Origin of the sequence: Fibrobacter sp. HC4, from assembly GCF_023373925.1 — a bacterium.
In the GTDB taxonomy this organism is placed as follows: Bacteria; Fibrobacterota; Fibrobacteria; order Fibrobacterales; family Fibrobacteraceae; genus Fibrobacter.
Genome location: NZ_JALCZV010000005.1, coordinates 57672 through 115342, shown reverse-complemented (window position 1 = coordinate 115342; position 57671 = coordinate 57672). Strand labels below are relative to the sequence as shown.

Annotated in this window: 49 protein-coding genes and 1 tRNA gene (2 of these 50 cut by a window edge); 29 read left to right on the top strand and 21 right to left on the bottom strand. The window is 50.1% G+C overall.

The window, feature by feature from the left end; all coding sequences use genetic code 11:
- On the bottom strand, positions 1-767 hold the 5' portion of the coding sequence (locus MMG03_RS04830) for a TraB/GumN family protein (protein WP_073157417.1). 418 nt of this gene lie to the left of the window's left edge; 767 of the gene's 1185 nt are visible here — the first part of the coding sequence; its start codon is at positions 765-767; the stop codon falls past the left edge of the window.
- A gap of 114 nt (positions 768-881) precedes the next feature.
- Here MMG03_RS04830 and MMG03_RS04825 point away from each other — a divergent pair, with 114 nt between their 5' ends.
- From MMG03_RS04825 to MMG03_RS04765, 13 genes are all read left to right on the top strand, one after another.
- Positions 882-1496, top strand: a complete 615-nt coding sequence (locus tag MMG03_RS04825) for a hypothetical protein (protein WP_073157207.1) — start codon at positions 882-884, stop codon at positions 1494-1496.
- 380 nt (positions 1497-1876) lie between these two features.
- Positions 1877-2320, top strand: coding sequence for a hypothetical protein (locus tag MMG03_RS04820; RefSeq protein ID WP_249505762.1), 444 nt, complete (start codon positions 1877-1879; stop codon positions 2318-2320).
- An 88-nt stretch (positions 2321-2408) separates the two neighbouring features.
- Positions 2409-3077: a (d)CMP kinase gene (cmk, locus tag MMG03_RS04815; protein WP_073157203.1), complete on the top strand. Its 669-nt coding sequence runs from the start codon at positions 2409-2411 to the stop codon at positions 3075-3077.
- Positions 3078-3114: 37 nt separating this feature from the next.
- On the top strand, positions 3115-4863 hold the full coding sequence (rpsA, locus tag MMG03_RS04810) for a 30S ribosomal protein S1 (RefSeq protein ID WP_073157201.1): 1749 nt from the start codon (positions 3115-3117) through the stop codon (positions 4861-4863).
- Between the two features lie 461 nt (positions 4864-5324).
- Positions 5325-6644, top strand: coding sequence for a phosphopantothenate--cysteine ligase family flavoprotein (locus MMG03_RS04805; protein WP_249505761.1), 1320 nt, complete (start codon positions 5325-5327; stop codon positions 6642-6644).
- A 2-nt stretch (positions 6645-6646) separates the two neighbouring features.
- Complete coding sequence (locus MMG03_RS04800; RefSeq protein ID WP_249505760.1) at positions 6647-7594, top strand: hypothetical protein; 948 nt, start codon at positions 6647-6649, stop codon at positions 7592-7594.
- A gap of 108 nt (positions 7595-7702) precedes the next feature.
- A complete protein-coding gene (dnaB, locus tag MMG03_RS04795; protein WP_083539636.1) occupies positions 7703-9220 on the top strand; it encodes a replicative DNA helicase in 1518 nt (505 codons plus the stop codon).
- A 12-nt stretch (positions 9221-9232) separates the two neighbouring features.
- Complete coding sequence (locus MMG03_RS04790; protein ID WP_073157193.1) at positions 9233-10015, top strand: ABC transporter permease; 783 nt, start codon at positions 9233-9235, stop codon at positions 10013-10015.
- Positions 10016-10027: 12 nt separating this feature from the next.
- Positions 10028-10822, top strand: a complete 795-nt coding sequence (locus MMG03_RS04785; RefSeq protein WP_073157190.1) for an ABC transporter ATP-binding protein — start codon at positions 10028-10030, stop codon at positions 10820-10822.
- A 66-nt stretch (positions 10823-10888) separates the two neighbouring features.
- Positions 10889-12193, top strand: coding sequence for a hypothetical protein (locus tag MMG03_RS04780; protein WP_249505759.1), 1305 nt, complete (start codon positions 10889-10891; stop codon positions 12191-12193).
- Between the two features lie 150 nt (positions 12194-12343).
- Complete coding sequence (locus tag MMG03_RS04775) at positions 12344-13564, top strand: hypothetical protein (protein WP_249505758.1); 1221 nt, start codon at positions 12344-12346, stop codon at positions 13562-13564.
- 8 nt (positions 13565-13572) lie between these two features.
- The gene (locus tag MMG03_RS04770; protein WP_101479631.1) at positions 13573-14133 is read left to right on the top strand and encodes a hypothetical protein; all 561 of its coding nucleotides are present in this window, start codon (positions 13573-13575) and stop codon (positions 14131-14133) included.
- A 95-nt stretch (positions 14134-14228) separates the two neighbouring features.
- Positions 14229-15770 carry a nitrilase-related carbon-nitrogen hydrolase gene (locus tag MMG03_RS04765; protein ID WP_088658591.1) on the top strand — a complete coding sequence of 514 codons (1542 nt, stop codon included), beginning with the start codon at positions 14229-14231 and terminating at the stop codon, positions 15768-15770.
- Here MMG03_RS04765 and MMG03_RS04760 read toward each other — a convergent pair.
- The 7 genes from MMG03_RS04760 to MMG03_RS04730 form a co-directional block, all read right to left on the bottom strand.
- Positions 15767-16408 carry a DedA family protein gene (locus MMG03_RS04760; protein WP_073157180.1) on the bottom strand — a complete coding sequence of 214 codons (642 nt, stop codon included), beginning with the start codon at positions 16406-16408 and terminating at the stop codon, positions 15767-15769. The two genes, MMG03_RS04765 and MMG03_RS04760, sit on opposite strands and share 4 nt — an antisense overlap.
- Before the next feature lie 97 nt (positions 16409-16505).
- Positions 16506-18122, bottom strand: a complete 1617-nt coding sequence (locus tag MMG03_RS04755; protein ID WP_249505757.1) for a tol-pal system YbgF family protein — start codon at positions 18120-18122, stop codon at positions 16506-16508.
- Between the two features lie 56 nt (positions 18123-18178).
- The gene (locus tag MMG03_RS04750; RefSeq protein WP_139258200.1) at positions 18179-19744 is read right to left on the bottom strand and encodes a hypothetical protein; all 1566 of its coding nucleotides are present in this window, start codon (positions 19742-19744) and stop codon (positions 18179-18181) included.
- Positions 19745-19752: 8 nt separating this feature from the next.
- Positions 19753-20379: a hypothetical protein gene (locus MMG03_RS04745; RefSeq protein ID WP_073157171.1), complete on the bottom strand. Its 627-nt coding sequence runs from the start codon at positions 20377-20379 to the stop codon at positions 19753-19755.
- 1 nt (position 20380) lies between these two features.
- A complete protein-coding gene (locus MMG03_RS04740) occupies positions 20381-21706 on the bottom strand; it encodes a hypothetical protein (RefSeq protein WP_249505756.1) in 1326 nt (441 codons plus the stop codon).
- Positions 21706-22992 (bottom strand): hypothetical protein, encoded by a 1287-nt coding sequence (locus MMG03_RS04735; protein WP_249505755.1) that lies wholly within the window; start codon positions 22990-22992, stop codon positions 21706-21708. Before MMG03_RS04735 ends, MMG03_RS04740 begins: the two co-directional genes overlap by 1 nt.
- Complete coding sequence (locus MMG03_RS04730) at positions 22989-23696, bottom strand: hypothetical protein (protein WP_073157163.1); 708 nt, start codon at positions 23694-23696, stop codon at positions 22989-22991. The genes MMG03_RS04735 and MMG03_RS04730 overlap by 4 nt, the downstream gene beginning before the upstream one ends.
- 36 nt (positions 23697-23732) lie before the next feature.
- Here MMG03_RS04730 and xseB point away from each other — a divergent pair, with 36 nt between their 5' ends.
- The 6 genes from xseB to MMG03_RS04700 all read left to right on the top strand — a co-directional run bounded on the left by xseB (position 23733) and on the right by MMG03_RS04700 (position 27896).
- Positions 23733-23945: an exodeoxyribonuclease VII small subunit gene (gene xseB / locus MMG03_RS04725; protein ID WP_073157160.1), complete on the top strand. Its 213-nt coding sequence runs from the start codon at positions 23733-23735 to the stop codon at positions 23943-23945.
- A gap of 3 nt (positions 23946-23948) precedes the next feature.
- Complete coding sequence (locus tag MMG03_RS04720; RefSeq protein WP_073157157.1) at positions 23949-24770, top strand: ABC transporter ATP-binding protein; 822 nt, start codon at positions 23949-23951, stop codon at positions 24768-24770.
- Positions 24771-24780: 10 nt separating this feature from the next.
- A complete protein-coding gene (locus MMG03_RS04715) occupies positions 24781-26022 on the top strand; it encodes a class I SAM-dependent RNA methyltransferase (RefSeq protein WP_249505754.1) in 1242 nt (413 codons plus the stop codon).
- A gap of 65 nt (positions 26023-26087) precedes the next feature.
- Positions 26088-26525 carry a hypothetical protein gene (locus MMG03_RS04710; protein ID WP_083539634.1) on the top strand — a complete coding sequence of 146 codons (438 nt, stop codon included), beginning with the start codon at positions 26088-26090 and terminating at the stop codon, positions 26523-26525.
- A 4-nt stretch (positions 26526-26529) separates the two neighbouring features.
- The gene (locus MMG03_RS04705; RefSeq protein ID WP_073157149.1) at positions 26530-27465 is read left to right on the top strand and encodes a hypothetical protein; all 936 of its coding nucleotides are present in this window, start codon (positions 26530-26532) and stop codon (positions 27463-27465) included.
- Positions 27465-27896 carry a hypothetical protein gene (locus MMG03_RS04700; RefSeq protein WP_073157146.1) on the top strand — a complete coding sequence of 144 codons (432 nt, stop codon included), beginning with the start codon at positions 27465-27467 and terminating at the stop codon, positions 27894-27896. The genes MMG03_RS04705 and MMG03_RS04700 overlap by 1 nt, the downstream gene beginning before the upstream one ends.
- A gap of 52 nt (positions 27897-27948) precedes the next feature.
- Here MMG03_RS04700 and MMG03_RS04695 read toward each other — a convergent pair whose 3' ends face one another.
- Complete coding sequence (locus MMG03_RS04695; RefSeq protein ID WP_249505753.1) at positions 27949-31440, bottom strand: hypothetical protein; 3492 nt, start codon at positions 31438-31440, stop codon at positions 27949-27951.
- 165 nt (positions 31441-31605) lie between these two features.
- The gene (locus MMG03_RS04690; protein ID WP_249505752.1) at positions 31606-33657 is read right to left on the bottom strand and encodes a cellulase family glycosylhydrolase; all 2052 of its coding nucleotides are present in this window, start codon (positions 33655-33657) and stop codon (positions 31606-31608) included.
- A gap of 144 nt (positions 33658-33801) precedes the next feature.
- On the opposite strand from MMG03_RS04690, the gene MMG03_RS04685 reads away from it, so the two are divergent.
- Positions 33802-35217: a nitroreductase family protein gene (locus tag MMG03_RS04685; protein WP_249505751.1), complete on the top strand. Its 1416-nt coding sequence runs from the start codon at positions 33802-33804 to the stop codon at positions 35215-35217.
- A gap of 6 nt (positions 35218-35223) precedes the next feature.
- Entirely contained in the window at positions 35224-36183 is a 960-nt protein-coding gene (locus MMG03_RS04680; RefSeq protein ID WP_249505750.1) for a tripartite tricarboxylate transporter TctB family protein, read from the top strand.
- A gap of 16 nt (positions 36184-36199) precedes the next feature.
- Here MMG03_RS04680 and MMG03_RS04675 read toward each other — a convergent pair whose 3' ends face one another.
- Together MMG03_RS04675 and MMG03_RS04670 are read right to left on the bottom strand one after the other, a co-directional pair.
- Positions 36200-36892, bottom strand: a complete 693-nt coding sequence (locus MMG03_RS04675) for an LrgB family protein (protein ID WP_073283836.1) — start codon at positions 36890-36892, stop codon at positions 36200-36202.
- Positions 36889-37299 (bottom strand): CidA/LrgA family protein, encoded by a 411-nt coding sequence (locus MMG03_RS04670; protein WP_249505749.1) that lies wholly within the window; start codon positions 37297-37299, stop codon positions 36889-36891. The genes MMG03_RS04675 and MMG03_RS04670 overlap by 4 nt, the downstream gene beginning before the upstream one ends.
- A 197-nt stretch (positions 37300-37496) precedes the next feature.
- Here MMG03_RS04670 and fmt point away from each other — a divergent pair, with 197 nt between their 5' ends.
- From fmt to MMG03_RS04650, 4 genes are read left to right on the top strand one after another with little or no spacing between them, the layout of a single operon-like run.
- A complete protein-coding gene (gene fmt / locus MMG03_RS04665; protein ID WP_249505748.1) occupies positions 37497-38423 on the top strand; it encodes a methionyl-tRNA formyltransferase in 927 nt (308 codons plus the stop codon).
- A gap of 8 nt (positions 38424-38431) precedes the next feature.
- The gene (locus MMG03_RS04660; protein ID WP_249505747.1) at positions 38432-39733 is read left to right on the top strand and encodes a transcription antitermination factor NusB; all 1302 of its coding nucleotides are present in this window, start codon (positions 38432-38434) and stop codon (positions 39731-39733) included.
- A 15-nt stretch (positions 39734-39748) separates the two neighbouring features.
- A complete protein-coding gene (locus MMG03_RS04655) occupies positions 39749-40354 on the top strand; it encodes a hypothetical protein (protein WP_249505746.1) in 606 nt (201 codons plus the stop codon).
- The gene (locus tag MMG03_RS04650) at positions 40354-42060 is read left to right on the top strand and encodes a hypothetical protein (protein WP_249505745.1); all 1707 of its coding nucleotides are present in this window, start codon (positions 40354-40356) and stop codon (positions 42058-42060) included. The genes MMG03_RS04655 and MMG03_RS04650 overlap by 1 nt, the downstream gene beginning before the upstream one ends.
- Here MMG03_RS04650 and MMG03_RS04645 read toward each other — a convergent pair.
- The 9 genes from MMG03_RS04645 to MMG03_RS04605 all read right to left on the bottom strand — a co-directional run bounded on the left by MMG03_RS04645 (position 42057) and on the right by MMG03_RS04605 (position 52202).
- Complete coding sequence (locus MMG03_RS04645) at positions 42057-43139, bottom strand: A/G-specific adenine glycosylase (protein ID WP_249505744.1); 1083 nt, start codon at positions 43137-43139, stop codon at positions 42057-42059. The genes MMG03_RS04650 and MMG03_RS04645 overlap by 4 nt on opposite strands.
- Before the next feature lie 148 nt (positions 43140-43287).
- The gene (locus MMG03_RS04640) at positions 43288-44727 is read right to left on the bottom strand and encodes a glycosyltransferase (RefSeq protein WP_073157117.1); all 1440 of its coding nucleotides are present in this window, start codon (positions 44725-44727) and stop codon (positions 43288-43290) included.
- Positions 44690-45472, bottom strand: coding sequence for a phosphoribosylformimino-5-aminoimidazole carboxamide ribotide isomerase (gene hisA, locus MMG03_RS04635; RefSeq protein ID WP_073157114.1), 783 nt, complete (start codon positions 45470-45472; stop codon positions 44690-44692). Before hisA ends, MMG03_RS04640 begins: the two co-directional genes overlap by 38 nt.
- A gap of 15 nt (positions 45473-45487) precedes the next feature.
- On the bottom strand, positions 45488-46522 hold the full coding sequence (locus tag MMG03_RS04630) for a hypothetical protein (protein WP_249505743.1): 1035 nt from the start codon (positions 46520-46522) through the stop codon (positions 45488-45490).
- Positions 46523-46542: 20 nt separating this feature from the next.
- Positions 46543-47526 carry a GDP-mannose 4,6-dehydratase gene (locus MMG03_RS04625; protein WP_073157110.1) on the bottom strand — a complete coding sequence of 328 codons (984 nt, stop codon included), beginning with the start codon at positions 47524-47526 and terminating at the stop codon, positions 46543-46545.
- Between the two features lie 85 nt (positions 47527-47611).
- Complete coding sequence (gene aroB / locus MMG03_RS04620) at positions 47612-49225, bottom strand: 3-dehydroquinate synthase (protein WP_073235634.1); 1614 nt, start codon at positions 49223-49225, stop codon at positions 47612-47614.
- Positions 49226-49227: 2 nt separating this feature from the next.
- Positions 49228-50115: a shikimate dehydrogenase gene (gene aroE / locus MMG03_RS04615; protein WP_249269291.1), complete on the bottom strand. Its 888-nt coding sequence runs from the start codon at positions 50113-50115 to the stop codon at positions 49228-49230.
- Positions 50116-50202: 87 nt separating this feature from the next.
- Positions 50203-51993: a helicase-associated domain-containing protein gene (locus MMG03_RS04610; protein ID WP_073157104.1), complete on the bottom strand. Its 1791-nt coding sequence runs from the start codon at positions 51991-51993 to the stop codon at positions 50203-50205.
- A 136-nt stretch (positions 51994-52129) separates the two neighbouring features.
- Positions 52130-52202, bottom strand: a tRNA-Thr gene (locus MMG03_RS04605).
- A gap of 109 nt (positions 52203-52311) precedes the next feature.
- Between MMG03_RS04605 and MMG03_RS04600 the strand changes: the two genes are divergently transcribed.
- The 4 genes from MMG03_RS04600 to MMG03_RS04585 all read left to right on the top strand — a co-directional run.
- A complete protein-coding gene (locus tag MMG03_RS04600) occupies positions 52312-52995 on the top strand; it encodes a tetratricopeptide repeat protein (protein WP_073157101.1) in 684 nt (227 codons plus the stop codon).
- 996 nt (positions 52996-53991) lie between these two features.
- A complete protein-coding gene (locus MMG03_RS04595; protein WP_249505742.1) occupies positions 53992-54468 on the top strand; it encodes a prepilin-type N-terminal cleavage/methylation domain-containing protein in 477 nt (158 codons plus the stop codon).
- Positions 54465-55757: a type II secretion system protein J gene (locus tag MMG03_RS04590; protein ID WP_249505741.1), complete on the top strand. Its 1293-nt coding sequence runs from the start codon at positions 54465-54467 to the stop codon at positions 55755-55757. The genes MMG03_RS04595 and MMG03_RS04590 overlap by 4 nt, the downstream gene beginning before the upstream one ends.
- 13 nt (positions 55758-55770) lie before the next feature.
- Positions 55771-57671, top strand: partial view of a pilus assembly PilX N-terminal domain-containing protein gene (locus MMG03_RS04585; protein WP_249505740.1) — the 5' end (the start) only. It continues 6199 nt past the right edge of the window; only the first 1901 of its 8100 coding nucleotides appear in the window; its start codon is at positions 55771-55773; the stop codon falls past the right edge of the window.

The following is a 57671-nucleotide window of genomic DNA, read 5'->3' as shown; positions in this document are numbered from 1 at the left end:
ATTTTCCAGATGGGTGCGCTCTTGGGGATGACACTGATGGATTCTTCGCTGGGGAGTTCCTTGTCTTCTTCGATGATGCTTGCGATGCCGCGCATATGGCCTGCGCCGACTACAGCGACAATCTTGTTGCCGGGGGCGTTCTTGATCTTGCTGGCCAGGAACTGGTCGCGTTCGTCGATGAGGACCTGCTTCACTTCGGGGAAGGACTTGCCGAATTCCTGCATCATTCCGTTCAGGGCGTCCTGTTCCTTGATCTTTGCCAGTTCCTCTTCGCTGACTTCGGTCTTGTCGAAAATGCTGGCGAAAAGACCGCCCAAAAGGCTGAGCTTGCGATACCAGGGGGTGCAGGCCCAGGTGCGGCGGAGGGTAATCTTGATGTCGCGGTCTGCCAAGACCAGCTCGTGTCCGGCGTTTTCGGCCACGTCAACGGCTTCTTTCAGTTCGGAGCCGGGCTTGACGCCAGTCTGTGCGCCCATGCGCTTCTGATAGGAGCCCAGCACCAGGTTGGCGATAAGGGTGCCTAATTGCTTGTTCTTGATGACCTGTCGCAGGTCCATCGTTTTCCAGCGGTCGGGGTCCTTGATAGACTTGAGACGGCCGTCATCCAGTTCAACGCAGACGGTATCCGGTTTTTCGGCCTCGATGGTCTCGCGGACGAGGTCCTTGGAGGCCTGGGAAATGTGGGCTGTGCCGATAAGGATGATTTCCCTGGGGGTGCCTTGGGTGTTTTCCTTGTTTATACGGTAGATGTCTGCGCTTTCTGTCATGGTGAATGCCAATGTAGCAAAGAGATGCGTAAAAATTTTTTTGAAATTTGCAAATATTTCGTAAAAGTGTGTATATTTAGGCGGGATTTTTAAATTTTTTCGGAGGAATGTCCTATGAAAAAAATTCTGGTGTGCTTTGCAGCTTTGGCTGCTATGGTTCTGTCTGCCTGTAGCGGAACTAAGGCTGACGATCCTGAAGCCTTGGATAACGCACTGGTTGCATTTACTTCTTGTGTGCAGGGTTCCCGTTGGCAGGAAGCTCTGGAGTATGTGACTCCGGATGAAGCCGATGCTATCGCAACCTCTGACGGCTACGAATTTAAGGAAGACTACAAGGTCGCCGCACGTCGTCTGCCCCTTTCCACCCTCCGCCGCGCCGGTCTGGAAGTGGACTCCAAGGGTCGTCTGGTAGGTATCAAGGATGCCATGGACGAAGCCAACGAACGTAACGTCATGTCTGCAGAACAGGCCAAAGTCGGTACCAACTTGAAGCAGATGGAAGACGAACGCATCAAGCGCCGCCTCGAACAGGGTCAGAAGATTATGCAGGAAGAAGAAGAAGCTGCTAATCAGGAACAGGAAGAAATTGTCTATTCCAACAAGCTGACTGAAGAAGAAAAGCGCAAGTACGGTAGCACCCGTGATCTGCAGGCTCCCGAGGAATTCTCTGACGAGAATACCCAGGCCGCTGAAGAACAAATCTACAACGGCGACTACGACAATCCGTAATTGGAATGCAACGAATTTAAGAAGCGGGCTTCGGCTCGCTTTTTTTTATGAGTGGCTGATGGCGGGTTTACTAACTAAATAGGGGTGGTGGCCGATTTGGTTAGTAAAAATGTGAAAAATCACAGGGTGCTTTGGAGTGGAGGTGGTATCGCTACTGACCAAATGGACAGTAAGATGGCTTTGGGTTAGTAAAGATCCTTGGAAATGGGGAAAAGGGAGTGTGGATAAATTAATTTTTTACTAACCATTTGGCTTTTTTAGGATGGATTGGTTCGTAGGGTGTAATGGAACTACCTTCCAAATGCGCGAAAAATGAGTTTTGGTTAGTAAAAGAAGGCGTGGGGTATGTCTGTGGTTTGATGAACTTTCTATTTTATCGGATGATGAAAGTCAAACTGTTTAAAACACTTGTTTGCCCGTTGGCGCTGTTGACCCTGCTCCTGGTGGGGTGTGGTGACTTGACTGCGGGGGACCCGGCGGCAAACGGATATCAGTTCAACAAGAGCTTTTACTATTACTATTCCGAGACCTGCAGGTACGATGCCATTGGCGCCTATGACTGCGGCCGCCTGGAATCCATCAGCCCTTCGTTCAAGGTGAGGCTCCGGATCGATTCCGATGATTTTGCAACCTTGAATCTGGATGGGACGTACTACTATTATAAGCCTAGTGAATATGGCCGCGGTTACGACGATGACTTTGGCGGTTATTACAGTTTTTATGAGGATGAAGACCGCCTTGATGTCTATAAGAGCGGGGAATTGATGGCATATTGGGGCGATGATGGCTATGTCACGTTCTATTATTATGATTTGCCGTACTAAAAGGACGTTTTATTCCCCTTTTTTTATAGATCGGTTAGCGGGCTCTACTTGAAGCCCCTTTTTATTTTTTCTAAATTACGCGCCACTCATGAGTACATCCGAAAACTTTGTTATTGCACTTGATGGTGGCAGCGGTACCGGTAAGAGCACCACTGCAAAGCTGATTGCCAAGAAGCTGGGCATTACCTACCTGGATACAGGGGCTATGTACCGCGCTGTGACTTTCGCCGCCCTCGAGAAGGGACTTCCTGCCGAGGAAGGTCCTGCCATGGATGAACTCCTCAAGAATTTAAAGCTTAGCTTTGACTCCGAAAACCACATCCTCATCGACGGCGTGTCTTACGAATCCGACATCCGCGGTATGCGCGTTTCTTCTAACGTGAGCATCTACTGCGCCCTGCCGTCTGTCCGCCGCGCCATGACCGACAAGCAGCGCGAGATCGGTGCCGTTTCCAGTTGCATCCTGGATGGCCGCGACATCGGTACCGTGGTTTTCCCCAATGCCAAGTACAAGTTTTTCCTCGTCACCGACGTGAAGGTTCGCGCCGAACGACGCCTCAAGGAACTCCTTGAACGCGGAGAAAAGGTGACCTATGAGGAAGTTCTGGAGAACCTGGTCGAACGTGACCGTCTGGATTCCTCTAGAGCTACGGCCCCTCTCAAGAAGGCCGACGACGCTATTGAAATTGACACTACACAAACCTCAATTGAACAACAGGTTCAAAAAATTCTCGACTACGTAGGTGTAGTGGCGTAGCTTGAATTTTTTTAACCGCAACCAAAAACAAACTAATATGGCAAACACAATCAAATTCGGTTCTCAGGCTGACCTCGACGAAATCCTTGCTGCACAGGCTTCTTGCACTGCTGACTTCCGCAAGGCTAACGCTGACATCTACGCTGGTATGGACTGCCTCGAACAGGGCAAGCTCGTTACCGGTAAGATCTCTCAGGTCAACGATCAGGAAGTTCTCATCGACGTGAACTACAAGTCCGAAGGCGTTATCGAACGCGGTGAATTCAAGGACTCTGACTCCCTGGAAATCGGTTCTGAAATTGAAGTTTTCGTAGAAAAGCTTGAAGATGAAGACGGCCGTCTCATCCTCTCCAAGCAGAAGGCTGACTTCGTTCGCGTATGGGATCGCATCCATGCTGCATTCGAAAACAACGAAGTGGTCAAGGGTACCCTCACCAAGCGCATCAAGGGCGGCGTTGTTGTCGACCTGTTCGGTATCGATGCATTCCTCCCGGGTTCCCAGATCGATCTCCGCCAGATTCCGGACATCAATGCCCTCATCGGTCAGGACTTCGACCTCAAGGTTATCAAGGTTAACAAGGCTCGCCGTAACATCGTCGTTTCCCGCCGTGTTGTTCTCGAAGAAGAACGCAACAAGCAGCGTGGCGACGTTCTCGAAACCCTCGAAAAGAACCAGGTTCGCAAGGGTATCGTCAAGAACATCACCGACTTCGGTGCATTCATTGACCTCGGCGGCGTAGATGGCCTCCTCCACATCACCGACATGAGCTACAAGCGCATCAACCACCCCACCGAAATGGTCCAGCTCGGCCAGGAAGTGGAAGTCATGGTGCTCGACTTCAACGACAAGAAGGAACGTATCTCTCTCGGCATGAAGCAGCTTAAGCCGCATCCCTGGAAGGATATCGCTGAACGTTACCCCGAAGGCGCTATCGTTAAGGGTAAGGTTGTTTCCATCACCGATTACGGTGCATTCATTGAACTGGATTCCGGCGTTGAAGGCCTCATCCATGTTTCTGAAATGTCCTGGACTCAGCACGTCAAGCACCCGTCCAAGATCCTCACCGTCGGTCAGGAAGTCGAAGCTGTCGTTCTCAAGGTTGAAGAAGATGCAGAACGTATCTCTCTCGGCATGAAGCAGCTGGAATCCGATCCGTGGGATACCATCGAAACCGAACTTCCCCCGGGCGCACGCGTGGTTGGTGAAATCCGCAACATCGCTTCCTTCGGCGCTTTCGTCGAAATCAAGGAAGGTGTTGATGGCCTCATCCACGTTTCTGACATGTCCTGGACCAAGAAGATCACCCATCCGAACGAAATGGTCAAGAAGGGTGACAAGGTCGAATGCGTCGTTCTCGCTGTCGATAAGGAAAAGCGCCGCATTTCTCTGTCCATGAAGCACCTCACCGAAGATCCGTGGGATTCCATCGATGCTTCTTATCCGGTTAACGCAGAAGTGAACGGCAAGATCGTTCGCATGCTGGACCGCGGTGTTGTTGTTGAACTGGGCGAAGGCATCGAAGGCTTCATCCCCGTTTCCAAGCTGACTGCTGAATACATCAAGGTTCCTGCCGATGCATTCAAGGTTGGTGACGAAGTTCCGGCTGTTGTTACTGAAATCGATCAGAACAACCGCAAGATTTACCTCTCTGTTGTCGACTACTTCAAGAGCCGTGAATCTGCTGAACTGAAGGCTTGGATGGACTCTCATAAGCCGGGCGAAAACGGCACCACTATCGGTGACGCAGCTCCCAAGGCTAAGAAGTCCGCTAAGAAGGAAGCTTAATAGCGAAGGGCTGTGAGGTATGAGGTCGCAAGCCTTCGGCTTGCTTTGAGGTGACTCAAGACTCATGCCTCATTTCTCAAAACACATAGCTTGAGGAATCCCGTGGTTAACGCCGCGGGGTTTCTTTTTTTGATTTGGTGAAAATTTGGACTCCAATTGCGGGAAAAAATATGGTTTGGAGTCCATATATTTACGTTGTTTGTATATGCGAGAGTGCGATTAAGGTCAATATGGACTCCATTTAGCGTATTTGGGGAAATTTGGAGCCCATCTGTTAGAAAAATTAATGGGGATAATTGACTTTTTGCGTTAATTTGTTCTAAATTATGGACTCCAAATAAACATGATCGCTCGGTTTGGAGCCCATTTATGCCCGAAACGGTCCTTTTGCATTTAAATTCGACCTGATGTTGTTAGATTTTCTGCAGGATTTAAGTTTTAATTTTTCTACAATTTAGGACATGGATTTAGCTGGAAAGAAAATTCTACTTGGTGTTTCTGGCGGGATTGCCGCCTACAAGTCCTGCGAACTTTTGCGACTGTTGCAAAAGAAGGGGGCCGAGGTGCGCGTCTGCATGACGGAGGCTGCAACTCAGTTTGTGGCGCCTTTGACTTTTGCTAGCCTTTCCAAGTGTCCCGTATATTTGAAGAACGGGGCGGTGGAGGCTCGTCCTTTCCAGCATATTGATTTCCCCCGATGGGCCGACATTTACCTGGTGGTCCCCGCCACGGCCAATGTAATCGGTAAGTTCGCCTACGGCATTGCCGATGATCCTGTAAGCCTTTGCTTTATGAGTTGCACTTGCGAACGTTTTGTGGCGCCTGCCATGAATGTGGCTATGTATAATTCGCCGGCGGTCAAGCGCAATCTGGAAACACTTCGTCATTTTGAAAATACCTGTGTGCTGGAAAGTCCCGCTGGCTTTTTGGCCTGCGGCGAAGTGGGGCAGGGAAGGCTTCTGGAACCCGCGCAGATTGTGGATTTTTTGGAGGCGAGAGAGGAACGTCGAACGGAGTGCGAAAAGTCTGTGGCCCAACTGCAGGTTTCTGACGCTCAGAAGTTCCTTGAGGAGTCTGCCAAACTTGACTTACCTGGTGCCTGTAACCTGTCGCCTGAAGCCTCGACTCGCCGAGTTCTGATTACTGCCGGTCGAACCGAAGAAGCTATCGATCCGGTCCGTTATATTTCTAATCGCAGTAGCGGAAAGACTGCTGTCGCCTTGTCTGCGGTGTTCCTGGCAAATGGTTTTGACGTAGAAGTTGTGGCCGGTCCCATGGAAGCTGAATTCCCCGGTGGCGTCAAGGTGATCCGAGTCAAGAGCGCTTGTGAAATGCATGACGCGGTTCTTGCCCGCCAGCCCCACGTAGATGCCCTTGTCCATTGTGCGGCCGTGGCTGATTACCGCCCTGCCAATCCGGCTAACGAAAAAATCAAGGATAGCCGCAGTCAGCTGGTTATCGAACTGGTTCCCAATCCCAACATCTTGCGGGACTGTTCCGCTGCCCGAAAGCAGGGACAGGTGATTGTCGGTTTCGCCCTGGAAACAGATCATTTCAAGGAACATGCTGCCGAAAAATTCCAGAAGTCCGGAGCCGATGCTCTCCTCCTGAATGCGCCTGTGGCTTCGGATAGCGGCTTCGGAAAGGATAACGTGCGCTTTGCCCTGGTGGAGCACGACAAGCCTATTCCGGAACTTTCCATGGGCAGCAAGGTTTCCCTGGCAGAGACCATCGTCAGTTTCTGTATGTCCCGTCTGACCCAAAATCGAGTTGAGGGGTAAGCATGTCTGAAGAATACAATTTTAGCGCTCTACGCAATTATCTGGCCGCCCAGATTGACCTGGGTGATGCAGACTTGCTGATGGATGAACCTTGGGCTCCCGTGAAGAAGGCTGTTGCCCGTCCTGCAGGCCGTAACCTGCCGCCGATTCCCAGACCCCAGGCCGCCCCAGCCCCCGCAGCGACTCCCCGTCCGGTTCCCAGGAACTTGCCGCCTACATTCCCCAATGCAAGGCCCGCTTCTCAGGAATCCATGGAAGACTCTTCGGAAGGCTTGTCTATTCCAAATATGCCCATTCCCGACAATACCGGACTTACGGGCAGTTTCTTTGGGGATATTCCTGCAGCCCCTGCACAGGCTGCTGTTCCCGCTCCGGCACCTCGCACCGTCAAGAGAGCCGCTTCCGCTTACGAATCAGTGCTGAGCCTGAACGACTTTTACGAAGCCATCAAGTCCGAGGCCTTGTACGCCAAGGAACCGCAGGTCTTGCGTTATGCCGGACCTGCCAATCCCAAGTTGCTGTTCCTTTTGCAGGCTGCCAAGCAGGGCGAAACTACTGAGAATTTCTTGACCACTCCTGTGGGTGAAATGCTTGGACGCCTTTTTGTTAGCCTAGGCTATGATGTAGCGGATATCGGCATCACGTACTTCTTCAAGTCTACGGATCGCCCCCTGGCCCCCCTATTGGACGCGGCCCTCAAGAAAATGTTGGCCAAGGAAGTTTCCTTTATCAAGCCTGAAATCATGGTCACCTTTGGTCAGCCCCTGTTCTACAAGGTCATGGGCAAGAACAAGAATTTTGACGAATTGGCTGGTACCGCTCAGGACTTCGAAGGGGTAAGAACCGTAAGCCTGGTGGACCCCTACGCCATGGTGAACGATAAGCAGATGAAATGGCTCACCTGGAAAATTCACATTCCCCGCAGTGGTTTGTTCAAGGCAAAAGTCTAGGAATTGCATTGCGATCCTTTCAAAAAAACACCGTTTTGATACGATGAATAACGGCTCCCTGAAAATGGGAGCCTTTTCAAATTTTATATTTCAAAATGGAAAATTATTATGTCAGAATTTGATAACGAACAGAACTTCCCTGAGCCGGAATTCGATCAGGGCTATTCGGAACCGAACTACAGCGAACCGGAATATACGCCGAAGAAGCGTGGCTCCGATTCTGGAAAGTTTGAAGGCCGTCAGGTCCCTATGGACCTGGATGCGGAACGTTGCCTGCTGGGCAGCATCTTGCGCGATCCTGAAGTGATGGGCGAAGCCATCATGATTATTAAAGATGAAGGGTACTTCTACCTGGAAAAACATCAGCTGATATGGACCGCCTTGTGTACGTTAAATCGTAACGTTACCCCTATTGACCTGGTGACCTTGGCTTCTGAACTGGAAACCATGGGCAAGCTGTCTTTGGTGGGCGGTCGTGAGTATCTGTTCGATTTGATGGAATCGGTGGCGTCTTCGGCAAACGCTTCCTGGCATATGGAGCTGCTCCGCAAGAAGGCTTCTTTGCGTAAACTCATCGATATGAGTTCCACCATTATCAGGAATGCCATGGATCCGGCTGCCGCTCCCGACGAGGTGCTGCAAGATGCCGAACGCGATATGTTTGCCATCGCCGATGACCAGGTCCGCGATTCCCTGAAGCCTATTAACCAGTTCATGACGCCTCTCCTGGAACGTCTGAATAACCGTAAGGATGGCATTACCGGCATTCGAACCGGCATTACCGAACTGGATGAACTGACCAACGGTCTACAGAAGTCCGACTTGATTATTCTGGCAGCCCGTCCTGGTGTGGGTAAGACCTCTTTCGCCATGACCATTGCCGCAAACGCCGCCATCAAGTTCAATCAGAACGTGGCCTTCTTCAGCCTAGAAATGGATGGTGTGCAGTTGGCTCAGCGTCTACTGAGCTCCCAGGCTGGCATCGACCAGAGCCGCCTTCGTAACGGCCACTTGACCAACGACGAAAAGCGCCAGCTTATTGCCGCTGTGACTCCCATTAGCCAGGCTCCTTTGTACGTGGACGACAATGCTGACCTTGGCATTATGGAACTGATGAGTAAGGCCCGCCAGCTCAAGCGCAAGAACAAGCTGGATCTCTTGATTATCGACTACTTGCAGTTGATGAAGACTGGCAAGGAAGAAAACCGTGCCGTGGCTATCGGCGCCATTTCCCGTGGTCTTAAAATCCTGGCCAAGGAAATGCAGGTGCCCGTGATTGCTTTGGCCCAGCTCTCCCGTAAGGTGGAAGAAAAGGGTCGCGAACGTCCTCAGCTTTCTGACCTTCGTGAATCAGGTTCTATCGAACAGGATGCCGACATGGTGTGGTTCGTGGAACGTAAGTTCGTGCAGACCCATAAGGAAGAAGACCGCAATCAGGCGGAACTAATTGTGGCCAAGCATCGTAACGGTTCCGTTAAGGATATCAGGATGACTTTCATTCCCGAATATACCACCTTCTACGATGCCGCACCCGATGATATGGGTGAAGGTGGTGATGGTGGAGCCTACGTCTATGATGATGGTGGCGATATGGGGGGCGGCGCTCCCGACTTTGCGGACTTTTAAGGAGAATTTCTGATGCCTCTGCTCCTTCGTCCTTTTGCCTGGATTGGCGAAATCATCGTAACCGGTATTTCCAATATCGGTGAGGTTGTCTGCATTCTGTTGAATACGCTGAAGCAGCTCCGTTACATCCACAAGAATCCTGACCTTATTGCGAAGCAGATGATTTCCATTGGCGTATCGTCTCTTCCGTTGTTGTTTGTGACCTCTCTATTTACGGGCATGGTGGCTACGGTTTGTGCAAAGTTCGAATTCCACAATTTGGTGGCCGATAAGTTTGTCGGTACTGCGGCCTGTAAGATGGTGCTTATCGAACTGGGCCCCCTGCTTACTGCTATTGTGCTTTCTGGCCGTGTAGGTAGCGCCATTGCCGCAGAACTGGGTTCCATGAAAGAAAAGGAAGAACTGGCGGCGTACACCGTGCTCGGACTGGAACCGTACCGTTACCTGGCGTTGCCTCGCTTTGTGGCCTTCTTTACCATGATTCCCTGTCTGACCATTATTTCTAATGCCCTGGCCATTATCGGTGGTTGGATTGTTTGCGTGTTGGGTCTGGATATTACGACTTACACCTATGTGACGGGTATGCAGTACTTGTTCGATCCTATGGATCTTTGGTCTGGTGTGTTGAAGTCCTTTGTTTTTGGAACCCTCATCTTCTTGTTGGGCTACTACCATGGCGTTAATGCCAAGGCCGGCGCCCGAGGTGTGGGTCTTGCGACCATGAGCGTTGTTGTGTCCAGTTGCCTTATGATCTTGATTGCTGACTTTGTCCTGGATGCATTCCTATTCTTCTAGAGCAGGTAGATTATGCCCAATGTGAAGATTGACCCGAACGATATCGCTATCCGCCTGAAGGGCCTTAAGAAGTCCTTCGGACCTCAGGACGTGCTTTGCGATGTGAACCTGGATATCCGCCGTGGCGAGACCATGGTGATCATCGGTAAGTCCGGTGGTGGTAAGTCTGTGATTCTGAAGCACATGATCGGTCTGTTGCAGCCCGATGGTGGTGAAGTGACTGTGGACGGTGTGACTATCAGTACGCCTAAATTTTTTGATACCCATACCATTCGTCGCAAGATGGGCATGCTGTTCCAGATGGGCGCCCTGTTCGACTCCATGGATACCGGTGAGAACATTGCCTTCGCTCTTCGCGAACATCATCCGGAACTGTCTGAAAAACAGATTCAGGATGTGGTGACCGAAAAACTTCAGATGATCAACCTGGTACCGGAATTCCGAACCAAGATGCCTTCTGAACTTTCTGGCGGTATGCGCAAGCGTGTTGCCCTGGCCCGCGCCATTGCCCTGAATCCCGAAATCTTGCTGTACGATGAACCCACAACCGGTCTGGACCCCATTACCAGCGACGTGATTAACGACTTGATCCTGGATATGCAGAGCAAGCTTGGTGTGACCTCCGTGGTGGTGACCCATGACATGGTGAGCGCCTTCAAGGTGGCTGACCGAATCGCCATGCTTTACAATGGACGTATCATTGAAGTGGGTACGGTAGACGAAATAAAGAACACCAGTAACCCATATGTGCACCAATTTATTACGGGACAGCGTAAAATCTCTGTAGAAGAGGATCATCAGGGGTAAAAACACCCTTTAACCTGTAACGTTTTGACTTAGAATAATGTATTTTTAGAGGAAAGAGGTTTATTTATGAACAAGAAGATTATTGCTGGACTTGTGTCTGCTGCTGCAGTAGGTACCTTCTGGGCTTGCGGTAGCGGTAATATCTATGAAGCTGATTCTGATGATCAGGTTATTTCCGCAACCTTTGTTAGCCCCTCTAAGACCGATGCCGAAAACGACTCGATGGTTGTTTCTGGCCTTATCAAGGTCTCCAAGGAAAAGTGCCAGGCAGACCCGGAATGCGCTGCAGCCTATGTGCCTTACCTTAGCGGTCAGGAAGTTGTTGCTCCCACATCTTCCGCTAGCGAAGTTCCCAATAATGGCAATCAGCCTCTGGTAGACATTTCCTCTTCTTCCCGTGTGATTGGTGGCAACCCTGTATCTTCTGCCACTATCAATACCGGAACTGATCCTGTCGCCAGCTCTACCTCTGGTGGTGGTAGCACTATAACTGGTCTGGGTACCTGTGCCGAATCAACTGGCAAGACCTCCATTACCAAGGGTGAATCTGTTCGATTCAAGGTGACTCCTAATGGTGCTGCCCTGCCTGATCCTATGGCTATTGTTAGCGCCACTTATGAATGGCACTATAACAGTGGTACTCCCGATGGTTCCGGCGACGGCAAGAAGACTAGTGATAACATCACCTTTACCGAGTCCGGTGACGCAGACGTTTCCGTGACCATTTATGCAGGTGGAGAATCTGAAACTATTCCTTGCCCGCTGCATATTAATGGTGACCCCATCACTGGTTGCGAATGTACCACACCAGAAAAAACTGTTGACTATACTGTTTCTCCGGAAGTGGCTTGGACTGCAGGCGGTTGTATTTCTGCTGGTCATACCCTCAGCTACTACTGGGATAATGCTGAAGGTACTACAACCTTTGCCAAGACTTTTGCAGAAGCTCAGCTGGGTTATGCTCCCAAGCTTGTGGTCAAGAGTGACGACAATTCCCTGGTTGAAGTGACTTGCCCCGCAGTGAAGACTACCAAGGGCGCTGAATACGAACTTGTGTTTACCGATACTTCTGTTGAACCGGAAGATATCACTGTTCCTAATGAGGCTTGCATTGTTGTGAAGGGAACCTGGAATCAGGGACATAATCCTCCGCTGAAGATGCTTTGCGACATTGTTAATGCTGAAGCTAGTTGCTCCATGACTTTAACTTATGGCACGGAAACTGTAACTAAGGCTGGTTCATACTCCTTAAGCAACGTGACCTTGGAAATGACACCTGCTCTTACTCAGGGGGAATATTCTGCTCCGAGTATGGTTTGCGTAAACTTTACTGGTGGTTCTGCTGCTAAGTGCAAGTTGGGCATGTACTAATTTTAGATAAATTGGTTTTAAAAAGACCGGCTCCTCTGGAGTCGGTCTTTTTATATCCGGTTAGACGTTTTCTATTGCTTTTGTAATTATATTTTAACTATAGAAGTAGAAAACCCCGCTGTATAGAATTGACTAAAACCAGGAGGGTCCATGTCTAGAAGTTTTGTAGCTTTGCCGATTATACTGGCCGTATGGGGATGTTCTGATTTTACGGAAGATCTTTCTGACGGAAATTATCAGAAAAATTTTGTCAGTTCCCTGGATGAACTGACGTCTCATTCTTGTACGTCCAAGAACGAGGGGGAAATCATTATCATGAGTAATCCTGACAAGGTTTCCTTTTCGTACCAGTGTGAAGATGGAAAATGGGTTGGCGATGAGGGCGATGAAGTCGCTGTGAAAAAGTCTAGCGATTCCAAGGCGTCTTCCAGTAGCAAGGCCAAATCATCCAATTCGGCTAAGGAGGAATCTTCTTCGTCTGTATTGTCTATCGACGATATCAGTTCTTCTTCTAGGGTTGTATTAAATGGAATGAGTGAGCCTGTCTTGGGCGTCTGTGCCCCTGTTGATGGCAGTACCACCATTGGTAAGGGAACTTCTGTTGCTTTCAAGTTTACGGCAGATGGTTCCCTGATTGAAGATCCGGCTCTTTTGACTACGGCGACTTACGAATGGGATTATGGTGATTTTGAAATTTCCGAAGATTCCGAAAATGGAAGAACTAGCAGTAAGGTCCTCTTTAGTTCCGGTGGAAATCATAAGATTCATGTGATCGTTTCTATCGGCGATAAGGTGCAGACTGTAGCATGTCCCGTTCATGTGAACGGTGTGCCGATTTCTGGATGCTCATGTAATTCTGATGCTAAAGTGGTGAATTATCAAGAAACTCCCGAAGTGACTTGGTCTGTTTCGGGTTGCAGAACCGAGGCGGCTTCCCTGACTTATGCCTGGGATGGCAGGCCGGCTGGCGATGATGTCAGCTATACCAAGACTTTTAATGAACCTCGGACTAGTTATGCTCCCGTGCTGACGGTCAACAATTCCGACAATACCCAGATGGAAGTACTGTGTCCTGGCGTGAAGGTGACTGAAGGTGCTGAGTATCAGATGGATGGACATGAAAGGGTGGAGTTTCCGGCGGGAGATTTTAGCGTGCTTATGACGGCGCCGAAAGAACGTTGTACCGATAGTTTTGGAGCCGATTTTTACTGTAGCTTCGAAGGCGGAGACTATTCTATCATGGTCGTAGATGGCGAGGAATACGAAGTTTCGTATTTTCATTCGGTGGATTTGCCTTGTGATAAAGCCACGGGGGATTATAGTCTTTCGCTTCGGCTGAGTGCTCCTGCTTTGTGTAGTTTGATGATGTAAGGGGTTGCATGAAGTGGCGGTATGGAATAGCGGCTGTTTCCGTGGTGCTGGTGGCTTGTTCTGAAACGACCCTTAAGGCGGACGAGTTTGAGGAATATTCTTGCCAGACGGAAAGTTCTTCATCTGAAGAGGAGCCTTTAAGCAGCTCCGTTTCGGAACTTGTCTTTGTCCGCTCTTCTTCCAGCCTGCAGGATAATTTAACCAGTAGTTCCGCTGAATTTTCTAGCAGTAGTTCTAATATTGAAATCCCGATAGAATCCTCGGCTGCAGTTTCGTCTAGTTCCCATTCGGTGTTCCGCATTACAGGTTGCCTGTGCGAGGCTGCCGCCACTGAGGTGGATTTTGAGACGAATCCCTCTGCCTCATGGTCGGTAAGCGGTTGTGAATCTGACGCCTCTATAGAACACTATGAGTGGGGCGATTTGTCTAGTAAGGGCCCCTTGGCTCTATACTACTTCTCCTATGTTGGGGAGTCTGTGGCGCCTAGGGTTGTCGTATATGATAGCGATATGAATTATGTTATTGTCAGCTGTCCTGAAGTCCGAGCTGTAAATAAGGATGGTTTGTAGGCGTTATCCTAAACTTCGTTAAAAATACATTTTTCTTACTTTTTATTACATTCGTAGTTATATTAGAGGATGTGTAAAGGGTTGAGGTGTCTTAAATGAAGTTTATCCAGAGTTTCCTGAAACGTTTTACGTCATACGTTGGAGAATACGGCAAGTCAAATCTACCGTTGCTGCTGCTGGTGGTGGGCTGCGTGTTTATGTTCTTGCCCTCGATGTTCCCGGACTTTAAGGTTTTGTATGTCCTGGGTGTCTGGATCTGGCCGTTCTGCTTTCTGTACTATTGCCGTCTGAGTGAACATCGCTTTAGCCAGGCCATTCTCTATATATTCTTGGCCGTGGGCCTGTGTGTCCGTTTTTATGGGGTTCTTGGTGTGGGGCTTGAAAAAGAGTGCCTGGTATTTACGGCTTTGCAGGCTTGTCTTTTTTGGGTTCCTTTTGCATGGGACGTTCGCTATTGTGTTAAGGAGGCTCCCTTTGTCAATACGCTGGTTTTCCCCACGGTATACGGTACCTTGAACCTTGTTTTTTCGGCTTGCGATCTTATTCCCCTGAACAACTTATCCTATGCCCAGTACGACAATAGGGCCATATTCCAGGTTTTGTCTGTTGTGGGGGAATTCGGACTTACCTTTCTTATAACTTTTGTGGGTTCCGTAGCCGTATACGTGATTATGCATTGGAACCGTGATGGTGCCAAACGTATAGGACTTGGCATGTTGCTAGCCTTGGTGGCCATGCATGCCTGGGGCATTTTCCAGATGGCTCATGATGAATCGTCTGATACGGTGCGAATTGCCCAGGCAATTGGGCCTAAAGTCGATCAACGCAAGGATGGTAGCTGGGAAACCTTGAGTTACGAACGTTATCTCCGTAGCTTTAACACGCTTGCAGAATCGGCTTACCGTGAACGTGCGCAGATGTTGGTTTTTAGCGAGGAGGCCTTTGCCGTTGCAGATTCGAGTGAGGGTGATTTTATTGCCAATGCCTCGGAGTATGCCCGTAAATTCAATATGCCCATCTTGCTGTCCCTAGGTGTCTATGATACGGATAACAGCCGAGAAGGGCTCTTCCAGAACAAGGTTGTACTGATAAATAACCAGGGAAAGATTTTATACGAGTATAACAAGCATAAACCTGTTCCCCTGGTAGAATCCTTTGATCTGGATGTGGGGCGTGAAAAGCTACCTGCGGTCCCTCTGGAAATAGGGGGGAAGGCCCATATTGTTTCTTTTGCCATTTGTTACGACGGCAATTTCTCGGATTTTCTTAGACCCCTGGATCCCAAGGTTCAGTTACTCTTTATTCCGTCATGGGCTTGGGATGGTATAAATGATTTTCATTACAGATCCTTGGCGGTTCGCGCGGTGGAACACGGTGTGAATCTGGTTGTGACTTCCTATGATGGCGTTTCGCTTGTCAGCGACGAGTACGGCCGAGAGGTCAATCGGAGACCGTTTAAGGATGTGGGATACGATAGGCTGTTTATCTCTGACGTTCCTACGTCTGCCCATGAAACAGTGTATGCCAAAAACGGCGGATTTTTGAACTACGTCTACTTGATTCTATCGTTGATGTTCATTGGGCTTGGTGCCCGACGTACTAAGGATGGAAGTATCGAGGAACAGGCTGGTGCCTAGTCCTGCTTGTTGTCGCCCTTTTTCTTGTTGGGCTTGACAGCGTTCCAGACCATATAACCGATAAATAGAACGCCAAAGGCGAGAAGTGCAATTCCCAACTCGGAGTTGTACTTTTCGATGATATCCTTCTGACCGTGAGCCAAGTAGCCAAGGAAGGCCAGCACGCAGTTCCAGATGGTTGCGCCCAGGAATGTGAAAATGGCGAAGGGCAGAACCTTCATGCCGGCGATGCCTGCGGGAATGGAAATCAGCTGACGGATCACGGTGATGAGACGGCCGACAAAAGTGGAAATGACGCCGTGTTCACGGAAATAATCTTCGGCTTTCTGAACCTTCTGAACGTCCAGAAGCAGGAAGTGGCCCAGGCGGCTGTCTGCGAATTTGTAGATAATGGGACGACCCAGGAACTTTGCCAGATAATAGTTGATGAATGCGCCGATCATGGCGCCGATGCTTGCGAAGAGCACGATCAGTACGATGTTCAGACCGGAATCGGGCTGGAGAGCCTTATAGGCTGCAGGGGGAACTACCAATTCAGACGGGAACGGGATGAAAGAACTTTCTACGGCCATGAGGAGGGTGATTGTGCCGTAGTTCAGGTGGGCGTTGTACCAGTCGATAATCAAGTTGTAAATCATGGTAGGCAAATATAGAAAAGCTAACTGTCTAGATTATGACAATAAGAAAAAGCGCAGCCATAAGGACTGCGCTTTTAAATTTTTTAGAACAAGTTAATTACTTCTTTTTCTTGCCCTTGGCTTTCTTGGAAGCTTTCTTGTCTTTCTTGGCTTTCTTATCCTTCTTGTCCTTCTTGCCACTCTTCTTGGACTTGGACGGTGCCGGTTCTTCTTCTTCTTCCTGTTCGACAACTTCCTGTTCCGGTTCGGCCTCAGGTGTGGTGTCGTAGGTTTCGCCAGTCTGGTATTCGATCACAGAAGATTCGCCAGAAGCTCTCTTGATGGCTTCCTTTGCTTCGTTGACGTATCTGCCGTCGGGGAAACGCTTCAGGTAGATTTCGTAGTCCTTGACGCGGTTGCCTGCCTTAACCAGTTCGAAGATTCCGGTTTCGGCTTCGTCGCGGAAGGCTCCGTTGGGATTGTCATTCAAGTAGGCGAGGAATGCCTTGAAGGTGTTCTGTGCCTGGATGACGCGGAACTTGTCGTATTCGCTGAGAGAGCGAAGCTTGGCTTCAACTTCTGCACGGCGCGGAGAGTCCGGATAGTATTCGATGAACATCTGCAGCATTTCGGGGTCGTTGCTAGCCATGACCTGATCGAAACGGCCGTCTTCCTGGCGTATCTGGTATTCCTTAAGTTCAACCTTGCTGGAGTCCATGGTGGCGTAGAGCTGTTCCTTGGTGGCCAGGTCTGCAGGGTGGCAGAAGGCCAGGTAGCTTTCGAGCACGTCGGTGAACTGAGTACGAGTAAATGCTTCGCTCATGTCGGGCAGGTTGCCGTCATCGTCGAGGTAGAAGCGGTAGTCGCGTTCAATGGCCATGCAGTCCCAGTCAGACAGGGTGTCCTTGACTTCGCTGTTCTGACGGAGTACGTCGTCGCGGTCATGGAGCTTGAAGCGCATCTGGCGGTCACGGCGGCTTTCGCGGCCGAAGTCCAGAGAAATTTCCAGGCCGACGCGTACAGGCCATTTGTACTCAACCTTGGTCATGGTCAGGTCGGAGTAGGGAGACGGGCTTGCACTTGCATCCTTGGTACGGGCTGTAATGTCTTCGTAGGGCATGAATTCCTTGCGGACATTCAGGCCGATCTTCAGGTCCACGTCCTTGAACACTTCGGTGATGCGGTATTCCAAAGCGCCAGAGACAAAGGCCGTATTGAGAATTTCGGTGTGGGTTTCGGTGTTGCCCAGATAGTCGTCATAGAACGAGAAGAAGTGGAAGCCGAAGCCGCCGAGAACGCGGAGGTCCAGGTCGCCGACCAGGTTTACGGAGAAACCGGCGAGGAAGGACGGAGCGTAAGTCATGAAAGACAGTTCGCGGTCGTTCTGTTCGCCCTTGCGCTTGCCACCATTCACTTCATCGGGAACGGTGTATTCGGGACTATCTTCGATGGTACCGAACTGGATGGAGTTGACTTCCACACCCAGCCAGATAGTAAAGGGAATATCGGCCTTCCAGAAGGGGGTGATGAGGGGAGACCAGAGTGCACCGGCAGAGATGGGCACTGTCATGACTTCAGCATCGATACCTTCGTCTAGGATGCCGTTTTCACCCTTAAAGTTCAGGAAAGCGGGCTCACCCTGCACATAGAGCTGGGTACGCCAGTTGGAACGTTCAAAGTCTGCGGCCTGTGAGGCGGCAGCGATAAAAGACAAAATTGCAAATATTTTACGCATCAGTGTAAATCTAATTTTTTATTACAGTTGTCGTGGGGCGATTTTGAGGATAATGGCTAAAAAGTGAGTAAAAAACCTACTCCAAACATTAATATCCCAGTTCCAATTAGGGATCCGCCGACAGTTAACTTGCGGTCGCCCTTCTTGACCAGGTCGTGGTTCTTGTTCACCTGGGCCTGGTAATGGCTGCCATTTAACGTCGAGGGAATGTTTAACTGGTCTTTGATGTGGCGGGCATCGTCGTAATCCTGGTTGGCGAGATAGGATAGAAGTGCTCCTGCCAGCAGGGGGGCGATGGACGAACCCATCAGGACCTTGCCTATGAAGTTCTTTTTCTGTTCCTTGACCCATGCATTCTGGATTTCCATTTCAACGGGGGTTGTAATGGGTTGCAGGGTGACATTTACACTGGTCGGGTCTGTGGGACTGGCATAGAAAGAAACAAGTGTGTCCTTGAAGCCCTCTTTACGAATTTGAATAAATGAACTGCCAATGTCGTTTAGGTCGAATTTGTTGGGGGACTTTCCAATGGCGTGTGAGGTGGGGGAAATGGGTGAGGATCCTGCGTAAATGTAGGCCCCTTCGGGAATGGTGAATACGCGAAGTTCCGGTTTGACCTTCTTTAGCTTTACAGAAAGTTTTGTGGTGTCATAGGGAATCGGTTTGATGGTCTTCTTTGCGCCCCAGATTTGGCTATTGACTTTCCAGTAGGCGTAGATATCAACTTTTTCGGTGTCCTGGAGGGCGAATGTGCAGGGTGTCTTACAGATGTCGTCCTTGCCGGGGATGGTAATTGTGGCACCTTCCGGTTCCGATTCCAACTTGACGTAGCTGACGTTTCTTTTCTTGGTGGGGAGCGGTTCTCCCTTGAGTTGTTTGATGAAGTTGGAAAGTTTGTTGTCGGTAATGGCGTCGCCTAAGCCATTGAAAACAGAGAGGTTTACGGTTGCGGTAAGGGGCTTTGCCGTTGAATCGGTCAAGTCGAGATGTGTCATGTAGAGTGTCAGGGAATCCTGGCTTGCGCCGGCAGAGATGCTCCCCTGGTATACGGAGGCTGCTCCGTAGAGTGCCAGCGAATCCTTGATGCAGGCGGAACTTCTGCAGTAACCGAATTGAGTCCTGTTGGCGACGACAAGGGGTGTTCCTGATTCCTTGATCAGCTGGAGTAATATTGGAGAAAGCTGTGCATCGAGAGCTGAATCAATGGATCTTTTTTCTAGGGCTACAAAGATGTGCTTTCCTGCCACGGAGTCCAGGAAGGTGGGCTGTCTTTGTTCTTCGGATTGTTCGGTGGACGCCTCGGTAGATTGTTCCGGGAGTGCTTCCTGGGAAGAATCTGCCTGGGTGGCTGTGGTGTCTGCGACTTGTTGGGCTTTGGGATTCAATAAGTCATTGCCCTGTTCGTCAACAATGCTCTTGAATCGGTTCTTGGCAATCTTGATAATGGTAAACTGTCCCTTGATGTTTCCGCCAAGGAGGACTGAATCCTGTTGGATGCCGATAAACTGGGCGTATTGAGTGACGCCGGAAACCAGGTCGACCTTGGCTCTAACGCCGTGATCCTCGGCAGCGAACAGGAACGTGATGCCTGCAGTCAATAATAGAAGAAGAATTTTTTTCATAGAAATGCCTAGAACGAAAGGATGAATCCTAAGGTGAGCAGAGTGGCGCCTGTTGCGAGGCCTGCGATAGTTGTCTTGCGTGCGGTTTTTGCCTTGTCTCTGGAATCACGGAAGTCCTGTTTTGCATTTTCATAGGACTGTGAATGTATCCGAGTTTTTTCTAGAGTCTTCTTGGCATCTTCGGCGCGGGATATCTGGTAATAGGTGACAGCACCTGCAATTCCGCTAACGAATAGGGGGATTGCCGAGCCGATCATCATCTTGTATCCGAAACTGCGACGACCCCTCTTGGCGACAATGTCGTTTTGTTCCTTGATCAGATTGTCGTCATAGGTGGGGTGCAGGGATACGATCAGGTAGGAAGTGTCTTTTGGAGAAAGTGTAACTCGGATGGTGGTGTCGGTGAATTCCGGACGGAACAGGTGCAGTAAAACTTCTCCCATGAGAGCTTGTTCTTCGGATACGCTGACAAATGCTGATGAAACATAGTCGGGCTTATCTGCAAGGTCTGGCCTGGAGGTGCCGATATAGATATCTGCATTGCTGGGGATTGTAGATACATGCAAAAGCTTTTGAGCATGAGCTCCAGTAAACAATGCCAGAATGACGAGTAGGGTCGAGAGTATGGTTTTCATCTTAGAACCCCTCCCTAAGGAATGGCCCGCTAATGACGACCTGTTCGTTGATGTTTTCTAGAACCCAGTATGTATTTGGGAACGGATTGTTGGCGTAGTCTTCGCCTTCGATAACAATGGAACAGGAATATTTACAGGGGTTTGGTATGGCGAGTAGGGAATTCCGGAAACTGTAGGTTAGATTGTCTGACCCTGATGTGACCCGAATCTTTGCGGGATTTACTCCAGAACCCATATCGATGACGTTGAAGTAGATTGTGTCTGAATGGGCTGCGCTAGTTTTGTTTGGTGCCAGTTGCGGAGGAATATCATCCGTAAAGTAAATGGTGCTTGCCGTAATGGCTGTACTCTCGGGAATGTCTACTTCTTGCTTGTTTGCTGTGTATTCCGGTCTGCTAATGTCGCGGGCGTAAATGTGTAGACCTGTCTGGGCCTCCACGGGAACCTGAATTTCGGAGTGAGATTCACTATTCGTAACGACTTGCAAGGTGTCGCCTGCAGCATTGGTCAGGATGATTTCTGTGTTGACCGTCTGATCGTAGGAGAAACCCCTATAGATGACCGGAATGGTCAATAGGGATTGCTCTTCGGTTTTAGTGGTAAAACTAAAGACATCTGTAGTTGTCGTATAGCCCTTGCCTGCATCGTTTGTGACGAGCATGCTGACGGCCCAGTAGACCGTGTTACTTGGAAGGTCTTCGTTTACGATGCCTTTGAGGCTGATATTGTTGTTGCAGTCTGTGGTGCCTAGGGAACTGGCCCAGATGTCATCCTTTTCATCGCTGGCGTAAATGGTGCAGTAAGCTGTTTCCCATGGATCCAGCCCCTCGGTCTTCCAGCGGAGGGGAATGCCCTTTTCGTTGTTTCGTTCTACTTGGTTATAACCGTTAGCGGGATATTCCAGCTGAATTCTATTGGGTGTGTTGACTAGAACTTCAAAATGAGTGCGAACGGTGTCTCCGTATAGGTCTACTGTTTCAAGGAATCCTTTTTTTATTCCGGATGAAGTGAAGGCGTATTGGAACGATTCTATGTTGAAGAACTGACCGTCAAGTTCCCAAAGCAGACTGGCGTATAGAGAACTAGCCTCGTTGACGGGTTCGTCGTTGAGGGTGTACCCTGCATAAAATTTGTAGGTCTGGTTTGCTTCCAGATAGATGGTGTCGCCGATGACGTAGTGGGAACGGTTGTCGTTCGATAAACTTGCTCCCGATGGTAGCACGTACACCTGTTGGCTAAGAACGTTCTCTGGTTCTCCGATAAGGGCGTCGCTGCCACATGCGACCAGCATACAGGCGAGAAGCGGTAAGAAGGATAGCTTTCTCATTATGGATCCTCTCTGTATGTTTTGTCGGAGTACAGATAAAAGTTCCGAGTGCTCTTGTTTCCGCTCTGATCGTAAACTTCAATGGATAGAATTCGGTAGGTCCATGTGCTGGAGATGGGCATTATCACCTTAAGGGTGTCTCTACTAATGTTGTAATCCAGGATGATGTTTCCGTCAAGCTTTGCAGAACTTGTGGAAAGTACGACGTTGCCTCCGCCATCCTTTAAGATGAAATTCAAGGTGTCCTGGAGGAGGAGGGTATCTTTATTGTCGATGGAAGAAATTGTTGGGGGCGTGATGTCGGCGAACTGCAGCGAATCAAGGCTGTATACCTGATTTTCCTTAAGGGAAATTTCCCTTATAATTGGCTGTAAGTCGGGAGTGTCGCTGGCAGATACGATGAATGTTATTTTGCCTGGGGTGATTGGCTTGATGTAGAATCTTCCTGCGGAATCGGCGTGAAATTCCTTTGCCCTGTACAGAGTGTCGCCGGAATTGCTGATAATCGTGACTTGGATAGATTGGGGAATCTGTTTAGACGGGGGAATGACCGTAGCGAGAATTCCACTTTCGTTCGAAAGGCCGGCGGTATAGAACTCACCCTCGATGGATTGCGAGGATTTCATATCCAGTTCGTTGTAGGCCGATACAGACCAAGTGTATTTGGTGAGCGGAGCAAGGCCTTTGTTGTAGCTGAAAGTCGATGAACTTAGGATTGTGTCCAGAATGATGCCGTTGTCTTTTTGGGATGTCGGGAAGGCTTCTTTTAAGACGAAGTGGTAATATGTATCCCAGTATCGGTCTTGTTCTGTGGTGTACCAGGAAAAGTTGATGTCTTCGTTGGGTGGAATTTCCTGGGTGCTGTTTGCCGGAATGATTTTTTTCAAGTTCAGTGTGGGAGGAATGGCTGCATAGAGGGTGATTGTGTCGCTGATGGTATCGCCAAAGAAGTCTACCAGGACGAATGCGACTTTATGCAGGCCGGGTGTCTTGACTGAAGCCTTGAAACTATACTCTGTGGCAAAGGGTGTTCCGTCAAGGGTCCAGAAGATATCCTGGCTGCGAATGGCTTTAGATGGATATACAGAAGACAGAAAAATCAGGGAATCGTTGGGGGCGACAGTGTCGTTCTTGATTCGAACGGAAGTTTCGTCAAAGGTCTGTGTGATGAAGGCGTCTACCCGGACTTCCTGGTGGTCGCGTTCGTCAAAAATATAATTGTCGGAATTGGTGCAGGCGACAATTGCGATTGCAATAAGGGCGGTGAGGAGGGAGGCTATTTTCACTGTTTACCTCCGGAAGATTCTTTAACGTAGAACGTCCTTATGGAAGTGGTATCGCTATCGCCCAGGGGATCGGTCACAATGACTCGGAAAGAGTGCTTGCCCTTTGCAAGTCCCGATTGCCTGATTTCATTGAGTTCACCCACTGCATAATTTGTGTGGTCGATTGTAATCACATGTTCCAGCAGCTGGTTCCTGTCGTTGTCGCTACTGCTCCACTTGAAAAGAAAGGCGGTGTGGCGATCCCCGATTAGAGTGTCTCCGTCGGAGGGAATGGTTGTCTCGCTCAACATAGGGGGTGCATTGATAATAACTGTGAATTCCCTCTCGATGGAATTGCCGTCTTGATCGTGAATGACGACCTTGTTCGGGATGCGGTTAGGATTTGTCTGCCCTGCTAGGGCATTTTTTGAGGATATGGGGAATGTCCGTCCACTATCAATAAGTTCCTGATCGTTATACCAGTAGTAGGAAACATCATCTTTATACTTGCTGGGTCGAACCTTTGCAATTAGAGCCGAGGACTCATTGGAATTGATTTTTCGAAGGGTGGAGTCCTGCTTGCCGAATTGTTCTACGACGACAGACGCGCCTGTGATGACCGAAGAGGTGCTTGGGGCGTCGGGAATGTCTAGGCATGCGACAAGAAGTGCTCCCATGAGGATGGCGGCACCTGCGTTAAATAGGGCGAAAAGTAGTTTTCCCATACAAAACATTTTAGCAAATCTTCTATATTCCTGTTTATGAGTGAAGAAAATTTTGAGTACAAAAATGCCATGGATCGTCTGGAGTCCATTTTGGAACGGATTGACAATTCCGAAATGGAAATTGACGAATTGGCTGGCCAGGTTCAGGAAGCGACAGAACTGTTGCGCAAGTGCCGCCAGATTCTCCTGAAAACCGAACAAAATGTACAAGAGGCTTTGGCTAGCCTCGATGGCGAAGTGGAAAAATAACAGATGTCTGAATCTGCTAATGGAATCCCGTCTTCTATCCCCGCCCTGGAGGTGGATGGCCTGACTGTAAAGTTCCCCATTCGCGGGGGCGTTCTGAGCAAGGTCCAGAGCTACTTTACGGCTGTGGATCATGTCAGCTTTACCTTACCCCAGGGAAAGATCCTTTCTATTGTGGGGGAGTCGGGCTGTGGAAAGTCTACCCTTGTAAAGGCCCTTGTGGGCCTGAATCCCATTGCTTCCGGAAGTTTCAAGGTCTTTGGCCAGGAAGGGGGCCGTGCCGCAGGTGGCAAGGGACTCCGCATTTCGGACGTGATGCAGATGGTTTTCCAGGATCCCTTTAGCAGTCTCAATCCGAGGCAGACCGTTTCTGAAATTTTGACCGCGCCGGTGGTGGCTCGGGGAGCATCCTTTGAAGAAGCCGAGAAGCGGGCTCGTGAACTGTTAGACCGCGTGTCGATTCCCAATGGAGCCCTGGACAAGTTCCCTCATGAATTTTCCGGTGGCCAGCGACAGCGCCTGTGCATCGCCCGCAGTCTGATGGTGCAGCCTAAAATTTTGCTTTGCGACGAAGTGACAAGCGCCCTTGACGTGTCTGTGCAGGCGCAGATTCTGCATTTGTTGAATGACCTGCGAAATGACCTGGGGCTTTCCATCGTGTTCATCAGTCATGATATGCAGGTGGTCCGTGCGTTAAGTGACGAAGTCCTGGTCATGTACTTTGGCAAGGTGGTTGAACGTGGCGACGCCGACGTTGTCTTGACCAATCCCCAGGATGATTATACGAAAAAATTGTTGGCTAGTGTGCCTACCATCAAGCGAACCTAGAATTTGATTTATGGCTAATTTCCGTAGAAAAACAGAATCCCGCGAAACCCGCTTTTATGAACTGCGGATCGAAAAAATGGTTCAGGGTGGCGATGGCATGGCCCGTTTGCCCGATGGCCGAATTTGCTTTGTGCAGGGAGCCCTGCCTGGGGAATTGTGCAAGGTTCTGCTAACCTTTTCCAAGAAAGATTTTACCCGCGGAAAGGCTATCGAAATCGTAGAGGAATCTCCAGATCGCGTAAAGCCGTTTTGCCCCCATTATGGCAAGTGCGGCGGATGTAGCCTGCAGCACCTGGATGCATCAAGGCAGATTGAATATATGGAACGTGTGGAACGGGAAAACTTTAAGCGCCTGGCTCATACGGAACTGCCTGCCGATTTTAGAATTCACTTTGGTAAACCTTGGGAATATCGCAATCGTGCCCGCGTAGTTTATTGCGGCGACCGCGGCAAGGGCGAAAGAGGAGCTTTCGGTTTCCGCGGTCAGGAAAGCAACGATGTGGTGCCTTTCAAGAAGTGCCCTGTACTGACACCTGCCCTGAATGAATTCCTGAACGGTGCCGGCCGGGAACTTTGTGCCGCTAACCGCGATGCCCGCGAACTGAACATCTTTGATAACGGTGCGGGCGATGTCAGCTATTTCTATCGCGGTATGCCCAAGTCCGATTTTGAAAAGAATGCGGTCAGCGTGGTGGATATTTGCGGCAAGAAAATCGAGTCCGATTCGTCGGTGTTTTTCCAGAGTAATTTAGGATTGTTGCCGGAACTGGTGGAAAGCGTTCGTAAGGCTGTGGAGGCTGGTATCGCCTCCGGAGAATCCAGCGATGAATGGCTGATTGACCTGTTCAGCGGCGTAGGCTTCTTTGCCGCCCTTTTGCAGGACAAGTTTAAACGCGTGACGACGGTGGAACGTGAAGACGGTTGCCTTAAGCATGCCAAGGTGAATCTAGCGGGTACCGCCAACTGCGAAAATGTTTCTGCCCCTGCCGAAGACTGGCTGGCCAACCATGTGGTGGATGTTCCTGCTACGCTTATTGTGGACCCTCCTAGAACAGGACTTCCCAAGGAGGCGCTGGAGGCCATTATTGCCAGTTCCGTAAACCGTCTGATTTATGTTTCCTGCGACCCCGTCACCTTAGCCCGTGATTATGCCAAGTTTGCTGTGGCAGGGTTCAGCTTGAAGCAGGCGGAAGGTTTTGCCTTCTACCCACAGACTCCCCATATGGAAATGATGTTTGTACTGTCCCGCTAAAATTTTTATTACACAATTAGATGTTCCATTTTTGCTACTTTACCTATAGTAAGAAAAGAGGTGTTATGAAAAAGTTGTTCCTTGCCATGATGGCTTTCGCTCTTGCAATTTTTGCCGGATGCACTACCGAAGAACCTTCCATTGTCTGTGGCCGTGACTGGAATGCCGGCTCCATGGTTGTTGCCGATACGACCAGTGAATTTGATTTGGCCGACCAGATGGTAGTGCAGTTCAAGTATGGCAAGAACTTCGACTTTACCAACTTGAAGGTTGCCTTTTACGAAGGTTCTACGGCTCAGAAGGGTGCCGAAATCTGGTCTCGCGATGTAAAGGTTACCGAAAAGATGGGTGTGTATACCTTGCAGGGTAAGTCTAGACATGGTGGCATGATGCTGGCCCGCGAAATGTGCAAGCATCGCAAACCCGGTTCAGTCATGATCGAGTTTAGCGCCGATGGCCGAGTGCTTGCTACCAAGGATATTCAACTTGTAAAGACCCGCTAATTTTATGAAGAAGAGTAATTTGATCCTGGCGGGTTCCGCCATTGCCTTGAGTGCAGCCCTGGTGGCTTGCGGTGATTTTCCCGTGACCATGAACTATACGCTTTCGGAACCGGTTAAAATGGAAATGATTGCCGAAAGCTATATCACCACTCTCGATGAAAAGGGTGACGAACGCGTTGGTACTCATACCTTGACCAATGTGAAAATTCAGTATTCAACATCGGGCGATACCACCAAGGTCCATAGGGATTACGTCATCGACAATTCCAGTGGCTACCTGAAGAACTATTACCCGACGGCTCTGGCCTGGCGTGCAAAGTCTGTGGACTTGGCTGCCATCGATCGCAAGGTCGTTAGCATTGACGGTCTGAACGAAGGCTACGATAGCATTGTGACGAAACTGCCCATGCCCAAGCTGTGGCACGAACAGTTGCTGAATCCTGAATTTAAGCCTCACCTGGCCCGTGCCGAAAAGCACCGCTGGGAAATGGATCACCTGCTGGTGGGTGAAATTCCTGCCAAGGGAAACATCACGCAAAAGCTGAAGGATGAAGGCCGATTGAATTTCGCCTTGATCCAGGTTGATTCTGTGGTTGTCCGCGGTTTTGAAAATCGCGACCATCGTCGCTGCCTGGATTATGTGGTTTATTTGCAGGAAACGGAAAGCTTCCCCTATTTCATTTGGGAACAGCATGTCAATTCCAAGATCGTAGACGAAAAGTTCAAGAAGTATAACAAGGGCCTTAAGGCTGAATACCAGACCCGCTACGAAATCATGATTGACCCCAAGACCGGTATCCCCTGCCTTTCTCATGAAACCAAGGTCGGTACCCATACCATGGTGAATCCGGAAACTCGCGATACGGTGACCTTCACCAGCCATATTACCGTGGAACGTATGTTCAATACCATAAAGCCTGGCGAAGAGGGTAACGAGTAATGCGTCGCTTGGTTCCTGCAGCTTTTGTCGCGGCCTTGTTGGCTGGTTGTGCTAGCCATCCCTCGCCTCAGCAGACGATGGTAGACGACCGCCACCTGGTTTACGTGGATATGTATAAGGCCTATAGAAAGGCTGAAGAAGACTATCTGAACTTGCTGTTCAATATTGAACGCATGCCGGAGGAAGAAGAACTCTGGATGATGAAACGCGAAAAGATGCTGGAACTGAATCAGCTGAAAGAATTTATGCTGAATGCACGCCAGGAACTGGATGAAGCCATGCGACTGTGGGAAATGCATTTGTTGGATGTTCAGGCTGATTTGAAACAGGCTCAGTTAAAGGCCTTTAATCCCAACTTCAAGGGAGAGGATGCCCAAAGGACAAGTCCGGGACAGTTATTGCCTAACGAGGCCAATCAAATTCACAAGTAATTTAAAAAGACCTTCGCTGATGCGGAGGTCTTTCTGCTATTGTGGGTATTGGCTACTGCCAAGTGTTGAGGAAGCCCATGCCAACCGCAAACTTGATTCGGGTGGGGGCGATGCATTCGGGAATGATGGGCAAGTCGATAGGATTCAGCTTGCGGCCTCCCTCTAGATTTTCGTCTTCACCGATGCGACTGAGGCCGCGGGCGAATGTCAGGCTGATATCCAGGGGAATGCTATAGAACAGCTTGTTGCTCCAGCGGAAACTCAGGCCTACGTCGCGATCCCAGAATTTGCCCTTGGTCATTTTGTGAGGATCGAACCATCTGCCGTTCCATGCTGCACCAATCTGGGCGAACAAGTCGAAGTAGAAATCGCGGGTGCTGAAGATCCATGCAGACTTGCGCCAGTCGCTGTAGATGGGGAACAGGTAGTGGACTTCGGCCATGGCGGTTCTGGTGCCTGCCAGGGTATAGTCTTCGGAACTGCGGAGGTAGGGGTAACCTTCCAGGAATAGCGGGAGATAATAGTAGGTGTCCAGGGTGTCTTCCTTGGTGTCGGTATGCCATTTGAAGATCCCGTTGATTTTTCCGCCTGCTGCAAGGCGGGCTCCTGTCCAGGGACTCTGCAGACTTCCGTAGAGATCGATGCCCACCTGGTTCAGGGTGAAGTTCCTGTACTTGGGGGTAATCTTGCCAGAGGCGTCGACGGTAAAGCTTTCGGAGAATGTTCCCGGACGATACAAATCCGAGTTGGACGTCTGATAGTAAAGGAACAGACCATTGCCTTGTCCGTCAATTCCGGTGCCGCCTTCGCTATGGTCGCCATAGAGGCCAAGGGCGAATAAGGCGGTAACGCGCTTTTGGTAAGTCCAGTCAAAGTTGTCTTCGTAAAGGTTGAAGTTGGCCCAGTCGTAACTGAGGGCGAATTGCAACGTGTCGATGGTCTTGAAAATGCTGTAGCCTGCGGCACCCATAACGGATTGCATGGGGACTGCATAATGGGTGGTGCCGATTGAATCTCCATAGGCTCGAGGATCTTCGTAGCGGATGGTGTCCATGCTGGTGTAGTTGGCGTAGGAGTAGGCGAGACTCAAATCAATGGGTGTGCTGCGGTTTTCCCAGGAAATGAAGAATTCCTTTTCTTGCCTGGGGTTTAGACCGCTTCCGTTGATGTAGTCAAAGCCGGAACCTATTTCCAGCAAGAGTCCCATCTGGATGGTGTTCTTCTTGAGGGGGTCAGTGAGAAGTACTGCCAGACCGGCCTTGGCCTTGACTTGGCCGTCTCCAAAGACTGTTAGGTCCGGAGCGTTTTCCGAGAAGGCTACCATGGGAACAAACAGGGGAACTGACGGAATTGGCTTATAGTCTTCTTCGATGCCTGCAAATTCCAATTCCTGGAAATCAATTGCCTTGACCACGCGCTGTAAGGGGGCTCCCTTGAGAACAATTTCCTTGGAACCTTCGTGGGAGGTAATGGTTCTGGTGGTGTCTGCGATTTTTATGATGGAGTCGCGGAGGGCGATGGAGGGCTGCGGTGTGCAGGGAGCCACGGAGTCTGCGACGGTGGAATCGGTGAGGGCGGTGTCGCCACTTGTTGTGTCAGCGTTGCAGACGCTCCAGGTTGTATCTGCAATCTGGATGGTGGAATCTCGTTGGGTAACGCTAACTGTTGTGTCTGAAGAAGCGGGAACAAAAATGCTGTAGGCCAACTTATACAGGGAGAATCCGTCCTTGTCGTAGTTGGTATAGTACAGTGTATCCCCTGCCAGGGTCGGAGTGAATGCGCCACCAACTACGTTGGTCAGGGCATGCTCTACGCCGGTATAGATGTTCTTCTCTATAAGGTTGAAGATTCCGTTTCTGTTGCTGGAGAAGACAATCTTTTCGTTGTTCAGCCAGTTTACGTCACGTTCGTCAAATTTCGTGTTACTGATAATCTTGAAGTTCTTTCCGTCGGAGTCCAGCAGGGCGATGCCGCGGGTTTCGTTATCGAAGAAGCCGAAAGCAATCTTCTTTCCGTCGGGGCTGAATTTCGGACTATAGATGTTATAGTACCGGAGGCTGGAATCAGGAACGTACAAGTCTACTGGTTCTTCCGTTTCGTAATCCTTAAGATCCTTGGGGAAGGAAACCTTACTCAGGACGAAGCGTGTGCTGTAGGGTTCGCGACGGACAAAAGCGATGGTTGTACCTTGAGGATCGATTGCAGGATATACTGCATCTGTCAGGTAGGATACCGTGATTTCATTCTTGTTGGTGTCGGCTACGGCGATGTCGAAATGGGCGTGGCCATCCTTGTCGCGGTTCTGGTAGGTGACGTAGGCTAGCATAGGTCCGCGGATGGAATCTTCGTAGACGTCGATGCCCTTATCCAGCCATGCCTTTTTCAGTTTGAATCCTGTCTTTGCGAAATCGGATATGTCGATGGTGCTGTCTGCGCCTTCGATGTCCACTTCTCCAATTTCCACTTTTACGTTGGCGGTATCTACGGCGGAACTATCCTTGTTTGCTTCGGTGCTGTCCTTTTCCTCTTCGAGAGGCATCTTGAACAGGCCGCCATCAAACCATGCGCCGCCAAAGTTGGAAACGCCGTAGAGGTGCTTGCCTGCTACGATGGGAAAGTCATTCCAGAAAGCGTCTTCGGTAAGCTTGGTGCCTTCGACCAGTTTTCCCAGGGAGTCTTTCTGCGCGGTGTAAGCTTCTGTGATTTCCTTTTTCCAGGCGTCGTAAAGTTCCTGCTCGCTAATGCCAAGAACGTTTCTGATGGCACCATCCAGGGTCATGCGCTGGTATTTAGAAAGGTTTTCCCAGATTTTTGGGACTGCGTCTTCACCGTAATGCTTGTCGATGTAGCGGACCAGGGCGAATCCCTGAGTGTAGGGGCCCAATTCCGCAAAGAGGGAATTGTCCGAAAAGTCGTGCATGTATTCCAGGCTGAGCAGACTGTCGTTCAGGGCGGCCACGCGGAGGAGCATGTCACGGTGGGTGTCCCATCCGTCAAAGCCCATGCGGCTGGATTCATATTGTGCCGTACCTTCGGCAAGCCAGAGGGGCTGCAGGGTGAAGGGCAGCAGGCTGGCGAAATCGCTGGTGGTGCGTTCGTTGTAATAGTCGGTGTAGCTGAGCTGAAGGCCGTATACGTGGGGGTTAAACTTGCTTCCGCTTTCGATACTGACCAGGTGGCTGAATTCGTGGGTCACCACGTCGGTGAGCCAGCCATGGGAACTGCGAACCTTAAAGTCCCAGTTGGTGAGCCACAGGTTCAGTGCGTTTTCGCTGGGGATGGCGCTGCCGTTACTGTAGAGGGCGTTGTTCAGTGTGACGTTGACGCGGCCGGGCAGGTCGTGGTAACGACCGACGACGCTGTCGTAGACAGCCTCGGCGTAAGCCGATGCCTTGGCCGCGTGATCGGTGTATTCTGCGGGATAATGGAATTGGAAGTGCTGTGTTCCTGCAGTCTTCCATTTGATATCGCTCTGGTTGCCGTAAAAACCTGCGGCCATGACCGTCGCCGAAAAGAGGGCTACGGAACCTACCAGCTTTTTCACAAGTCTCGTTTTATGTATGCGTTTTTTTATCAGCTTTTTCAAAATAAAAATCCAAATTATCTATTCCTCTAAAATCTATAAAAATTAGGGGTCGTAAATACCAAAAGACCGTCCCATAAGAGACGGTCTTTCGTGTTTAGGAGGAGAATGAATTTCTAGATCGAATTACTTGCCGAAGTAGGCTTCCTTCATGCCGTCGATCAGCTTGGTGCCCTGCTGAGAACCTGCTGCGGATTCGAAGAGAGCGAACTGACCGGTGTAACCCCAGTGCTGCAGCGGAATTTCAAGTTCTTCGCTGATTTCGCGGAGGGCGGTCATGTAGTTCAGCACGGACTGTGCGTCGGCACCGGTATTCAGCGCACCGAATTCGTTGATGATCACCGGAACGTTGTTCTTTACAGCCCAATTCTTGGCGGGGAGGACAACGCTCATGATGAATTCCTTGCTGCCGCGCTTGTAGTAATTCTTGATGTTGGACTTGATATAGCTTACTGTGGACTTGGTTACGCCGAAGTCTGCAGAGTATTCGCTCCACTTTTCCTTGTCGTAGGGGAACATCAGGTTCTTGATGGTCTTGGTGTCGCTCCAGCTTGCACCCTGGTGGGTGAATTCAAACGGATCGTAAGTGTGAACGGCGTAGATGATCTTGTCGTCGTTCAGCGGTTCGCCCTTGGCAAGGTTGCTGATGGAGTACCATTCTGCATCGCCGAAGACCAACATGTGGTTCTTGTCGACGGTACGGATGGAGTCGATGATTTCCTGTGCAGCCTTGCGCCAGGAGGCGGAAGTGACTGCGCCGTTGGACATATCCGGTTCGTTCAAAAGTTCGAAGAAGATGCTTTCGCGGCTGTTGCTTGCATAGTGCTGGGCCACATGCTTCCAGACGTTTGCCATCATGGTTACGTACTGGGGATCGGCTGCGGTTTCCTTGTTGTAGCCGTTGTCGTATTCATGGTAGTCGATAACGAAGGACATGCCTGCCTTTTCAGTCCAGGTGGCGAAGGAATCCAGAACGGCGAAGAGGTTCTTGTCGTCAAATTCCAGGGCGGCAGCCTTACCGGCAACGACGTCGTCGCGGTTGGTGGCGTAAGCATCCAGGTCAATGGGGAGGCGCAGAGCCTTGATTCCATTTTCGGCCATCAGCTTGATGTCGCTTTCGTCAAACTTGAACTTGCCATTGAAGGTGTAATTTGCATCTTCGAGCCAGTTGGTAATGTTGATGCCCTTGTCCAGCAACTGCATTGCCTTTGCCTGCAGCGGGTTGCTGATGGTGATGTCGCCAATGACGTTTTCCGGGAATTCAGGATCCTTGATGGTCATGTCGGCCACGTCCTTAGCCACTTCGCTGGTGTCCTGCAGGTACAGGTTGTCGATAAGAACGGAGTCCATTCTTGCCTTACCCTTGGCCTGGAAGCTGATCTTTTCGATATGGGCTGCGTTGAATTCAACCTTTTCGCCCCAGCCACCCTGAGTCAGGTCCTTGAAGCGGACTTCCACCTTCTTCCACACACGGGATGCCTTGACAGTTGCAAGATGTACGTCGTAGTCTTCAACGTCAGAGATTTCTACATGGATTTCATGAGCGTCACCCTTGAACCAGTAGGTAACTCCGCCGTATTTGGTAAAATCCATGTCGTTGCTGGCGATATAGACGCCCCAGCCTACATACGGATCATATTCGTAACCACCCTTGTCCAGGTTATAGTAGACTGCAAAGGCGTAATCAGTGCCGTTGTCGGAACGACGTGCCTTGGGGTAGCCGTTATCGTCTACCGGGGTAAGGATGGTGGAATTGCCCTTGTTGTCCTTGTCGCTATAGGTGTACCAGCCTGCTTCGTTAATCAGGGCCACGCCGTCACCGTCTTCGAAGTCATCCACCAGGAGGCCGATGCCGGTTTCTGCGGGGATGTTGATGGCCGGAGTAATCTCGGTGGCTTCTTCAGGAATGGTCAACACGAACTCTTCAGTGGTGTCTGAGGGAACGACGGTGGTGTCGCCCGGAACAACAGGAACAGTCGTAGTGTCAACGGGGGTTTCCCCTGCCGGCAAAGTGTCTACAGGCGTGGTGTTGCCGGTTCCGCTAGTGGTATCTGCAGGGAGAACTGCAGGGTCGTCGGAATTGGCACCGGAAGAAGAACTGTCACCGCAAGCAGTTGCCATGAGGGCGAAGGTGGCTGCTGCAGAGAGTGTTGCCAGAGATTTCAGCTTAAGATTCATTTTATCCTCGTAAAGAGTTTTTGATGAAATTAGACATTGTATTTCCGATGTAAAAATATAATTGGAGGGGGCTTTTTTGCCCTTTTAAAAAGAATAAAGAATCAAAACTGTAGTTAATGTTTTTATATTGTTTTATGTTTCCCAATGTTTTACACAGAGTATTATCACCAGTCCATACAGAAGACGTCTAAAAAGGCGGCTGGTGCTGCAGCGTTACATTGGGAACGTCAGAAGATTTCTGACCGTCGGTATTCCGGTTGCAATCGTATTGATGTTCACGAAGGGGAGGTTCCCTCTTTCGGTTATGTTTCGTCTGATGGGATGGAACAAGTTGGCGTATATGTGGTGCTTCGGGGGCGCAATTTCCCCGATGGCATTTATGCCTATGATGCTGATGGCCGTAGCGGTGCTCCCAATGTGGCGGGACAGCTGGTAAAAATCGGCGGAAAAGATGAAATGAAACGTCTGGCCGAGGCGTTCCCCCATAAGGATTTTTTGCTGGACACTCCGATTCTGTATCTGTTTACTGGAATTTTGGAACGATCCGTGTGTCGTTTCAAGGAAGGGGCTTACTCTCGAATTCTGCAAGATGTGGGTGCCTGTGTGGGAAGCGTGATGCTGCATGCCAAGGCCAAGGGGGCGAAGGTTTTCCCCTTGGGCGGTTTTGTGGATGACCAGGTGGCTGTTTCCCTGAAACTCCCTTCTACGGAAGTGCCTCTGGCGGGCCTTGCGGTGTTTCCGGAGTATAGCGAACTGGCTTACGATTCCATTGACGATGGTGTTGGGGAGTCGGCATATTCCAATCGCAGCGAGGCGGATCCCTTGTTGATGGCGGCGGAGCCTGGTGCCAGTTTTGATGCGGGTTGTGTAAGTGCCTCTAGCCGTTACCCGTCCCGATTTATGCGCCAGAATCGTGGAGAGTGCATTGAAGATTTGAGCAAGTGCATCCGTGTGCGTCGCCTTGCTACGCAAGCCCTGCCTGGGGATGAGTTTCCCTTGACTCCTGCAAGATATGACAGCAAACTTTATGGTCAAGTGGTGAATGATCTTGGGAAGGTTCCGCAGAGGCGAATTCCCTTTAAGCGAACTTCCTTTGACCTGGATGAATTTTCCAGTATGTTGCGCTGGCTGGAACAGGGCAAAATCAACTTGTTTGGCGCAGGCCTGTTAAAAATCTGGATTGTGGTTTTTGACGTGATGTTCGTGTTCCCCGGCGTGTACCGCTATGTGCCTGTACGCAAGTCTATTTACATGCAGGGTGGAGTGGTGGCGGCAAAGAAATTCGTCAAGTGTCATGTTGTTCCCGAAGAGGTTGAAAATGCGGCCTTTGCCGTGGTGCTTACTGCCGACCTGAAGGAAGCCTGCAACTTGCTGGGTGAACGTGCCTATCGCTATTTGAACTTGAACGCAGGATATATTCTGCAATCGCTGAACCTGTCTGGACGAATCCTGAACAAGACTGTACGCGATCAACATTTCTTCTATGAAGATGACCTGAAGAAACTCTGCAATTTGCCGGATGGCGAAAGTGTGATTTCCGAAATTCTCGTGGGAAAGTAGGCTTAAATGTTGGGTTGTTTTCTGTACGAATTTCAAGATGCCAAATTGGTGTGCTTTGATTTAGCCTTGGCTTTGGTTATAAGCATTCCTCTGTGGCTGGGATTCTTGTTTTCCTTTATGAATTCCCAGACCCGCTTTAAGAAACTGGGTGCTGTTCTTTGGTCAATATTGACGGCCTTTGTTTTGGGAACTGTTGCTTGGGCTGTCTTTAGAGCCCAGTACATTGATGCTTTTGATCTGTGGAAGAACATAACTCCCGTGATTTGCTTTGCTGCCATAGTACCGGTCTTTTTGGCGACAAGTGCGTTTGGTCGAGTGTTTAAACGAAAGAAAAAACTCCATTGGCTTGTTTTTCCCGTATCATTCGTTGTTTCCTTTGCGTTGGTTGTTGTTTTTGGCTGGGCGTTGTTGGCTGAGGAGTATGGCTCATATTCCGAGTCTGTGATTTCAAAGGAAGAAATGGAACAATCGGAAGGATTTGATTTTGAAATTAGACTTGGCCGAGGATCCTATTATGATGATATTAGTCTGAAAATTAGAGGAAAAGTTGATTCTGTTTACTATCAAGTCAAGTATGACCTGTGTCCCTATGTTTTAGACAACAAGGATTGGAATCCTGAATATACGGAACCTCTGGAAAAGATTGTTACTCCTTGGATTTTGCTTAATCAAGAGAAGTCCTCCATAGCAAAGAGACTGAGGGAAGCAATGATGGCTTACGAAAGTGAATGGACTGCTGTAAGCGTTTTGGATGGATATTGCACCGGCATTGTTGTCCACGATTTTCAGAAACAAACGCGTCGAAGTATGAGTTTCTGCAATGCGGATATTTCAAATGTGCCTAAGGCCTACGCTATGGAAAAAATGAGTGATAGCCTTTGGCCCCCTCGCGAGACTTATACGAAATATTCCATTGAACAGGCGGAAAAAGCCTGCCGAGAAAGCCAGAATTATACGGGCGAATAATTTGATCAACGGGCGGTTAACCGATTAACTGCAGCAGCAGTGGCGCCACGACGGCCGTGAAAATTCCTGCGATGCCGATGGCCAAGGAACTCATGGCGCCTTGGGTTTCGCCGATTTCCATGGCGCGGGTGGTGCCTAGGGCATGGCTTGCAGTACCGATGGCGATACCTTGGGCCACCTTGTGCTTAATGTGGAAGAACTTGCAAACTACGGAAGCGGTGACGGCACCGGTAATTCCCGTAATCACGATGGAAATAATGGTAATGCTGGGAATGCCGCCAATCTGTTCGGAAACTACGGAGCCCATGGGAATGGTAATGGACTTGGGGACCAATGAAAGCATTAAAGTGCTGCTAAGGCCTACCAATTTAGAGGTTGCCACCACACAACAAATGGAGGTGAGGCTACCGACGGCGATGCCTGCCAAAATCGGGAGCCAGTGCTTTTTGAGGTTGCCCAACTGCCTATAGAGTGGAACTGCCAGCACAACGGTTGCGGGGCCCAGCAGAATAGAAATGTAGTCGCCGCCAATTTTGTAACTGTCGTAGCTGATTCCCGTAATCATCAGGAATCCCACAATGAGAATGAGGCCGATGAGCAGCGGGTTCAAGATGGAGTACTTGAATTTCTTGTTCAGAGCCACGCCCACTTCGAAGGCGGCCAAGGTCAAGAAAATTCCGAACAGGGGCGAGTTGATGATGGTGTTCATTTCTTCCCCCTAGTGGATTGTTTCATCTCTTCATCTTCAAGTTGTTCGATGTTCAGACGCTTTTCTTGATGGCCAATGAGAAACTGCGTGGTAAGGCCGGTGGCTGCCAAGCTGATGAGCGTCAGTACGATGCAAAGAAGGAGTAGGGTGGGCCACTGGCTAAGAATGTCGTCGCCAACGGTCATAATGGCGATGCTTGGCGGCAAGAAGAAAAGTGCCAGATGGTTCAAGAAGAAACTGGAAACACCGGAAATCTGTTCCGGCTTGAGGACTTTAGTACAAAGTAATACAAGAAGTAAAACCATGCCGAGAATGTTGCCCGGGATAGGGATGCCAACCACTCGGTTCAGAAATTCGCCTGCCAGGCAAATGGCGAAAATTACGGCAATTTGAAGAGGTATTCTCATAGCGATGCCAAATATAGCAATGAGGTGCGAGGTATGAGGTCGCATCCTTCGGATGCTCTGAGGTATGGGGCCGTTCATGCCTATGGCATTCACTTTGGGGTGTCTTTTTTTTTGCTGAACACCTCCAAGGGCGCAAATGCGCCCGACCTCACTCCTCAAAGCGAAGCGACCTCACACCTTTTTCTACATTGTCCTTCATGAAAATCGTTTTTATGGGTACGCCGGAATTTGCGGCTTGTTTCTTGAAGCACTTGAAAGAAAGTGACTTCGCTGATGTAGTTGGTGTTGTAACTCAGCCGGATCGCCCCGCTGGTCGTGGCCGCGTGCTGACTCCTCCGCCTGTGAAGAGCCTGGCTCTGGAATATGGCCTGCCGGTTTTGCAGCCTACTGATTTGAAGGCTCCGGAATTTGAAGAAGAACTCCGCGCCTTTGGTGCAGATCTTTTTGTGGTGGTGGCTTACTCCATCCTGCCCAAGAACATCTTGGGTGTAGCAAAGTTTGGTGCGGTGAATGTTCACGGCAGTATGTTGCCGAAGTACCGCGGTGCCGCTCCTGTGCAGCGCGCCATTGCTGACGGCCTGCCTTCTACTGGCGTTACTGTTTTCCGCCTGGATGAAAAGATGGACCACGGTCCTATTCTTGCCCAGCGCGAAATTATCATCGACCATCAGGACACTACCGCAAGCCTGCTTGAAAAGATGGTGGCTCCCGGCTGTGAAGCTTTGGATGATGCCATCAACCAGCTCATTACCGGTACCGAAAAGGATTTGACTCAGGATCACGCCCAGGCTTCTGGTGCTCCCAAACTGAAGAAGGAAGAAGGTCTCATTGACTTCAACCTGCCGGCTCGCGTCATTCACAACCGCATTCGCGCTTTCAATCCGTGGCCCGGTGGATATGGCAAGTTGGGAGGCCGCATGGTTTACCTCCGCGTCACCGACACTCCGGAAAACGGCCCCAGCCTGGCTCCGGGCGCAGTGGCCTTCAAGGACAAACGTTTCTATGTGGGTACCGGTGAAGGTCTTCTGGAAGTGATTGAAATTCAGGCAGAAGGCAAGAAGCCTATGCCGGTGGCTGACTTTATGCGTGGCATCCAGAATCATGATGGACTTTCCTTTTGCTAGAGGCTAAGATGGACGCGGTACAAGGCCAGAAATATGTGGATCCCCTGAAGGAACGTAAGGACGCCTACCGCGTTCTTTTGCAGTGGCAGAGGGATGGTGCTTTCATCAAGGAAGGTGGACTTTCTCCTTTTGCCATGGAACTTGCCTTGGGCGTGTGCCGCAGGTATTTGTACTTGCTGTACGTCATCAAGCATTTGACCAAGCGCATGCCTTCTGAAGAAGCGGGTACCATTATCGCAATGGGCCTTGTGCAGATGTTGTACATGAACGTCCCTGATTACGCCGCCATTGCCACAAGTGCTGACCTTGCAAAAGCTGTTGGCCTTGGGGATGGAACCGCCAGCCTTGTAAACGGAGTTCTTCGCGGAGCCCGTCGCAACGGCTTGCCGGAACTGCCTCCTCAGCGAGTCCGTAAGGTTTCCATCGAAAACTCTGTGCCTGAATGGTTGGTACGTCGCTGGTTTGATATTTACGGTGGCGACCGCGCCGAAGAAATTGCCCGCACTACTTTGACCCGCCCTGCAGAATGGCTTCGCGTAAACCTGCAGAAGACTAACGCTCCCAAGTTGGCTCAGAAGCTTGGCTTCGAGAACGCCTCTATCCTGTATGACCGTTTTATCGAGGTTCCCGAAAATGCGAAGCTGAAAGCGGTTCTGGAATCGGACTCTTTCGTCAAGGGTGAATTCAGTCTGCAGAATCCTTCCGCATACGAAGTGGTTAAACTGCTGGATCTTAAGTCGGGTTTAAAAGTCTGGGATGCCTGTGCCGCTCCCGGTGGCAAGTCCGCCCTCATGGCCGAAATGGACCCCAGTCTGGATATTCTCGCCAGCGATGTTTCTGAAAACCGTATGGCGAAAATGCAGGATTTGGCAAAGCGTCTGGGCCTTGCCAACATTAAGACATCCTGCATCGATGTTCTTTCTCTGAAGTCTGCTGAGGCTACAAAGAATATTGGCGGTTCCACCCGATTGGCTTCTGCCTATGATCGAATTCTTTTGGATGTTCCCTGCAGCAACATGGGCGTTCTTGCCCGCCGCCCCGAAGTGGTGTACCGTTTGAGCCCTCAATCCTTTAAGGAATTGGCTGAACTGCAGTACAGCATTCTTGAAGCTGCTGCCACCCGCCTTGCTGTTGGCGGTCGCCTGGTGTACGCCACCTGTAGCCCCGATCCGCTGGAAACCACCCAGGTGGTGAATCGCTTCGTGAAGGCTCATCCTGAATTTGTGAAGGTTGGAGACCCTGTGCTTCCTGCCAATAAGGATTCCCGCTTTGACGGTTTCTTTGCCCAGGCTCTTGTAAAGAACCCGTAGACCTAACGAGGTTTTATGAAAAAGATCTTCTTGTTGTTGGCTCTTGCGGTGTCTATGGCTTTGTCCCAGACCCCAGCAGACTTGGTTCAGAACCCCACAGACGTAGCTTTCTCCAAGGCCTACCTGGCTATTGAAGGTGGTGAAGTTTACCCTTGGGGTTCCTTGGCCGATGCTGTGCAGAATACCTATTATGCAGGAATCAGTTTCCGCTATACCTACTGGGATAACGTAGACGGTATCGTCATGTTTAACTATTCCTATTTCAAGCCTCGCCCCGATGACATCTCCTTTGACGGTGCTCATCAGTTTACAGGCCGCCTGGGCTTGGATTGGAAGTGGTCCAAGATTCGCCCCATTGTCCTGGGAGCGGGTTTCTCCTGCAATTGGGTTCGCGCTGACCTGGATGATGGTGTGGACAAGGATGAACTTTACAGAAAACCGGGTGGCACCCTGGGGGATAACGAAACCGAATTCGGCTGGTACGGACGCTTTAGTGTTCCGCTGTGGAAATACCAAAAGTTCAATGTCGGTTTGAATGTTATCTACGAAGAAATTTGGACCTTGCCTCGTCGATCTGACGTTCTGACTGTCGGTATTTATGTTGAAAGGAGTCTCTGGTAATGAAACACCTTTTGAAAGCTTTTCTCCTGACCAGTGTCGCTGCCTTTGCTACTGAAACGGTTCCCTCCATTATCCCCGCAGAAATGGAAGGCATGGAAGCAGAACTCCGCGCTGACGGAACGTTCCTTATTGGTGGCCCCACTTTTATCTATGATCGAATCCTGGGCGCTGGCGGCATGCATTCCGAAAGTGAATTGTGGAGCCCTGCCAAGCTGCGCGACCGTCTGCTTTTCAATCGCATGACAGGAATTATGTCCTGGACTCCCATGGTTCCCTCTATCTGGATGAAGACGGGAAACGAGCTGGGCGATATGCTCTATCAGGATTTCATTACCTCAGAAAAGGATCGCCCCACGAACTACACTCCTATTCTGGAAGGTGGTTTCAGGACTCCCAGTTTCCACGGCTTCTGGGCTACGGCACGACTTTTCCAGGATGACCATTTTTCTCAGAAGTATATGCCTTCTCGAAGAAAAATGGTGGATGATAGTTATTCTCATTTTGGTGAAAACTGGCCTCTCTTCAGTTCTGCCTACGGTGGTCTCGGTTACACCAACTCCTTGATCGACGCTTCCGTTTTGGCTGGTGAGGAATACTACTGGATTTTCTCTGAAACTTCCCGCTGGCTTCCGGTTCATAACAAACCCCGCGTAGAAGGCCGTGTCGATGTGATGAATCTTAGCCTCACCGTGGCATACGAAGATGCTGAATATCAGAACAAACTGGAAGAGGAACGCGGCACCCGCAAGGAACTGAACGGATCCGTTTATTACCGATGCGGAAAGGCTTGCAAGGATGGAGTGTTCCAGATTTCTGCTGGCTTGGCCTTCCGTGCCGTTGACGATTCTGGAGCCGTATACACGGAACTGGAAGAGGATCGAGTTTTCTGGCCCTTCATGGAACTGCGCATTCAACCTGTTAAACGTTTGACTGCCGATGTGATGTTCGGTATAAATGAACGTGACTGGATGGTGCAGGATAGTATCCAGTTTAACGCTCCCACGCCCAAGGATATGGGCTCGCTGGTTGGCGTAAAGAATATTTCTGCCACCCGCCTGAATCCTCTGGCCGATACCAAGGAAATCTACGGCAAGGAAGAAATCAACCTGACCGCAGATGGACAGATGAATTTGCTGCAGGCTTACATGGCCTTTGTCGATACCATGGGCAATGTAGCTGTAGGTGGCCGTGCCAGTGTGTGGACCGAATACGGTGCCGAAACCTTTGAAGTTGAAAGTTACGCCGAGGACAATAAATTCAAAGTCCGCTATGGCGATGTAGGTCGAATCAACTCCTGGCTGAAGGGTGTCACTGCAGAACTCTGGCTTGGCATGTGGTACGAAAAGATTTTCAACTTCAAGGCTTCAGCCGGATTTGAACGCATCGATGGTGACCTTGGCGAAGCCGAAGTGAGCCCTGCTGAATACTATGTTGGCTTTGCCGCCGACTGGTTTATCCGAAAGTCCTTCAAGGTTAGCCATTCTATCCATTATCGCAGCGATGCCCAGTGGAACCTCCGTTTCGCCAATCCTCTGGAGGTCAAGGGCGACTGGTATTGGGATGCCTCTTTCGAACAGCAGTTCCCCAAGCAGGGGATTTACCTGACGGGAACCTTGATGCACGTCTTGGCTAGCGAAACCATGGAAGCTCCCAACGCAAGCAACAACTCCTTACGCTTTATCTGTTCCGCAAAGAAAACTTTCTAGGGAATAACCTTAGCCAGCTTCAATGCCTTAAGGCTGAAACTATTGGCCAGTGCCTCTGTGGCGCTGGCTTTTTCAATCCAGCGGATTTCCATTTTGTTTTTTATATGGGGTTCGCAGGATGGTCCCGCTAACTTTATATAAAGGACTTGGCAGTCCATCTTATGTACGGTAATGCTATGCTTAAAGGAACCGCAATCCTCTACAAGTTCCGCAGATTCCGTAAAGCCATAGCAGGCCATTTCCGCAGGGACACCCACCGTCGCATTTCTCGGGGATTCGTAGTGGGGGAGCGCAAACTGATTGTTAAAGAATTTCTGCCCGCCGTGAACTGTTAGAATCTTATTGTCAGCGCTTTCGATTACGAGGACTGTTCCGTGCCAATCTTTTTGCAAGTGCTTCTTGGATGGCGGAAATGATGGTGTGAGGCCTTCGGCGTGGGCCTTGCATTCGCTGCGTAGGGGGCAGTTTTCACATTCGGGGGATTTTACCTTGCATGTGGTGCGGCCCAGTTCCATCAGGGCTTCGTTATGCAGAAATCCCTTGGGGTGGTCCGATACTTCGCGGGCGTAGTTCCAGTAAGTTTCGTTACTGTCGCGGGAATCCGTCGGCAGAAAATCCAGCAGGTATAGACGCGAAAATACGCGGACTAGATTTCCATCCAGGATGGCTTCAGGTTTGTGGTAGGCGAGGCTTAGAATTGCTCCTGCCGTGTAGGCGCCGATACCTGGTAATGCTTCCAGTTCCTTGCGGGTGGCGGGCATGACTCCAGCGCAATTTTCGGTTACGATTCTTGCGGTCTTCAGGATGTTGCGGGCTCTGCTGTAATACCCGAGTCCCTGCCAGTACTTAAAGACTTCCTCTTCCTCGGCGGCGGCCAATGTCTTCACATTCGGGAATCTCTTCATCCATCGCGTGAAGTAATCCTTTACTGTAGACACCTGGGTCTGCTGCAACATGGTCTCGCTAATCCACACGGCATAGGGATCACGGAAATCGCAAACATCGGAAGGACGCCACGGAAGTTCCGCCGCATTCTTGATGAACCAATCGCGCAGTCTCTTTAATTCGCGAGAAAACATAAAGAGTGAACCGTGAAGAGTTGTAAGCAATGAGTTTTGAGCGGTGAGTTAAGATTAGGCGCCTTCGGCGCGATTATCTAGCTCAAAGGAGCCGCAGGCTCCGCCCTCATACCTCGTACCTGAAACCCGGGGCCTCGTGCCTCGAACCTTACAGCTTGTAGTGCTTCTTTGCCACCTGACGGAAGAATTCGAACTGGGACTTGCTGGAATTTTCCAGGGTGTAACGCTTGCTGCGTTCATGGCAATCCTTGCGCATCTGTTCGTAGCCGGATTCGCGTTCTAGTTTCAGGGTGCGGCAGTTTTCGAGAGCGTCAAGCCACTTGTCTTCTTCGATGGGGAGAATCCAGCCGTACTTTTCGTTGTCTACGATATTGCGGGGGCCGCCATAGTTGCTGACCACAGCCGGAGTTCCCGTAGACATGGCTTCTACCACCACATTTCCGAAGGTGTCCGTGGTACTGGGGAACAGGAAGAAGTCAGCGTCGGCATACAGGCCTGACAAGGTTTCGCCACCCTGCTCGCCTGCAAAGCTGACAGACTTGTCCCCTTCAAAGTACTTCTTGATTTCTTCCAGATACCAGCCGTAGCCAACGTACATCAGTTCCACGTCGTCGTGGCGGGCAGCGAATTTCTTCCACACGTTATTCAGGAATTCCAGATTCTTTTCCTTGGAGATTCGACCGATAAAGGCGAAACGAACCTTACGCTGTTCGCGAGTGCTGCCGAACTTTTCCCAGGTTCCCTTGCCGCGCATATCGGGTTGGAATCGTTCCAGGGGGAGTCCGCGGGGCATCAGCTTCACCTGGTCGCGGGGAACCTTCAGCTCATTTACCAGGGCGTCGGAATAGTCGTCGCAGGGGCTAATGACGGGGCGGGCCATCCAGTAGAATACCTGCATCAGCCAGAGCACGTAGGCGTGCATCCACTTGGCCTTCACCAAGGTGCGGGTGTACTGGGGAACGTCGGTGCGGTAATGGCTCATGACCTTCACGCCGGCAATGATACCGCAAATGGCAATCAGCCAGGCTCCGGGGCTGGGAGTTTCCAGCTCGATAATGTCTACAGGGTAGCGCTTCATCAAGCGGAGTACCGGACCTACGCGGGGGATAGCCAGTTCGCTGTTGGCGTATCCCAGCTGTTCCATGCTGAACATGCGGGGCAGCAACATGCAGTAGCTGTTTTCGACCACGCCGCAGGGGCGGGTATTAAAGGCGCTGCCTGCCAGGAAGGCTTTCAGACCGTGAGCACGCATATAGGGAATCACGTTGCGCAGGTTGTTGGCGATGCCGTTAGTCTCATCCAGGTTGTCGGAGTAGTACAGCACGCTAACGTCGTCTGGATTCTTGCTCAGACGTTCCTTGCGTTCCTTCTTCAGGTGAAAGCGAAGCTTCAGAAGCTTGGGCAGGTTCAGCAGGGCGGAACCGAAAACGATGGGCGGAATCCAGCAAGTGCGAATGTTGCCAGGGGGCTTGTGCTTGATGCCGTATTCCTTGCGGAAAGTACTGGTGACGGTGCGTCCGAAAATATTCGGACGGCTGTCCAACTTTTCGTTAGCCTTGAGCTTGGTTGAATTTGACGCATTCGTCATACTTTACTCCTTTGCCACCGAAAAGGTCCAGGGCGCTTCCGATGGTGAGGTCAATTTTTCCGTCAGAAATTTCTTTGCAATGTTCCAGGTCGGCGAGGCACTTGGCGCCACCTGCGTAGGTGACCTTGATGGGGCTGTGCTTAGACAGGAACCGGATCAGGTCGTCGTCCATACCCTGCTGCTTGCCTTCGACGTCTGCGGCATGAACCAGGAATTCATTGCAATAGCGGGCCAGGTCCTGCAGGTTTTCTGGCGTAATTTGAATATCGATAAGGGTTTGCCAGCGGTTTGTGGCAATGCTCCATTGGGGTTCGGAGCCGGGTTCGTTGGTGCGCTTGCAGCTCAAGTCTAGAACCAGATGTTCCTTGCCGGTTACAGCGACCAATGCTTCCAGGCGTTCGCGGTCCAGTTTGCCTTCGGGGAATATCCAACTGGTGACGATGACATGACTTGCACCTGCATCCAGATATTCCTTGGCGTTATCGGCAGAGATGCCTCCACCTACTTGCAGTCCGCCGGGGTAAGCGGCCAGGGCAGCCTTTGCGGCTTCAACGTTTCCCTTGCCCAGCATAATGACGTGTCCACCCTTGATGCCGTCTTTCTTGTAAAGTTCGGCGAACCAGGCAGAAGAACGGTCCGTTTCAAAGTTGGTCTTGAGGCCCGCTCCCGAATCATTTAGGGAACTTCCTACAATCTGCTTGACCTTGCCGTCGTGCAGGTCTATACAAGGGCGAAATTTTGTCATAACATCTTTGCCAGGTTAGTCCTTGGCTCCTGTAATACACCAATCCAGTTTTTTACCGCTGTTCAAGTCGCTACGTCCGCGGTAGAAGAACACTTCGCCGCCTGCGGCAATCTTGAAAGCTTTCTTGGCGAACCAGCCGTCCACCTTGTCCAGGATACTAGCCTTCTGGAAAGGCTTGGCGGCATTAAACTGCAATTGGGGAACGTTCTCTTCGTTCCATAAAAAGTTTAACGAACCCTTCGGGAAGTCCTTCCCGTTATAGGCGGCATCGCCTTCCTTCACTTCCTTGGGGGTGACAACCTTCGTTCCCTCGGCGCCATTGTAAATGGCGTAGCCCAGTAGCTTTCCGTCCTTGGTCATGGAAATGCGGCCGGCATAAAGGGGGCTGCGGCTGTTGGTACTGAAGTTGACGGAACGGATGGCCAGGTCCGTGGCCTGAACCGTTTGCCAGGTCTGATCCATGTAGGCATAGCCCTTCACCGTCAGGGTGTCATCGTTATAGCCGATGCGGCCGGATACGCGGCCATAGGGAATGTGGATGTATTGTCCGAATTTTTCGTTACCCACTTTCCAGACACCGTCGCCCAAGACTTTGCCCTGTTCCGCGGATTCAAATGTCAGGTCCAGGAACCACTTGCCGTTCTTGTCGGCAGTGAACAGTACACGGTGTCCCTTGCCCGGCTTGTTTTCCATCAGGTATTCGTTCTTGATGTTGATGGTGTTTTTTTCTTTTATGGGCTGGAGTCGTTCCGGGGGGTACTGGCGGCCGATAGTGTAGGATTTTCCCTTGAAATTCCAGAAGGACATTTCGGTGGTGTTCTTGCGGCCGGTGCCGGGGATGTGCATCAGACCAAAGTTCACGAAGGCTCGGGTGCCGTTGTCGAAGACAAACTGGTAGCTCCAGGTTTCGTTGAATTCCTTGGTGGTTGCCTGGTGGGGCATAAAATCGTTGACGGTAACGTTACGGACGTTACCCTTGGGGGCTGAAACATCGGCGGCAAAAACGCCAATCGATAAAATCAGGAGCGTATAAAAAAAGGACCTAACCATAGGTCCTAATTTAGAAATTTTTAGAGTCGCAGGTCTTTGCCCATGCCCATCTTCAGTTCGATTCGACGGCGCTGAACCATTTCGTTGAACAGGTCGGTCAAACTGTCTTCCATGCAGATCATGGGTTTCCAGCCGATATCCATAATCTTGGTGGGGTCACCGATGAGTAGAGGTATTTCGTTACGTCGTTCGTAACCGGGGTCGAAGCGGAAATCGACACTTACGTCTGCAATATCCACCATCATCTCCACCACTTCGCGGATGGTGTAGGACTTTCCGCAGCAGATGTTGTAGATGTCACCGGATTCGGCCTGGTTCAGGATCTGGATCATGCCGCGGGCCACGTCACGTACGTCCACAATGTCTCGGCTTACGTCAAGGCTTCCGGAATAGATGGTGGGTTCAGCGCCATAGTACTTGATCTTTACCAGCTGATAGGCGATGGATGGGATCACGAAACGGCGGCTGTGGTGAGGACCCGTAAAGTAGAAGGGGCGCACGAATACCACATGGAGCCCGTTGGCGTTGCGGAACTGGTTTCCCAGAAGTTCCATGCAGGCCTTGGAAGTGGCATAAGGAGTAAGGGGATTAGGTAGGTCGGTTTCCTTATGGAGGTACGTCAAGTTTTTTTCGGTACGGCCATAAATTTCGCTGGAACTTAGGAGCATTACCTTAGCCTTGGGGCAGACCTGACGCACCGCTTCCAGAAGGTTCTGGGTTCCCATCAAGTTGATGTTCAGGGTTTCGTTGGGCTTCATGTAGCTGATGCCAACGGAAGACTGACTGGCCAGATGGTAAATGTGGGTGGGGGAAACCTTCTGCAACATTTCAAGTACATCCTTGAAATTCAGAAGGTCGCCGTTCAGGTAAGTAACTCCGTCGGCCTTTTGCCACGGCTGAGGCTGTTCGTCACTAAAACTGTAAAGGTCATGGGTTGTTCCAGCCAAGCTGGAAAGAATGTGAAAACCTAATGCTCCTGTACCGCCTGTAACTAGAATGCTCATATAACCTCGTAAAACCAATCTACAAACTATAAATAAAAATACAAGAAAGTTGATTCGTATTACTCAATTATTACTCAAATTTTTATTACAACTTGATAGCTTTCCAGGCTTCTGCCACCACATTCTGGTCGATGTTGGTCACCTTCTTCACCTCGCCAATCTTGGTGGGCAAGATGTATACGCGGGTCCCCTTTTCGGCCTTCTTGTCAACAGCCATGGCGTCCCAGGCCTTGGCTACGTCGATGTCGTAAGTCTTGGGGAATCCGAGATCGTCCAGCAACTTGTTCTGACGGGCTTCGTCGGCGGCAGACATCTTGTTCAGGAGAACAGCGGCGCGGGCTGCCACTCGCATGCCCAGGGACACGGCGATACCGTGGGTGTACAGTTCGTAGTGGGTCAGGTTCTCGATGGCGTGGCCAAAGGTGTGACCGTAGTTCAAGATGGCGCGGAGACCGGCTTCCTTTTCGTCGATGCCCACCACTTCAGCCTTGATGGCGCAGCTGCGGTAGATCAGGTGCTTCAGCACATCCAGGTCATGGGCCTTGATCTTATCTACGTTCTCTTCCATATAGCGGAAGAATTCCTCGTCATAGATAACACCATACTTCACGATTTCGGCAAGGCCTGCCAGGTATTCGTTTTCGGGAAGGGTGCTGAGTACGGCCAGGTCTACCACCACGGCGTGGGGCTGGTAGAAGGCACCAATCATGTTCTTGCCTTCGGGGTGGTTCACGGCCACCTTACCGCCTACGGAACTGTCTACCATGGAGAGCAGGGTGGTGGGGAACTGGATAAAGGGAATGCCGCGCTGGTAGGTGGCTGCGCCGAAACCGGCCATGTCGCCTACGACGCCACCGCTAAACTGCAGCAGGCAGCTCTTGCGGGTGTAACCGCGGTGCAGCATAAAACTGTACAACTGGTTCAGGTTGTGCAAAGTCTTGTTCTTTTCGCCGGCCTGGAATTTGAATACCGGGCAGCGTCCGGCCTGGCAGCGCAATTCGCCCAGGGTGTTGCTCTGGGCCTTGGCGATGTTGGTGTCGGTGCAGACCAAAAAGTCGTGGGTGGGGGAGAGCTTAAGACTTTCCAGCAGGACGCCAACGTCAGAAATAATGTTCTTGCCGATGAAGATGGGGTAGCGTCCGCCGCTGCTGGGGCGTACGTCCAGGGCGTGGCTTTCCCAGAACTTCAGGATGTGAAGAATGCGTTCGATAACGTGGTCTTCGGTAAAGTCGTTGGAACTTTCTACGCTAAAGTCTGCATGGGCGTAGTTGGGCTCGCGATCCTTCAGCATCTGCTTGATCTTGGCCAGGCGTTCTTCATCGCTCAGGTTTGCCAGCAGGGGGCGGGTGTTCTTGCGACCGATACGTTCCGAGAGAACCTCGGGCTTAGCCCACAGACGGATGATGGTACCGTTTTCGCGGATCACCTTCAAGTTGGCATCCTGGGTCAGGGCACCACCACCTAGAGAAATAACGTGGGGCTCCGTCTTGGAGGCGAATTCTGCTACAACATCACGTTCCATTTCGCGGAACTTGGCTTCGCCGTCCTGTTCGAAAATTTCGCTAATAGTCTTGCCGGCACGTTCGACGATGATGGCGTCGGTGTCCACATAGGGGCGGTTCAGTCGTTCTGCCAGAGCGCGACCGGTGCGGGACTTGCCGCTAGCCATAAAACCCGTAAAGAAAATATGCTTACCCATAATTAACCCTGCATTCCTTTGCGCATGATTGCGGCTAGTTCGTCGTTAGTCTTGTTTTCAGTTTCTTTAGGGAACCACTTGCGGAAGCTTTCGATTCCCTGGTGTACCAGCATGCCTTCGCCGGTAACGACCTTGCATCCCACTTCATCGGCCAGCTGCAAAAGCTTGGTGCAAAGGGGCGTGTAAACGATGTCGCAAACGGCCTGATGGGGTCTCAGTTCCTCCCTGGGAAGGGGCGAATCGTCTACATTGGGTGTCATACCCACGGAAGTTGCATTGATGATAATGTCGATGGAGTCGGTAATGGCGGCGAAGTCATCGAAGGTGACCATCATGACCTGCGGAGCGGAATCGTTAAAGGCCATGTTCAGCATGTTGGCCAGGGCCTGTCCCTTTTCTGCGGTACGGCATACGATGGTCAATTCGCATTTTTTTTCTACCAATGTGTAGGCGATGGCCTTGGCGGCTCCACCGTTACCCAACAAGGCGACTTTCTTGCCGCTGACGTTCACGCCGAATTCTTCCAGGTTGCGGATGCAGCCGTAGGGATCTGTTGTAGTGCCACAGAGGGTGCCGCCGACAATTCCATTTTTCCAGTAAAGCGTATTTACGCTACAGGTAAATCTTGATATGTCAGAAAGTTCGTCTACAAGTTCCATGACAGGAGTCTTGTAAGGAATGGTGACGTTGGCGCCACGGATCTTTAGTGCCCTGAAACCCTTAATGGCATCAGCCAGGTTCTGGGGCTCCGGAGAGAACGGCACGTAGGCCGCATTGATGCCCAGGGCTTCGAAAAGCGCATTGTGCATCAGGGGCGATTTGCTATGTCCAATAGGATTACCGAAGATGCAAAGCGTCTCCGACTTTCCATTCAATTTAATCTGGCTCAAAAAAACCTCTTCTTTTACAAAAAGAAAAATAAATAAAAAAAGGCCGCAGCAATAAACTGCGGTCTTTAAATACCCTTGAATAAGGCCTTACTTGCGGGCGGCCAGTTCTTCGGGGGTTCTGGCCAGAATGTCCCAGTCACCGCGCTTGATTATCTTGTAGGCGTAACCCTGTTCGGTCAGGAACAGCTGACGGTTCATGGCGAATTCCTGTTCCTTGGAATCCTGGGTCACGATACTGTAGAAGTGGGCTGCACCGCCATCCTGCTTGGGACGGAGTACGCGGCCCAGACGCTGTGCTTCTTCCTGGCGGCTACCGAAGGTACCGGAAATCTGGATCAGCACGTTGGCATCGGGCAGGTCGATGGCGAAGTTACCCACCTTGGAAATCATCAGGTTCTTGAGGCTTCCGTCACGGAAGGCGGCATAAAGGCGGTCGCGGTCCTTGTTGGGAGTCTTGCCGGTAATCAGGGGAATGTCCAGAGTGGCGGACAGGTTTTCCAGCTGGTCGATATACTGGCCGATAATCAGAACTCGGTCTTCGGGAGCGGAGTAGTGCTTCAGCAGGCGCTGCACGATATCCGTCTTTTCGGGGTTGGTGCTGGCCAGGGTGATCTTTTCGCGGACCGGAGCCAGGGCGTACTTCATCTTCAATTCCGCTTCCATGGGAATGCGGATCTCGTTACAGTCGGCGGTGGCAATCCAGCCCTGGGCTTCGAGAATACGCCAAGGGATGTCGTATTTCTTGGGACCGATAAGGCTGAACACTTCCGTTTCCTTGTGGTCTTCGCGGACCAGGGTTGCGGTAAGGCCCAGACGGCGGGTGGCCTGCATTTCGGTACTCAGGCGGAACACGGGAGCGGGCAGCAGATGGACTTCGTCGTAAATCATCAGGCCCCACTTCTGCTGACTAAACAACGGGAAGTTTGCCAGTTCCTTCTTGACTTCTTCTTCGGTTCCTTCTTCCAGGTCGATTTCTGCCAGTTCCGGATTTTCCTTGTCAGACTTCTTGGCGCGCTTGCGCTGGGTTAGAATCTGGTAGGTGGCCACGGTAACGGGGCCGATTTCCTTCACTTCGCCGGAGTATTCCTTCACCATGTCGGGAGTAAGGTCGGTCTTGTCGCAGATTTCGCGGATCCACTGGCGGGAAGCGGAAATGTTGGGGGTAAGAATCAAGGTCTTGGTCTGGATGAGTGCCATGGTGGCGATGCCGATCACTGTCTTACCGGAGCCGCAAGGCAGCACGATCACGCCGGAGCCACCCTTTTCGGAGCCGGAGGCGTAGAACACCTGGGCGGCTTCCTTCTGGTAGTCGCGAAGCTTGAATTCCTTGCCGCAGAGCATGGTATCGCGGAGCTTGATGGGCAGCGGGTCGCCAACGGTATAACCTGCCAAGTCTTCTACCGGGAAGCCGGCGTTGGTCAGGGCCATCTTCAGGTGACCGCGGCGTTCCGGGTCTACGATGGCGTGGCAGTCGTCGATGAATTCCAGGATATAGGGAGCCACTTCCTTCAGCTGGCAGATTTCCGTGAACATGAACTTGTCGTCGGATTCCACGATCAGGTTGTTGCCATCGTCCTTCTTCATGCGGAGCAGGCCGTAACGGCCCATGTAGTCTTCCACTTCGGAAATCACGGTCTGGGGAATGGGGTAACGGCTCTGGCTGTCCAGGCGTTCCAGAACTTCCTTGGCGCGAAGGCCCGTTGCTGCGGCGTTCCACAGACTGAGGGGGCTGATCTTATAGGTATGCAGGTGTTCCGGGCTCTTTACCAGTTCGGTGAAAGGAGCGATTGCGTCACGTGCTGCTTCGTAGGTGGGAGCGTCGACTTCCACCATAATTTCCATGTTACTCTGAACAATAATAGCGCCATTTGGATTCATAGGGCGCCAAAGATACTAAAAACCAGGGGGAACGGCAAGGTTTTTGAAACTTACTAAAAACTCCGGAGAAGAAGCTCTAACTGGGAAAGGGGAAAATAAGAAACGCCGGAAAGAAATTCTTTCCGACGTTTCGAAGAGCCACCCAGCAGACTTGAACTGCCGACCTGCTGATTACGAATCAGCTGCTCTACCAGCTGAGCTAGAGTGGCGTAGCGGGTGCAAAGGTAGTAATCGCCCTATAATTTGTCAAGACTGGCTGACAAGCCCTCTTTTTTTTGCTATGATTGGTTCACAAAAAATTTAACATGGACATTAAACATGGCTAACGAAACTAATACTAATAGCTCTGAAGTTAAGGATTTCTTTGTTGCTCACGGCTCCAAGCTGATCGCAGTTGTTGTCGCAATCATCGTGATTGTGGTGGGTGTGGTCCAGTTCCGTGACTACCAGAAGGCTGCCGCAACCGAACAGGCCGAACTGCTTGGTCCGGGCATGGCAATGCTCTATGCTGGCGAAAAGGAAAATGCTTTTGCCGAATTCCAGTCTAAGATCAATGGTGGCAAACTGAGCGGCGTGGCTCTGGCCAAGGCTGCTCTCTATTCCGCAAACATCAAGTACGAAGCCGGTGACTTCGACGCTGCAGCAGCCCTCTTCCAGAAGTCTCTGGACAATGCCGGTTCTGTGGCCCTGGTCCGTAGCGCAGCCCTCCACGGTCTCGCTTCCGTGAAGATCGAAAAGGGTGACTACTCTGCCGCTGCCGGTCTGCTCGAAAAGTACATCGGCGAATACGCAAAGCGTACCGGTGACAAGGAAGACCGCTACCAGAAGGATGAACCTGTGGACGAAGTCCCCATGGTTGCAGATGCTATGTGGAAGCTCACTCTGGTGTACCAGCAGCTGGGTGCCGCCGACAAGGCCAAGAAGACTGCTGAACGTATCCTGGTGGTCTACGGCGACAACAACAACTACGCCGACAAGGCCAAGAAGTTCCTGGCTGACTAAGACCGGAACGGTGACCGCACCGATCGTCCATCGGATTAAGAACCTCCGGTAATCGGTGCTGCGCTTGGGAAAGGAGCGCGTACACTCGGGCAGTTGCGAAAAGAAAAACTCCGCTTCAAAGGCGGAGTTTTTTACGTATAAGGTAATTGTTTTGAAAGAAATCTTGTTTAGGGCTTATACCCGCTTTGGGTATCATGCAAATCATCGGCATCGACGATTTGGTGTGCTTTGTTGATGAACTCCTCAGAAACGCCTAACAGTTTAAAAACGCTGAAAGTTTTTGCGCTTTTATCAGCACCAACTTCCTGGATTAGGACTAATCCAATTCAAGCAATCGGAACTTGAACCGGTTGCAAATTGCAATGTCTTAGAACCGGTTGCGTTGTAACAACTGATCAAATCCCATGTTCCTGGTCCAAGTTCCTTGTCTCCATTAACATCAAACACATTGGCAGGAAGATCCTCTACCATAATTTGCTGGCATAAAACAAGAACGCTAAAGCAATGCTTTAGAGCAACTTGAGAGTGTCTTCCATATCGGAATCAGAAATGTGGAGGTGGTGACTGATTCGGCCCCTGACGATCCCCTTACCATTGAAGGTGAGCCAACCGTCGCGTACGTATTCCCACCGGAAAATAGCCCACTCGAAAAAACTATGCCAAACAACCCTTTTTGACCGCGTTTAGCCATGAATTGACAGCTTCGCCAATTAAAATTGGCGGAGGATTTGTGTTGTTTATATCACTGTATCAACCGTATCACCCTTACTAATTCCAATTCCCTTGCAAACATGTAAAATTCGATGTCCCAAAAACAACGTGTTTTAGGTCATTCCTGGTAAACCGCAATTTACACTGCAAGGAATATTTATATATATTATGCCAAAATAGGAATACACATTTTTGTGTTTTATTCCTTTCCTGGGAATTGAAATAACACCACTCAGGCACTGGTCTGGGTGGTGTGGAGGATTTTTAATGGATCCTGTAAAAAACATGTGCAAACTGTGTTTGCCGACCCGTAAGAACGCGAAGAGAGGCTTCGGAATCGTCGAAGTCATGGTTTCTATCGTGGTTCTCGGCTTCATGTATGTGGCGCTAAGTAAGCTGCAAGGCGGAAACCATGATGCGTTCATCCGAATTCGCGGACGTGACGGCGCTATGCAAGTGGCGCAGGAGCTGTTGGATTCACTCAAGTCTGTTGGAGTGAAGGCGATTCCGTCCAAGGTGGATGCCGATACGATTCTTCCTAAAACACAGGTCTCGCGTAGTTGGGAGCGAGGTTTGGGTGGAACTTCTACAGTGACATTTTGGCGGACGGTTACCGTTCTGAAGACGGAGGGTTATTCCACTCTTGATAGTTCCAATTACGAAAATATCAATGACGTATATGCAAAGCAAGTAAATGTATCGGTAGAATGGAATTTTAAGGGTTCCACTCAGTCCGTTAGCATTTCTGGGGTCGTTCGATGAATAAACGCGGTTTTACATTGATGGAACTCCTGGTCTATATGGCCATTGTTGGCATTGTGGTGGTGATCGCAGGCCAGGTTTATAGTGATAGCACCAAGATGCGAATTCGTACCCAGGGCATGATAAGGGCCTCTCAAGATGCGGAAGCCATAGGAACTTTGCTCAAGGATGATATTGCGCAGATGGGTGTGAAAAGTTCCAAGGAAATTAGGACGACTGTTTCCTCCGATTCCTTTCATGTTGAAAGAAACGTTTTTATTGATGTGGCGAATGGAGACAAGTCATCATACGTTCTAGGTAAGTCTAGTAGTGGTGGAGACAGCCTGTATTTCAGGAAAATTCGTTTTGACAATCATGGTGGTTATGCTGCTACGGAAGAAATCTCGTGGTATCTTGAAAACACCACCTTGAAAAGATCCTGTAAAAGTTTTGATGTAAAATCTGGTGCCGAGGATCCGTCCTGCCCTGCGGATGATCCCTGGGTTGTGGAAATGGTTGATGGCGTATCCAGTTTCAGTGTTACGCCTTCTGTTCCCAAAATTCTTGATGCGGCTGCGGAATATGTGTATCCTAGCGCCAGCAATAAATCCATGTTTAGGTTAGTGTCCCGCTTTGATGGTACCAGCTACTTTAGAACGGAAGCATCTCCGGAAAGCGGAGGATCCTCAATTTTATTGAGTGGTTTTGTCTCGAATTATGATTTTGAAAATGACGAGATGACAACTGAGAAAAAGGTGAACGAAGTCTACGCCGCAGAAAATGGTGGCGCTGCAGGAGTTTTCTCCGATTTGTGTACTCGAATGACTTTTTATCCTGATACGTCATACGAAATATCGTTTGTTGTTTCTCGCTCCTCGGTGTACGATAAGTCTCAGATGTTTGTTCCTGGAAAGGATCACTTGTCTGTGGGCTTTAGGACTACAGATGGAGCAAGAATTGATGGCATGAGGGATTTCATTTTTTACCCACCGATGTCTGCTGAGATGGACCTTGTTACCCGCCGTTTCCCGTTTTCCGTTGCAAATAAAGTTGAAAATGCTTGCCTAGTATTTGATATCGCGGCATATTCGCCGTCTATGGCTACTGGTACATTGACTTTCTCAGAGTTGAGTGTGAGAAAGTCTCCTAATGGTGGTGCTTTTGATTTTAACCCAGGTAGAGTCGGTGATATTACAGACGTTGATAAACAGAACGTCCGTGCTTTTCGCGTAAAACTGTCTGTAAAACGCAATAAAGAAGATGGAGTTGTCTCTGTCGATATTCCAGTGCCTAGCAATGGTGCGGAATAGAAGGAGTGTTTTTATGCATTTCTATAACAATAAGAAAGGTGTTTCTCTTGTCGCAGTATTGCTGTTTATGCTGGTTGCGACGATTGCTGGTACGGCAACCTATAAATGGCTGTCCTCTGCGGGATTCTCTTCTGCCAACCGCATGCGCATGCGCGAAGCGGAATATGCAGCCGATGCCGGTATTGCATCTGCAAGAAACTGGATGACTTACCATGGCAACGAAACCGGTGCCCTGATTTATCAGTATCTTTCCGATTCTGATAAGAAACCCATCTTGATGGATTCTGTGCTCAATCCCCTTCTGAAGGAAGGACAGAAGTATAAGGTGTGGTTTGTTGGAGCCGATATTGGATCTAACCCGTATACCGTGAAGATTTTAGCTGAAGGTTACACGGCCGATGAACAGACTAAGTACAGAAAAGTTTCTGTAATGAATGTGAATGGTCTGTATCGTGTTCTTGTTCCTAAAATGTCTAAGAAGGGTGATTTTGAAGAAGCTGTTTTTGCCGGTGCAACAGGTGGTATCAGCTTGGATGTTACTTCGGGTATTGTTAATGGTGATGCTAACTTTAATACGGAAGTTGACGTTGATAAGCGCTTGATTGTCGTGGGCGACTTGAATGTCAACAGCAGTACTAGAATTAAGGACTTGTATGTAAGTGGAAACGTTTATACCTGTACTAATTTTTCTGTTTCAGGAAACGCTTATGTATCTGGAAAGGTCTATGTGAATGGTTATCAGACCTATGAAGGAGACCTTTATGCTGAAGGTGGCATAGACTTGTCCGGTCGCGGTGCCGATGGCAAGGCTTATTGTAATACTGGCTTTGGCGGTGGTTTGACCATTGGTGGCAATTTGACTGTGGATAATGACTTTATTACCCCGCAGCATACCGCTGCTAATAAGTATATCGTTAAGGGCAATACGGTTTTAAATAATGGGGCTAAATTGGTCTTCCCTGATATTTTTGACCCGTCCAATAGCGGTATGATTGGTAATCAGGGCTATGAAGTGAATCTTTTGGGCAACGTTTACTTGTCTGGTGGTATTAATGATGGATACCACGAATACTTTGGTTCTGCAAAGAATTTTGTTCTTGGCTCTGCAGGCAAGTATGTGTACTCGGGAACAAAGCTGTATCGTATTTCTGATGCGTATGGTATGATTTCTGCCACTACGGATTACAGCTCCTGGTGGCCTGATAATGAAGTAAAAACATTGTCCGCCAATGTTGTTACCTACAAGGATAAGTGGGGGAACCAGGCAACGTCGCAGATGCAGCTTGCTTCGAATACATTCTGCAACGGCGCATATTGTACTCCCACTGACTATGGTAATGGCGCAAACTTTTACCATAATGCTGATTTTTACACTTGTTCCGATACTGTTAACCAGGCTGGCGTGAAGGATCGCTGTAACTACACCAAGAATGAAATTTTCTTCCAGGTGAACGGAACCTATGTTCCTTCTGTGGATACTACAGGCTGGGGGGCTGATCGACAGAACGACCTTAAGGACATGATTGTTGATCATGATGAAGGTAACTGTAAGGGACCTCACGTCAGCGAACCGTTGCAGTTTAATGAAAATTTGCTGAGCAGCGCAAAAATGCATTCCAAGGATAGCAAGGGTGCTTGTGCTGGTGGTGTTTTTGAACCTCAATATTCTTCATCGTTCTGGAGCGAAGATAACTCCATTGACCGTTGGGAACTGCTTGAAAAATGCTATGACGCTGCCAAGAATGCTGATGAATTGTATGACAATGAATGGCTCTTGATTCGTTTTTCTGGTTCTAATAATCAGTTCCAGAATACCCAAAAAAATGTAACTCTGCGTAAGAAGTACATTATTGTCTTCGAAGAAAATAATACCTATACTCTACCGCCGACTTCATCTGATGCTAACGTGATGAT

Coding starts and splice junctions, on each gene's coding strand:
- MMG03_RS04825 (WP_073157207.1), top strand. CDS start 882: ATGAAAAAAATTCTGGTGTGCTTTGCAGCTTTGGCTGCTATGGTTCTG.
- MMG03_RS04820 (WP_249505762.1), top strand. CDS start 1,877: ATGATGAAAGTCAAACTGTTTAAAACACTTGTTTGCCCGTTGGCGCTG.
- cmk (WP_073157203.1), top strand. CDS start 2,409: ATGAGTACATCCGAAAACTTTGTTATTGCACTTGATGGTGGCAGCGGT.
- rpsA (WP_073157201.1), top strand. CDS start 3,115: ATGGCAAACACAATCAAATTCGGTTCTCAGGCTGACCTCGACGAAATC.
- MMG03_RS04805 (WP_249505761.1), top strand. CDS start 5,325: ATGGATTTAGCTGGAAAGAAAATTCTACTTGGTGTTTCTGGCGGGATT.
- MMG03_RS04800 (WP_249505760.1), top strand. CDS start 6,647: ATGTCTGAAGAATACAATTTTAGCGCTCTACGCAATTATCTGGCCGCC.
- dnaB (WP_083539636.1), top strand. CDS start 7,703: ATGTCAGAATTTGATAACGAACAGAACTTCCCTGAGCCGGAATTCGAT.
- MMG03_RS04790 (WP_073157193.1), top strand. CDS start 9,233: ATGCCTCTGCTCCTTCGTCCTTTTGCCTGGATTGGCGAAATCATCGTA.
- MMG03_RS04785 (WP_073157190.1), top strand. CDS start 10,028: ATGCCCAATGTGAAGATTGACCCGAACGATATCGCTATCCGCCTGAAG.
- MMG03_RS04780 (WP_249505759.1), top strand. CDS start 10,889: ATGAACAAGAAGATTATTGCTGGACTTGTGTCTGCTGCTGCAGTAGGT.
- MMG03_RS04775 (WP_249505758.1), top strand. CDS start 12,344: ATGTCTAGAAGTTTTGTAGCTTTGCCGATTATACTGGCCGTATGGGGA.
- MMG03_RS04770 (WP_101479631.1), top strand. CDS start 13,573: ATGAAGTGGCGGTATGGAATAGCGGCTGTTTCCGTGGTGCTGGTGGCT.
- MMG03_RS04765 (WP_088658591.1), top strand. CDS start 14,229: ATGAAGTTTATCCAGAGTTTCCTGAAACGTTTTACGTCATACGTTGGA.
- MMG03_RS04760 (WP_073157180.1), bottom strand. CDS start 16,408: ATGATTTACAACTTGATTATCGACTGGTACAACGCCCACCTGAACTAC.
- MMG03_RS04755 (WP_249505757.1), bottom strand. CDS start 18,122: ATGCGTAAAATATTTGCAATTTTGTCTTTTATCGCTGCCGCCTCACAG.
- MMG03_RS04750 (WP_139258200.1), bottom strand. CDS start 19,744: ATGAAAAAAATTCTTCTTCTATTATTGACTGCAGGCATCACGTTCCTG.
- MMG03_RS04745 (WP_073157171.1), bottom strand. CDS start 20,379: ATGAAAACCATACTCTCGACCCTACTCGTCATTCTGGCATTGTTTACT.
- MMG03_RS04740 (WP_249505756.1), bottom strand. CDS start 21,706: ATGAGAAAGCTATCCTTCTTACCGCTTCTCGCCTGTATGCTGGTCGCA.
- MMG03_RS04730 (WP_073157163.1), bottom strand. CDS start 23,696: ATGGGAAAACTACTTTTCGCCCTATTTAACGCAGGTGCCGCCATCCTC.
- xseB (WP_073157160.1), top strand. CDS start 23,733: ATGAGTGAAGAAAATTTTGAGTACAAAAATGCCATGGATCGTCTGGAG.
- MMG03_RS04720 (WP_073157157.1), top strand. CDS start 23,949: ATGTCTGAATCTGCTAATGGAATCCCGTCTTCTATCCCCGCCCTGGAG.
- MMG03_RS04715 (WP_249505754.1), top strand. CDS start 24,781: ATGGCTAATTTCCGTAGAAAAACAGAATCCCGCGAAACCCGCTTTTAT.
- MMG03_RS04710 (WP_083539634.1), top strand. CDS start 26,088: ATGAAAAAGTTGTTCCTTGCCATGATGGCTTTCGCTCTTGCAATTTTT.
- MMG03_RS04705 (WP_073157149.1), top strand. CDS start 26,530: ATGAAGAAGAGTAATTTGATCCTGGCGGGTTCCGCCATTGCCTTGAGT.
- MMG03_RS04700 (WP_073157146.1), top strand. CDS start 27,465: ATGCGTCGCTTGGTTCCTGCAGCTTTTGTCGCGGCCTTGTTGGCTGGT.
- MMG03_RS04690 (WP_249505752.1), bottom strand. CDS start 33,657: ATGAATCTTAAGCTGAAATCTCTGGCAACACTCTCTGCAGCAGCCACC.
- MMG03_RS04685 (WP_249505751.1), top strand. CDS start 33,802: ATGTTTTACACAGAGTATTATCACCAGTCCATACAGAAGACGTCTAAA.
- MMG03_RS04680 (WP_249505750.1), top strand. CDS start 35,224: ATGTTGGGTTGTTTTCTGTACGAATTTCAAGATGCCAAATTGGTGTGC.
- MMG03_RS04675 (WP_073283836.1), bottom strand. CDS start 36,892: ATGAACACCATCATCAACTCGCCCCTGTTCGGAATTTTCTTGACCTTG.
- MMG03_RS04670 (WP_249505749.1), bottom strand. CDS start 37,299: ATGAGAATACCTCTTCAAATTGCCGTAATTTTCGCCATTTGCCTGGCA.
- fmt (WP_249505748.1), top strand. CDS start 37,497: ATGAAAATCGTTTTTATGGGTACGCCGGAATTTGCGGCTTGTTTCTTG.
- MMG03_RS04660 (WP_249505747.1), top strand. CDS start 38,432: ATGGACGCGGTACAAGGCCAGAAATATGTGGATCCCCTGAAGGAACGT.
- MMG03_RS04655 (WP_249505746.1), top strand. CDS start 39,749: ATGAAAAAGATCTTCTTGTTGTTGGCTCTTGCGGTGTCTATGGCTTTG.
- MMG03_RS04650 (WP_249505745.1), top strand. CDS start 40,354: ATGAAACACCTTTTGAAAGCTTTTCTCCTGACCAGTGTCGCTGCCTTT.
- MMG03_RS04645 (WP_249505744.1), bottom strand. CDS start 43,139: ATGTTTTCTCGCGAATTAAAGAGACTGCGCGATTGGTTCATCAAGAAT.
- MMG03_RS04640 (WP_073157117.1), bottom strand. CDS start 44,727: ATGACGAATGCGTCAAATTCAACCAAGCTCAAGGCTAACGAAAAGTTG.
- hisA (WP_073157114.1), bottom strand. CDS start 45,472: ATGACAAAATTTCGCCCTTGTATAGACCTGCACGACGGCAAGGTCAAG.
- MMG03_RS04630 (WP_249505743.1), bottom strand. CDS start 46,522: ATGGTTAGGTCCTTTTTTTATACGCTCCTGATTTTATCGATTGGCGTT.
- MMG03_RS04625 (WP_073157110.1), bottom strand. CDS start 47,526: ATGAGCATTCTAGTTACAGGCGGTACAGGAGCATTAGGTTTTCACATT.
- aroB (WP_073235634.1), bottom strand. CDS start 49,225: ATGGGTAAGCATATTTTCTTTACGGGTTTTATGGCTAGCGGCAAGTCC.
- MMG03_RS04610 (WP_073157104.1), bottom strand. CDS start 51,993: ATGAATCCAAATGGCGCTATTATTGTTCAGAGTAACATGGAAATTATG.
- MMG03_RS04600 (WP_073157101.1), top strand. CDS start 52,312: ATGGCTAACGAAACTAATACTAATAGCTCTGAAGTTAAGGATTTCTTT.
- MMG03_RS04595 (WP_249505742.1), top strand. CDS start 53,992: ATGTGCAAACTGTGTTTGCCGACCCGTAAGAACGCGAAGAGAGGCTTC.
- MMG03_RS04590 (WP_249505741.1), top strand. CDS start 54,465: ATGAATAAACGCGGTTTTACATTGATGGAACTCCTGGTCTATATGGCC.